We start from the raw sequence: 56,434 nt of genomic DNA, 5'->3' as shown, positions 1-56,434 counted from the left end.
TGATCGACCCCGCCCTGGCGACCGACGGCGTGGACGAGTTCCTGGTCAACCTCCCCTTCGCGGCCTCCTTCGCACCCGGGACCACCCAGCTGCGGGGCGCCGACGAGACCCTTCTCTTCCGTACCACGGACACGGGAACCGACTGGGTGGTGCGCCTGCGCCCCGAAGGCTTCGGCCTCGACCCGCAGAGCCCTGCGGCAGCTCCGGGAGGTTCCGCCGACGCCACCGTGGCGGGCACCGCCGCCGATCTCCTGCTGCTCGTGTACGGCAGGCTGCGCTACGACACGGACGCCTTCACGGCGTCGGGGAACGAAGAGCTGCTGAAGCGGTGGTTCGCCCACTCCGCCTTCTAGTACGGTCCGGCCGATCATGTGACTGCCCGATGCCCGCCCGCAGCAGCATCGGCGACACCGAGAAGTTGCGGCCGGCGCTCGTCAGAAAGATGGTTCTCCAGTGACATCCACACCCTCCCCGGGCCCGGGCCCGGCTCCCGGAACCGAGGGCGATTCCGTGCGCCCCTCCGTCGGCCCCGGGGGACCCGCGAGCCTCCTGGCGTTCGCCGTACAACTGCGCCGCATGAACGGTGAGATCAACCGGCTCGTCCACGGCTTCGCCGCCCGGCAGGGCCTGCACGCGACGGACGTCCAGGCGCTGGCCGCGATCCTGGACTCCGAGACCCCGCTCACTCCGGGCCTGCTCCGGGATCACCTGGGGCTGACCTCGGGCGCGGTGACCGCGTGCCTGGACCGGCTGGAGAGCGCCGGACACATCCGGCGCTCGCGGGAGAGCTCGGACCGCCGGGTGGTGCACGTGCACTACGAACCGAGCGCCCGGGCGGTGGCCCGCAGCCACTTCCTGCCGCTCGCCGAGGCCACCGAGAACACCCGGTCCCGCTTCGACGAGGACGAACTGGCCCTCGTCCTGCGCTTCCTGACGGACCTCAACGCCGAACTGGGCGAAGTGCGCGCGCCGCGCCGCTGAGGACCCAGCGGTCCCCCCGGCCCTCCGTGAAATATACTTCAACCATTAAGATAGTTTCTGCTTGAGATATTCGGAGACAAGGGTGGGGCAAGGGGCGGCAAGCCTCTGGTCAGAAGCCCTGACGACTCGGTACCGGGAGCACGATGTCCACCTCCGTCCGTTCCGCCCGCTGGCTGGTTCCGCTGGTCCTGCTGATCGCCTGGCTGGGCATCGGCGGTGTCCTCGGCCCGTACGCCGGGAAGCTCGGCCAGGTCGCGACCATCGACCAGGCGGCGTTCCTTCCGCAGGACGCGGAATCGACCCGGGCTATTGAGGCCCAGAAGGCGTTCCGTCAGGACGAGACGCTGCCGGCGATCGTCGTGTGGACCCAACAGGGCGGCGGCAAAGGGAAGTTGACCCCGGAGCAGCAGGGAGCCGCCACCCGTGCGCTGGCCTCGCTCAACGGTTCCCCCGGCCTCGTCGGCCGGGCCTCGCCCGCACTGCCGTCGAAGGACGGCGAGGCACTCCAGGGCGTTGTGCAACTGCGCCCGGACCTCGGTGAGGGACTCGTCCCCACGCTCGATCGTGTCAGGAAGGCGGCGGGTGAAGTTCCGGGCGCACAGGCCCAGTTGGCCGGCCCCGCCGCGAGTCAGGCGGACCTGAAGGACGCCTTCGCCGGGATCGACGGGCTGCTGCTCGGGGTCGCGCTGGCGGCCGTCCTGCTGATCCTGCTGCTGGTGTACCGCAGCGTGCTGCTGCCGTTCGTCATCATCGTCGGCGCGGTCTTCGCGCTCGGTCTGGCGAGCGCCGTGGTGTACGTCCTCGCGGACCACGGCGTGGTGCGGGTGGACGGGCAGGTGCAGGGCATCCTGTCGATCCTCGTGATCGGTGCGGCGACCGACTACGCCCTGCTGCTCACTGCCCGCTTCCGCGAAGAACTCGCGGGCGGAGGCGACCGGTTCACCGCCGTGCGGGTGGCCTGGCGGCAGTCGGTGGGGCCGGTGACGGCCAGTGCGGGGACCGTGGCGCTGGGCCTGCTCGCACTGCTGCTCAGCGACCTCACCAACAACCGCGCGCTGGGGCCGGTCGGGGCGATCGGCATCGTGTGCGCGGTCCTGAGCGCGCTGACCTTCCTGCCCGCCGCGCTGGCGCTGCTCGGCCGGGCCGCGTACTGGCCCGCCCGGCCCAAGCCCGCGGGCGGCAAGGGCGGGAGCTCGGGTCTGTGGCAGCGGGTGGCGGCGCTGGTGGACCGGGCTCCGCGCCGGGTCTGGGCCCTCTGCCTGGCCGGGCTGCTGGTCTGCGCGGCGTTCGCGCCGATGCTGACCTCGCGGGGCGTGCCGCTCGACGAGATCTTCGTGAACGACGCCCCTTCGGTCGCCGCCCAGCGCACCCTGGGCGCGCACTTCCCCGGGGGGTCCGGCAACCCGGCCGTGATCATCACGGGTGCCGGGCAGGCCGAGGCCGTGCGGGCCGCCGCCGAGGACACCGAGGGCGTCGCCGAGGCCGCCCCCGTGACCGCCTCCGGCCGACCCGGCGGCGGTGCGCCGTTGGTCGTGGACGGCCGGGTACGCATCGATGCCACCTTCGAGGACGCGGCCGACAGCGACGCCGCGAAGGAGGCGGTAGCCGCCCTGCGGGAGGCCGTGCACGGCCTCCCGGGGGCGCAGGACACGCTCGTCGGGGGATACACGGCGCAGCAGTACGACATCCAGCAGACCGCCGCCCACGACCGCGTCCTGATCGTGCCGGTCGTCCTCGCGATCATCCTCGTCATCCTGGCACTCCTGCTGCGCTCGCTGCTGATGCCGCTGCTCCTGGTCGCCACGGTCGCCCTCAACTTCCTGGCGACACTGGGGGTTTCGGCCCTGGTGTTCCGTCACGTCTTCGGGATGAGCGGCACGGACGCGTCCGTGCCGCTGTACGGTTTCGTGTTCCTGGTGGCCCTGGGCGTGGACTACAACATCTTCCTGATGTCCCGGGTCCGGGAGGAGTCCCTCGTGCACGGCGTCCGCGAGGGCGTCCGCAGGGGCCTCACCGCGACCGGCGGGGTCATCACCTCGGCGGGTGTCGTGCTGGCGGCGACGTTCGCGGCGCTCGGGGTGATCCCGCTGGCGTTCCTGCTGCAGATCGCGTTCATCGTCGCCTTCGGCGTACTGCTCGACACTCTGGTCGTACGGTCCCTGCTCGTACCGGCGCTGGTGCGGGACATCGGGCCTACGGCGTGGTGGCCGGGCCGCCTCAGCAAGCAACCGGCGGTGGGCGCCGACGGCCACAACGGTTGAGATCGCCGGGGGCTGCCGCAGGCACGCCCTGCACTCCCGGCCCTGCCCCGCGACCCCCATGGCCCCAACCCCGCAGACGCCAGAGCCCGAAGGGGACCAGACCCTGCTTCCCGAGCCTGCGCCGCCTGGCATGACCGGGCAGCAACTGGGCGACCTCACCCAGAACCGGGCGGCGCTGAACCAGGCCCGCCCGCAGAGGCCCGCAGAGGCCGGGCTGGTTTCTCAGGGTTCGGTGCCGTCCCCGCCCTGGTCCCCGTCCCAGTCCCGCAGTTGGCGCAGCGCGAGGCCGGTTGCCGACTTGCACAGGAACTCGGCGCGCTCGTAGGACAGCCGCCCTCGGCCGGTCTGCGGGCAGACGTCGGCCGCACCCAGAATGCCCGTCCGCGCCGGGCCAGGGCGTCGGTCGGTGAGGAACACCGGGCCCTGGGTCCGGCCGTCCAGGAGTTCGGACAGGAGCGCGGCCGTTTTCGATCGCCAGGTGATCCACCCGCCGGGCCGGTCCGGCCGCCGGTCCGCGCGGCGCGCTCGTCGCTCCGGCAGGTCCAGGTCCTGGACGTTGAGGGCCAGCAGGGCCGTGACGGTCGAGCCCGACTCGTGCAGCAGCGTCCACAGGGTGCGCTCCCGCAACGAGGCTTCCACCTCTCCCGGCCACGCGGTTCCCGGCGGGACCGGTGCGGGCACGGGCGCCGGTGCGCGGTGACGCCGGGGCGTCCGCTGGGGGATGGCCGCGTCGAGGGCCGGGGTGTGCGCCCACGCCCCGAACGCCCGTACGGCGGCGCGGTGCCGGTTCCAGGTGGACGCCGCCACGCCGCCCCACGAGAGGCGGAAGGCACCGGAGACCTGATCGGCTGTCAGCGAGGTGAGCGGCATCCCCACTCCCAGAGCCAGCCGCAGCCGCCACAAGGTCTGTCCGTAGGAGCGGGCCGTCGCCGGTGCGAGCCGGTCCTGGGCCAGGAACGCGTCGATGGCCTCTCCGAACGTCGGCGTGGACGTGTCCCCGGCCGGGATCGCCTCGGCACGACGCGTCAGGTACGCGCGTTCGGCGGCGTTGCGGGTCAGCAGCGCCGCGCGCTCGAACTCGCGGCGGGCCTCTTCGCCGCGCCCCAGGCGCAGCAGCAGATCGCCGCGTACGCCGGGGAGCAGGTGGTAGTCGCGGAGCGAGGGGTCCGAGGTGAGCGTGTCGACGAGGGCGAGGCCGGCTGCGGGGCCGTCCGCCATGCCCACCGCGACCGCCTGGTTGAGCCGCACCACGGCGGTGGGCAGGAGGCGGGCGAGGGCGGCGTACAGTCCGCAGATCCGTGCCCAGTCGGTCTCCTCGGCGGTGCGCGCCTGGGCGTGGCAGACGGCGATCGCGGCTTGCAGTACGTAGGGGCCCGGCTGGCCGGGCGTACCGGCGGCGCGCGCCCGCAGCATCGCCGCGAAGCCGCGACGGATGAGCAGGGGGTCCCAGCGTCCCCGGTTCTGCAGGTGCAACGGGACCGGTTCGCCGGCGGGGCCGGTGCGGGCCGCCGTACGGGATGCCTGCACCTCCATGAGCGCCACCAGGCCGTGTACTTCCGCCTCGTCGGGTACTGACCGGGCGAGCAGGCGTCCCAGCCGCAGCGCCTCCAGGCACAGGCCGGGCCGCATCAGGTCGTCGCCCGAGGTCGCCGAGTAACCCTCGTTGAAGATGAGGTAGACGACCTCCAGGACGGAGGCGAGGCGTTCGGTCAGCTCGGCGCCGTCCGGGATTTCGAACGGCACCCGCTCCTCGGCGAGAGTGCGTTTCGCCGTGGCGATGCGGCGGGCGATCAGCGGCTCGGCGGTGAGGAACGCGCGGGCGATCTCGGACGCGGTGAGTCCGCCGAGCAGCCGCAGGGTCAGGGCGACGCGTGCCTGGGTCGGTAGGACCGAGTGGCAGGAGACGAACATCAGCCGTAGGACGTCGTCCTGCTCGGAGGCGGGCTCGGTGGGATCTGCGGACCCGGCGGACCCGGCGGACTCAAGATCGTGGTCGACGCCGCCGTCACCGTCACCGTCGAGCCGCTGCCGCTCGGCCAGTTCGTGCGCGAGCGTCTCGCCGTGCTCGGCCGAGCGCCGGTCGCGGCGGATGTGGTCGACGGCGCGGCGCTTGGCGACGGTGGTGAGCCAGGCCCCCGGATTGTCCGGGATTCCCGACTCGGGCCACCGTTCCAGCGCCGCGACCAGCGCGTCCTGTGCCAACTCCTCGGCCACGCCGACGTCGCGCACCATGCGGGTGAGCGCGGCGACGATACGGGCCGACTCCATCTTCCAGATCGCGTCGACCGTGCGGTGGACGTCCGTCACGGACCGAAGACCTGCTGGATCACGCTCTCGCCGTCACCGACGATCTTCCGGAACCGGCGGCCCAGTTCCACCGCCTCCTCCTTGGAGCGGACCTCGATGAGGGCGAAGCCGACGACGGCTTCCTTGGACTCGGCGAACGGGCCGTCCGTGACGGTGATGTCGCCGCCCTCGGAGACCAGCCGGACACCGCCCGGTTCGAGCCCGCCGGTGGCCAGCAGCGCACCTGCGGCGCTCAGTTCCTCGATGAAGGCGCCCATCTCGGCGAAGAGCTTCTCGTCGGGGGCCTTCGCCGTCTCCGATGCCTTGGTCGTCATCAGGTAGCGCATGGTGTCTCTCCGGTTTCGTCCCGCCCGGCCGGATCGCCGGGGCGTACTGATACGTCGTACCGACGATGTGACAGGGAATTCGCTGATTCCCCGTTGTATCAGCGGATCGACGTTGGTGCGAGCCCCACGGAAGAAGTCCGAGGCCCGCCCGTCCTTCGAAGGAGCCCGTCGTGACCACCAGCACCCACATCCCGCAGGCCACAGCCACCACCACAGCGGCAGCCGCCGCCGACCAGGCTCGCCCCGCTGCCCGGCGCGGCTCGGTCGGCACCCGTCGGCTGCTCGCCTGCGCTGCCGTCGCCGGTCCCCTGTGGGTGGCCGTGTCGGTCGCCCAGGTACTCACCCGCGAGGGATTCGAGCCGACCCGGCACGCGCTCAGCCAACTGGCCACCGGATCGCTCGGCTGGCTGCAGATCACCAACTTCGTGATCGCCGGGATCCTGGCCACGGTGGGCGCGGCCGGACTGCGCCGGGTCATGCAGGGGACGGCCGGTGGTGTCGCGGTGCCCCGGCTGGTCCGGGTGGTCGGGGTCGGCATGGTCGCTGCCGGGCTGCTGACGATGGACCCGGCGGACGCCTTCCCGGTGGGCACGCCGGCGGGCATCCCGCAGTCGATGAGCTGGCACGCGTACGGACACATGGCCGCCGGGTCGATCACCTTCGCCTCGCTGATCGCCGCGGGCTACCTGTTCGGCCGGCATTTCTCCCGGCTGGGGAACCGGCGGCTCGCGGTGGTCTCCCGTGTCGCCGCCACGGTGATGCTGGCCGGTGACGCGTGGTCGATGAGCGGCGGCAAGGCGGGCGCGCTGACCATGGCCATCGGCACGAGCGTCATGTTCACGCTGCTCGCGTACGTGGCAGTCCACTACCGGCGCACTGTCTGAGGGCCACCGCCAGAAGTCTTCCTGACCAACAACCGAATGGCCAACAACCAAATGGCCAACAACCAAATGGCCGACAACCGAATGCCCGACAACCGAATGCCCGGCAACCCACGAGGAAGCGAGACAGTTCGATGCGCATAGTGATAGGTGAATTCGTCAGCCTGGACGGCGTCATGCAGGCCCCTGGCGGCCCCGACGAGGACACCGACGGAGGGTTCGCCCACGGCGGCTGGACGCACCCGTTCTTCGACCCGCAGGTGATGGGTGGTGCCCTCGCCGAGTGGGCCGCCGACACCGACGGGCTGCTCTTCGGACGCCGCACGTGGCAGGGCATGGCCGGGGCGTGGCCCGAGCGGGCCGGTGACCCCTTCGCCGACCACATGAACTCGGTAGCCAAGTACGTCGTCTCCCACACCCTGGGTGAAGCCGACCTGACCTGGAACAACACGACCCGCATACCGGGCGACCAGGCACTCGACCAGATCCGGAAGCTGCGTGACACCGAGGGCCGGGACCTGGTGGTGATGGGCAGCCTGTCGCTCGCCCGCACCCTCCTGACCGAAGGGCTGGTCGACGAACTGCGGCTCATGATCATGCCGGTGCTGCTCGGCGGCGGAAAGACGATCTACCCGCCCGACGGTGCGCTGCGCACGCTTGAGCTGATCTCGACCGTGGTCAGCAGCACGGGCGTGCACGTGTGCACCTACCGACCGGTGGCCGCGGGCTAGCCCGCGCACGGGACGGGGTTCTCACAGCGCGGCCGGGAACGCACCCGGCCGCGCTGTGGCGCACCCGAGCGGCCCGGTGGGCATCAACTCTCTTCACCGAAACGGCCGTGAGACACCGCTGGCCAGGGGAATCGTGGGCGTGCCGCACATCGCCTGCCGGTCGAACTCGCGACCTGCGTGCCCGTGCGACACCGTCACCAAGGACCGCTCGTCCAGCTCGCCTCGCGGAACACCGGCGTGCGCATCGCCCGCAACCGCGTCGAGTCCGGCGAGCGCCTCGGCCGACGCAGTCTGGTGATCGAGTGCACGCTGTCCTGGCCGACCGTCTTCGGAACGTGGGATTGATGCCGTGGAGCGCTTGCGCCCGCCGGGGCGAGTCAGTGGCACAGTCGGCCGTCGACGCGGGGCTCTCACCTCTGCGGTGTGATGCCCAAGGACCGGACGAGCTGGTCGAGTTCCTCGCGGAAGAGCTTCTCCGGGCTGAGGGCCTGGGTCTGCAGATGGCCGTAGATCTCCAGTGACACCAGACCGTGCAGATGGCTCCAGATGCGCAGGGCGAGGGCCACTGCGGCCGGAGGCAGCTCGGGGAAGGCCGGGCGGACCTTGTCCAGGAGGCCGGGGTCGAAGTCGGACCACGCGAAGTCGCTGTCCGCGTAGCGGGGTTCGGCGTACGGCCAGGCGGCGGCGGCGAGTGCGGTGATGCCGGTGCAGACGCGGTGGGCGGCTTCCGGGGCGGCGCCGCCCTCGGGGGGCCGGTAGCCGGGGACGGGGTCGCCGTAGATGAGGCGGAAGCCCTCGGGGTTGGCCAGCGCCCAGTTCCTGAAGGCGCGGGCCCATGCCTGGATGCGGGCGGCCGGGTCCAGGGCGGGGGCGGCGTCCCAGGCGGCGTCCACGGTGTCGGCCAGTGAGGTGTAGACGTTCCTGATCAGCGTGGTGACCAGGTCGTCGCGGGTGGCGAAGTAGCCGTAGATGGCGTTGGCCGTCATCCCCATCTCGCGTGCGATGGCCCGCAGCGTGATCGCGTCAGGCCCACCCGAGGCCATCAACTCCAGTGCGACCTTCTTGATTTCGGCGGTCGTCTCGGCCCTCAGTCGCTCGCGGCGCCCCTTGGTGTTTCCCACGCTTCCCATGGATTTCACTCTACAGCGTCACAGTTCTGTGCGCTGTTTCGATACTGCACGCCGTATAGTCTCCGTACGTCGTGAAGGATTGCGGCGGCGGAAGCAGCTAACAGGGGAGAGTCATGCACATCGGAGTCATCGGAGCCACGGGCGGCATCGGCAGTCGCGTCGTCACCGAAGCCCTCGACCGTGGACACCACGTCACAGCCTTCAGCCGCGACGCCACGCGGATCGACGAGGACCGGAAGAACCTCGTCTGGAAGAGCGTCGACGTCCTCGACGCCGACAGCGTCGCCGCCGTCATACCCGGCCTCGACGTACTGATCAGCGGATTCCAGCCCGGAAACGCAGCCAAGGACATCGCCGACACCGTGGCCCTCTCGATCGCCGATCCCACGGTGTACGCCACCGCCGCGCGTGCACTCCTGAAGGCGCTGGAGAGCCATCCGAGGACTCGGCTCATCGTCATCGGAGGCGCCGGCAGCCTGGAGATCGAGCCCGGAGTCGTCCGGGCCGACTCCGACGAGCTGCTGCACGAGACCCTCGACGCGGTCGGCCTGCCGAGGGAGTACTCCGCCGCCGTGCGCGGCCACCGGGACGCCCTGAACGTCCTGCGCACCTCGAACCGGCTGTGGACCTACTTCAGCCCCGCCGAGGACATCGCACCCGGTGAACGTACGGGCCGGTTCCGGATCGGCGGCGACCAGCCGGTCCTCGACGCGGACGGACGCAGCCGCATCTCCATGGAGGACGCCGCCGTCGCACTCGTCGAAGAGGCGGAGCTGCCGCGTTTCGTCCAACGCCGCTTCACCATCGGCTACTGACCGACACCCCTACTGACCGACACCAACGGACGAAGCTGCTGGCGGCTTGGCCGCAACACCGACGCTCAGCCACGGCAGCGGCGTACCGCCCAGCGTGCCGACGGGCCGCCGCCTCGCGTGGATCGAGGCGGCGCATGCCTCCCCGGCACACCACCGGTTCGCGATCCAAGGCTGTGAGGTCCGCTCAGAGGGGCACCCGTACCGGTGCAGCATCAGCCTTCGCTGGTGGACAGTCGGGCGGAAGAGGAGAGCACGCGCATGCGGACTCGCAGTATCGGCGACACACAGGTCAGCGCGGTAGGACTCGGCGGGATGGCGCTGTCCGTCGAGGGCAGGCCGGACGAGCGACAGGCTGTCGCCACGGTCCACGCGGCGCTGGACGCGGGCGTCACCCTCATCGACACGGCGGACGCGTACTGTCTGGACAGCGGCGACTTCGGGCACAACGAGTCGTTGATCGCGCGCGCCATCGCCTCGTACGGTGGGGACACGTCCGACGTGCTGATCGCGACCAAGGGCGGACACGTGCGCACAGCGGACGGTGGCTGGCCGCTCAACGGTTCCCCCGCGTACCTCAAGCGGGCGTGTGAGGCGTCGCTGAAGCGGCTCGGTGCCGAGACGATCGGGTTGTACCAGTTCCACCGCCCGGACCCGGGTGTGCCGATCGTCGACTCGGTGGGTGCGCTCCGCGATCTGCTGGACGAGGGCAAGATCCGCCACGCGGGCGTGTCGAACTTCAGCCCGGCGCAGATCAAGCAGGCCAACGAGATCCTCGGGGGCAGGCTGGCGGCGGTGCAGAACCAGTTCTCGCCCGCCTTCCGGTCGAGCGAGCCGGAGCTGAGGCTGTGCCACGAACTGGACATCGCGTTCCTGCCGTGGAGTCCGCTCGGCGGGATCGGCAAGGCGGGCGACCTCGGTTCGCGGTACTCCGCGTTCGCCGAGATCGGTGCCGCACGCGGAACGAGCCCGCAGCGCGTGTGCCTGGCGTGGATGCTCGCCACGTCACCGGTGGTCATCCCGATCCCCGGCGCGTCGCGGCCCGCGAGCATCCGGGACTCGGCCGAGGCCGCCGATCTCGACCTGAGCGATGAGGAGCTCCGCAGGCTGGACATGTCCTGACGCACTGCCGCACTCGCGGACGGAGCGGACCGGCTGTTCAGTACCGCACGAGCAGCCGTCCGTCCGTGGACGCGGCCCGTACGCCGCGCAGGTCCGCGACGCGATCGAGGCCCTCGGTGGCGCGTACGGCACACGCGCCGACGATCACGGTGAGGGCGCCGGAGGCGCGGGCGGCGAGCACGCCTGCTTCGGCGTCCTCGAAGACGATGGTCTCGTGCGGCGGGACCCCGAGCCGGCCGGCGGCTGCCAGGTAGCCCTCCGGGCTGGGCTTTCCGGCCGTCACGTCATCCGCGCTGACCACCACGGGTGGGACGGGCAGTCCGGCCGCGCCCATCCTGGCCTCGGCGAGTTCACGCCCGGCGGAGGTCACCAGGGCCCAGCTCTCCCGAGGCAGGGACGCCAGGAGCTCGGCCGCACCGGGCACGGCGACGATCCCTTCGGTGTCCACCACCTCCTGGGCGACCAGGCGCGCGGCCTCGGCGGCGATGTCGACACCGGCCGGGGCGAACGCGGCGACGGTCTCCTCGGTACGACGTCCGTGGGAGTACGCGAGGACCCGCTCGGCGTCCAGGCCGTGCTTGCCCGCGAACGCGTGCCAGGTGCGCTCGATGACCGCCGTCGAGTCGATGAGCGTGCCGTCCATGTCGAACAGCAGGGCCGCCACGGAGACGGTGGTGGGGACGGGGCGCGCCATCATCTTCCTCTTCCTGCCTCTGTCGAAAGATCGGGAGGGTCGGGGGAGCGGTGCACCGATGACATCCGTAACTCTGGGCCGTGCCGGGCTGCGCGTCGGTACGCGCCGCACCCGCCGACGGGGCCGTCGCCGTTCGGTTCCTTTCCCGACCGGTCGGCTGAACGAGCCCACGCGGCCCGGTGGTCGTCTCAGGCGAGCCGTGCGACCAGGTTCTCGTAGTCCTCGGCGAGCCGTCGCATCGAGTAGCGCTCCAGCACCCCGGCCCGCGCCCGCTCGCCGAGTTCCTCGCGCAGAGCCGGGTCGTCGAGCAGTCTGGCGAGCGCCGCGCGTACGCCGTCGAGGTCGGTGGGGTCGACGAGCAGGCCGTTGTGGCCGTCCCTGATCTGCAGGCGCAGGCCACCGATCGAGGACGCGACCACCGCGCGGCCCTTGACCATCGCCTCGGTCGCGGTGAGCCCGAAGCCCTCCTCCAGGCTCTTCTGCAGCACGACATCCGCCCGGCGCTGCAGCGCGTTCACCACGAGCGCGTTGTGTTCCGGCTGTTGGAGGGAGATGTTCACCACATGCACCCGTGTGCGGTCCGCTTCCGGCAGCCCGGCCAGGGTCTCGTGCACCTCGGCGAGGACGGCCAGCCCTTCCGGGTCGTCGGGGATCTCCGTGGGGTCGGTGCCGGCGAGCACGAGATGCACGTCTTGGGGGAGGCCGACGATGCAGCGCGCCACGCCGGGCATGTCCTTGAGCCGGTCCCACCGCGACACCTGGAGCACGACCCGCGCGTCGTGCGGCAGCGGCTTCTCCTGGGTGACCGTCACACCGGCCGGGACACGGTCGGTGGTGAGACCGGTCTCGGCCAGCACCGAGGTGACCTCGTCCCGCGTGAGGTCCCGGTTCTTCGTCGCCGTGGGATCGACCGCAGGAGGGATCACGAACGCGTTGCGGACGCCGGGCGGAGCGAACGCGGGCATGGTGGTGACCACGGCGTCCAGCGTGGCGAGTTCGGTGGCGAATTCCCGCCAGAACGCGCCGGGCCCGCGTTCGGGCGGGACGTCGGCACCGATGTGGCAGTGCCACACCACCCGGGCGCCGGTGGCCTTGACCGCGGGCGCCAGACCGAGCGTCTGGGGGTCGTGCAGGACCACGACGTCCCCGTGTGCGACCCGCCGCGCGAACCACTCGCTCTGGGGCGCGAGCGTGGCCCGGTAGGGGCGCAGCAGCGCCGGATCGTCGAGCAGACCGGGGTCGGCCCGCCCGTGCAGCAGGTGGTGCAGGTACTTGGTCAGCGCGTAGAAGTCAGCGGTTCCGGCGATCACGGCCCACCCCGCGTGCTGATGACGTACGAGTCCGCGCAGCAGTTCGGAGACACCTCCGCCGGTCGCTGTCGAGTTGACGTGCACGAGCAGGGGTTTCTCAAAACCGGGTTGGGTCTCCCAGACCGGTGTCAGCATCACAGTGCCTTTCCAGGTGGGGGAACGCGCCCCACCACGCAGCGCGTACCGGCGCCGATGATCCGGGCCGGCGGACGGCCGGTCACGAGGGCGTGCCTTCGGCGCCGATCAGGCGGGCCCCGGCGGACAGGACGTCGACGGGGGAGAGGCCGTCGAGTTCGGCGAGCCCCGGGGCCCGCTCACTGTGCAGACAGGCGTTCCGTGGTCGGCAGGCGTAGTCGCCGACGTTACGGGGCACCGGCTGGACCAGGTGAGGATCCGCCCCGCACAGCTCGGCGAGGTGGCGGGCCCACTCCGCTCGGCTGAGCCGGCGAGGACCGCCCAGGTGGAGGATTCCGGTGTGACCGGAGCCGAGCAGCGCCGCAGACCAGGCCGCCACGTCGTCGACCAGCACGGGGGTGTTCCAGTGGTCGTCCGGCACCGGGACCGGCTGTCCGGCCCGCAGGCGCTGCAAGCAGGTGGTGAAGAAGTTCGGGCGCAGGCCGACCGGATCCCAGCCGTAGACCAGGCTGACCCGCAGCGCCAACGCGTCGCCCATGGCCAGCAATTCCTTCTCGGCGGCCAGCTTGGCACGCCCGTAGGCGTTGGCCGGCGCCGGAGGCTCCGATTCGGCATGGCTGTCCTTGTGCCCCGCGAACACGTTGTCGGTGGAGATCAGCAGGGTACGTCGGCCGCCGAGCGCGGAGGCGAGGTGCGCCGCTCCGCCCGCGTGCGCCGCGTACGCCTGCTCGGGATGGTGTTCGCACCAGGTGACGTCGGACGGCCCGTGCACGACGACCGCCGCGTCCGGGCGGGCCTCGTCCACCAGTTCACGCACCCGCGCCGGGGCGCCGATGTCGACCGGGGACCACGCCAGGCCCTTCGCCTCGGGCGTCCCGGGCGGACGGCGTGAACTCAGCGTCGGGTGGTGGCCGTCCGCCCGCAACCGGCGTCCGATGTGCACGGCGAGGTAACCGGCTCCCACCACCAACACCCTTGACTTGTCGCCCACTGTCTTCTCCTCCAGGGTCACCTGGTGACGTTCCGTGGCCGTACTGGTTCGCTGTATTCACCTTGGCCGGGAGGGCGGTGTTTTGCAGACCTGAGATCCGGTTCCGGCCATGCGCGGAGCGCCTGTGTGCCGGGTGGGGCGCTGAGGCGGTTCGTCCGGTGAACGCGTCGAGGGCAGCTGATTCGCGTTGTCCCGGGTGTCCGGCCCGGTGCGTGACCGTACCCCCGCAAAGGTGTCCGGATCTGACCGATAACCGTGGTGTCCGCATCGGTAGCCTGGCCGTCGAACCGCGACACGGAGGTGCGTCGACCCGCGCGACACGGAGGTGCTGGGAGTGACTTGCTGGGCTGTTGACGCCGGTGGCAGCAGTACGACGATCATGATCGCGGACGGCAGCCGATGGCAGTACGGCTCGGTCAATCCGGCCTCGGTCGGCGCGGCGACCGCCCAACGGCAACTGGGCGAGGTCTTCGGCGCGTTGGCGGACCGGATCGGCTCCCGGCCCGTGTTCGGCTGGTTCGCGACCGCCACCGTGGACGCCGGTACGCCCGAGCCGGAGCTGGACCGGCTGACCGCCCTGGCCGCCGCGGCGGGACTCGCCGGGACGCTGGTGATTTCCCGTGACATCGTGCCGCTCCTGGCCGCACAACCGCTGGGCGGCCGGGGCGTGGCCGTGGTGTGCGGCACCGGGTCGGGCTTCCTGGCCGGTGACGGACGCACCACCCCGGTGGCCGTCGGCGGATGCGAGTACCTCGGCAGCGACGAGGGCAGTGCGTTCGGCATCGGCCTGGCCGGGCTCCGGGCAGCGGTGCGCGGGGCGGACGGCCGGGGCCGGCCCACCGTGCTCGGCCGGGAACTGGCCCTGGCGTTCGCATCGTTCAGCGGGACGATCACCGAACTGGCCAGGGAGCTCGCGGGACGACCGTTTCCGAAGGCGGCCGTCGCCGCGCTGGCGCCCGCCGTGTGCCGGTGCTGGCTCGACGGCGACCAGGCGGCCGGTGAGGTGATCGGCGCGGCCCTGGACGAACTGGTGACCGGGGTGCGCGCGGCGCGCGACCGCGCCGGGCTCACGGACGGGCCGTGGTCCGCGGTGCTGTCCGGAGGCGTCCTGCGCGGCTGTCCGGAGTTCGCCACCGCGCTGGCCGACCGGATCACCGCCGAGCTGGGCGCGACATCCCGCCCCACCGTGGTCGACGACCCCGCGGGGGCGGTGCTCTCCGCGGCCGTCACGCACCGGGGCCGCTTCCCCGAGACCCTGGCGGGTCACTGGGCCTGGCCCCGTCGACTGGAGACAGTGACATGAGCGATCTCGCCGCTGGACCGTCGGGCTCGCACGAGCCCGTACAGGTCGGCCTGTGCCTGGCCGCGCTGTCCCCGTGGGGACTGGCCAAGGCGGCGGCGACCGCCGCCGAGACCGGTGCTGGCGTCGTGGACCTGCCCGTGGACCGCTGCTTCGAACTGGTGGACGCCGACCGGCTGGCCGACCCGGCGCATCACCGCGAGGTGGCGGCCGTGCTGCGCAGGGCCGGTGTCCGGGCCGGCTGTGTCAGCAACAGCCGTGACACCCAGCTCGCGTTGGGCCCGCACGGGCCGCACACCGATCCGGTCCTTCCCGGATCGGCGGCGGACAAGCGGGCGTACGGCCTGCGCGCCGCTCTGGGCACCGTCGCGCTGGCCGCCGGTGTCGGGGCACCGCTGGCCAGGCTGATGCTCGGGGTGCCGGACCTGGGCAGGTGGCTGTCCTGGTGGGGCAGCGAGGTGTCCTGGCGGGACAACGTCTCCGCATGGCTGGAGGCGGCCGCCCCCGCGCTCGCGCTCGCCCGCGAGTCGGGCGTCCAGGTCGTGGTGGAACCGCACCCCAAACAGGTGGTCTACGACCCGGCCAGCGCCCGGGCGTTGCTGGCCGCCGCGCCGGAGGTGGGGCTCTGCCTCGACGTGGCCAATATCGCGGCGGTCGGGCACGACCCGGTGCTCGCCGCGCGGGGCTGGGGCGACCGACTGGCCGCCGTACACGCCAAGGACCTCCAGGTGTGGCGCCACCCGGAGGACCCGCACGGAGCCGGTTGGTCGCGCTACGGGCCGGGGCCGCCGATCCGGTTCCGGGCGCTCGGCTGCGGCGAACTGCCGTGGGCGGAGACCGTCGCCACCCTGCTGGACGAGGAGTACCGGGGAGTCGTCTACGTGGAGCACGAAGACGCGCTGCTGCCGACCGAACAGGGCATCGCCACGTCCGTGTCCGTACTGCGCGCGCTGCTGCCGACCGGGACGCCGCAGGGCCGTACCTGGTGAAGGTGGCTGCGGAGAATACCGTGGGTGGCCCGCCGAGGGGCGGCCTCGTGTGTGGTTGACCCAAAAATCCCCCCGCCCGCGCCCGATCCGGGCATTCGATCAAGGGTGACGGCAGATCACGTGAGGCGTCCTGGGGAGACGCCGCACCCACCTCCCGTGGCCGGACGACGACGCTTACCTGCGCGGACGCGACCGGACTCCCCTCCGACTCGCGCCCGGCCCCCGATCGGGGGCGGACCGCACGGTGATCAGCTTCGCCGAAAGGAAAGAGCCGAACAGCATCCGGGCTGTTTTCCTCTCGGGCGAGTGGCTATTCGCTCCCCATGGAAATCAACACAGACCTCATTTCTCCACCCAGGACAGGCTCGGGATCCTCGGAAACCGGACGGGCGACCAGCCAGATCCGGTTACGCGACCGGCTTCCGTTACCCCGCTCCCCGGAAGGGGAGGTGACAGCGACCGCCGACCGGCACGACGGGTACACGGTGTCCGTCTGCCGGGACGAGCGGACCGCGGTGGCACGGCTCCGCGAGGAGATAGACGGCCGACGGGTGGCTCTGATCACCGACCGGACCGTGGCAGGGCTGCACGCCAGCCGCCTGGCGGACACACTCGCCGAGGGCGGTCTCGACGTCGCCACCACCGCGTTCCCCGCCGGCGAGGCCAACAAGAGTCTGGCGACGGCCACCTCGTTGCTGGACTGGCTGGCCGGCACCTCGCTGGCCCGGCGCGACATCGTGCTGGCCGTCGGCGGAGGCGTGGTCATCGACACCGTGGGCTGGGTGGCCAGCGCGTACATGCGCGGCGTCCCGTACATCAACGTGCCGACCACACTCCTCGCTCACGTGGACGCGGCGCTCGGCGGCAAGGTCGCGGTCGACCATCCCACCGCGAAGAACCTCGTGGGCGCCTTCTACCAGCCGAAGGGCGTCGTCTCCAACGTCGGCTACCTGCGGACGCTCGATGCCCGACAGCTCCGTGCCGGACTCGCCGAAGTGATCAAGAAGGGCGTCATCGCCGCACCCGAGCTGTTCGAGTTCATCGAGCGTCGTTACGACGACATCCTGGCCGTCGACCCGGAGACCACGGCCTTCCTCGTGCACGGCGCGACCGCCGTCAAGTGCCGCCTGGTGGCCAGGGACCCGTACGAGCGGGACCTTCGGCGGCCACTGAACTTCGGGCACACCGTCGGACACGCCGTGGAGACGGTCACCGGGTACGGCCCCGTCCTGCACGGTGAGGCGGTCGCGTTCGGCATGGCGTGCGCCGCGCGCATCGCCGAGCGGCGGGGACTGCTGGACGGGCGGACCAGGACGCGGCTCACCGACCTGCTGACGGCGGTGGGACTGCCCGTCGTACTCGACGACCTGCCCGTGCGCATCGACGTGCCGGACACCGTGGGCGCGCTGCGGCAGATCCGGAAGATCCGCGACGGCGGGCTGCGCTTCGTCCTGCCGGTCGCCCTCGGCGAGACGGTGATCGCCGACGACGTCACCGACCGGGAGATCCGTGCCGCGATCACGGCCGAGGCCGACAGGCCGTGGCTGCGCACCGGCTGAGCCGACCTCGGAAGGAGGCGGAAGGAGATGGCGATGCCCTCACAGGGACTGCGGGCCGACGTCGTCGTCGTCGGGGGCGGCGCCGCCGGCTGCGCGCTGGCCGCCCGGCTCAGCGAGGACGACCGCCGCTCGGTGCTGTTGCTGGAGGCCGGTCCGGACTACGGGCCCTACGGGGAGAGCCGGTGGCCCGCCGATCTGCTGGACTGCCGCTCTCCCGCGCGCAGCCACGACTGGGATCCCGACGAGCCGCCGTACTGTGCGCGGGGCCGCGTGATCGGCGGTTCCTCGGTCAGCAACGCCTGCTGGACCACGGTCGGCGCCCCGCCCGACCACGACGCCTGGCGTGCGTACTCCGGCGGTGTGTGGGACCACGCCACGCTCGCCCCGTATCTCAGCGAGGCCGTGCGCCGCCTGCGGGTGCGTGACGTTCCGGAGGCGGACCGGGGTCCCTGGCCCCGGGCGGTGGTGGCGGGAGCCGCACAGATCGGCCTGCCACCGCTGGCGGACGTCAACGGCGACGACGCGAAGGAGGGCGTCGGGTGGGTGCCGCTCAACGCGGTCGGCCACATCCGGTGGAACGCCGCGTTCGCCTACCTCGACCCGGCCAGGAACCGGCCGAATCTGCGGGTGGTGGCCGAGGCCCCGGCCGTACGACTGGTGATGCGGGGTGAGCGCGCCACCGGGGTGGAGATCGTGCGGGACGGCCGCACCGAGACCGTCATGGCGGACACGGTGGTGCTCGCCGGGGGCGCCTACGGCAACCCGCCGCTGCTGATGCGCAGCGGCATCGGACCGGAGCCGGTGCTGCGCGGCCTGGGCGCACCGGTCGCGTTGCCGCTGGCCGGGGTGGGCGAGAACCTGATCGACCATCCCAAGGTCCACCTGCCGCTGACCCCGACCGACGCACTCGACATGCCGGTGCGCGACGTGTACATGGCCCAAGCGGTGATCAAGGCCAGGTCCGGCATGGCTGCCGACGACTACTGGGACCTGCACATCGTGCCGACCGCCGGTGCGGGCGAGGACGAACTCGGCCGCTACGTCGGCCCGTTGGCGGCCAACCTGTACGTGTTCGTGCTGAGGCCCCGCTCCAGGGGCGTCGTGCGGGCACGCTCACTGGATCCGCTCGCCGCGCCCGTCATCGATCCCGGCTACTTCACCGACCCGGAGGGCCACGACCGGCGGGTGGCCCTGGACGGCGTCGAACTGGCCCACAAGGTGGCCGAGACGGCCCCGGTGAGCGAGTTGGCCACGCTCGCTCCGTGGACACCGGCCCACCGTGAGGCGATCGGCGAAGCGGCGGGCGGGTACTGGCATCCGGTCGGCACCTGCGCGATGGGGCCGGCCGACGACCCCGCTGCTGTGGCGGGCGCGGACGGGCGGGTGCACGGTCTGTCCAACGTGTACGTGGGGGACGCCTCGCTGATGCCGGTCATCCCCCGGGCCAACACGCACCTGACCACGGTCGCGGTCGCGGCGCGGCTGGCGGAGTCGATCCGGTGAGGTACGGGGCGACCTTGCCGCCGCGGCCGTGGCAGAGTGCGACGCCGCAGCCGCAGCCGCAGCCGCAGCCGCAGCCGCAGCCGTGGCCGGGTTCGGGTTCGGGAGATGCCCCGGGCACGCCCGGGCCCGGGGCGAGGGCGCGGCCCACCCATACGGCTGTGGGCGCACCCAGCGGGTCACCGTCCCGGCGGACGGGGCGTCGGCGTGCCGGGAGCGCCACCATCCATGCCCGCCCCCCAGTGGCGCGGGCCGACAGCGTTCAGGGAAAGGTCACCAGGTGCGTTCGGGGCGGGTCTCCGTGTTCATCGTCTTCGTGCTCAACGGCGTCATCGCCGGTTCGTGGGCGCCGCGCATGCCGGCGATCGCCGAGCAGATCGGCGCGAGCCCCGGGGCGCTCGGCCTCTCACTGCTGGGCGCCAACCTCGGCCTGGCCATGGCGGCGACGGTCGCGGGGCGATTGTGTGCCCGCTGGGGCGCCCCGGCCATCGTGTTCGTGTCGGCCCTCTTGGCGGCCTGCGTGCTGCCCGTCCTGGCGGCCGTCGGGTCACCCCTGCAACTCGGTCTCGTTCTGGTGCTGCTCGGCGCGTCCTTCGGGCTGTTCGACGTGTCGATGAACGTCGCCGCAGTGACCGTCGTCCGTCGCGTGAAGCGGCCGATGATGCCGCTCTTTCACGCCGGGTTCAGCTTCGGGGCGCTGGCCAGCTCGCTCGGTGCCGCGTTCGCCTCCGGCCGAGGTGTCGATCTGTTCCCGTACTTCGCCACGGTCGCCGCCGCCTCGCTGGCCGTCACCGCCGGCGTCATCCGGTACGTGCCACGGGAGCAGCCGACCGCCGACACCGACGGGCGGGGCGGCCAGGGCGGACTCGGCCGGGGCATGCTGCGTCGCCCGGTCCTGTGGCTGCTCGGAGGCGTCGCGTTCCTCGCCGCCATCGTCGAGGGCTCCAACTACGACTGGGCGGCGTTGTTCGCGGTCCGCGAGCGCGGCATGTCCGAGGCGGGCGGCGCCGCCATGTTCTCCGTCTTCTGCCTCTCGATGGCGATGGTCCGGCTGTTCGGCGAACGGATCCAACGCCGCTTCGGCGCGGTCAGGATCCTGGCCGCCGGGTCGATGATCACTGGAGTGGGCCTGCTGACGACGGCGAGCGTGCCGGACGCCTGGTTCACCCCCCTCGGTTACGTGCTGGCGGGCACCGGGGTCGCGCTGGTGTTTCCGGTCGTCCTCGACCTCGCCGGCGAGGTCGGCCGACGCGGCGACGGCACCGGCGGTGAACGAGAGATCGGGTTCGTCACGGGCATCGCGTACACGGGCTTCCTTCTCGGACCTCCCATGATCGGCGGTGTGGCGCAGTGGACGACCCTGTCGCTCGCCATCGGTTTCGTCGGCATGGTCGCCATGCTGATCGTGCCGGTCGTTCTCGCCGCGAACGCCGCCCGCCGCCGCGAGGAGCAGGCCGTTCACGACGTCCCGAGCACCACCGAGCCCTCTTCCCGGTGAGGCCCCCACCGGCCCGCTGACGGCAGCACCCGACTCTCCGTCACCGTATACACCGCATACACCGCATACACCGCATACACCGCATACACCGCATACACCGCATACAATGCATCGCTCAGCGCCGGTGGACGTCGACAGCCAGGCTGAGAACGGCGGCTCCACCACAGCCCGGGCTGCACCGGGCGTGCTCCGTACGCCCGGGGCAGCCCGGAAGCGACCGCGCACCGTTGCCCGCCGTGCTCTGCCCGCCGAGGGCATACAGTGTGGCGCCGGGTGACGCGCACGGCCGGGTGCGCCGGTTCGCTGCCCCGCGGCTTCGCTCCCAGCCGCGCGCCGCGACGCGCGAGCGCCGTTCTGTTCCGGTTAGGCGAGCAGGGCCGCCACGCCGTCCATGATCCGCTCCATGCCGAAGTCCAGCGGGTCCCCGTCTTGTGGCAGGAAGGCACCCTCTGCGACCGCCGACGTGAGCGCGGGGAAGCGGTCCGCGTGCTGCTTCAGGACGTCGGCCGTGAGGTGGGCCCACTCCTCGTTCGCCGCTTCGTCGTGTTCGACGGTCTGCTGGGCGATGTTGCGGATGTGGCCCACGAGCAGCAGGAACGTGTCATGCCGCTGCGGGGCCGACAGGCCGGTTCCGGCCAGCACGGCCAGCGCGGTGTCCAGCCAGCCGAGTTGATGGGGGCCCATGATCTGGCGACGCATGCCGGTGGCCGTCAGGATCCACGGGTGGCGGCGGTACACGGCCGAGCACTGGCGCGCCCACTCGGTCAACTGCGGGCGCCAGCCGCCGGGGAGGTGAGCGACGGGGACCGGTGGGCCGATCGCGAGGTCGACCATCAGGTCGACGAGTTCCGTCTTACCGGGGACGTACCGGTAGAGCGCCATCGCGGTGACGTCGATTCCCTTGGCGACCCGCGCCATCGAGACCGCGTCCAGGCCCTCCTTGTCGGCGATCCCGATCGCCACCTCGGCGATCCGGTCTGCGGTCAGCGAGGGCTTCGGGCCGCGGCTCGGCTGCCCCTTCTCGCCCCACAACAGCGTGAAGCTCGCTTGCGCGCCGCCCTGTTTCCCCGTCGCCTTCCGGGGCTCCTTCGCGCTCATCCTGAATCCCTCACCGTTACCTGTTGACGCCTCACACTTACTGTTTATATCGTATAGCCAACTGCTTACGGCATACACAGTTCGTGAACACGGATCTCAGGGAGTCGTCATGATCGCCGCCATCGTCGCCACCTCCGCCGCCGCATTCCTCGCCGCGCCGACGGCCGGAATCCTCGGCCACCGCGCCCTGAAGCGCTCCCGCAACGCCTCCCTCATGAAGATCGACAGCCCGAACGGCATCGACGAGCGAGGCTTCGTCCGCATCGGCGGCATCGACCAGTGGATCTCTGTCCGCGGCGAGGACCTGGCCAACCCGGTCGTCCTTGAGCTGCACGGCGGGCCCGGCGGCTCGACCGCGATCTTCGGGCCGCGCACCAGATCCTGGGAGAAGCACTTCACGATCGTCCGCTGGGACATGCGCGGCACCCTCAAGACCCTTGGCCGCAACGGCGCCGACGGCCAGGGAGAGATGACCTTCGACCGGATCTACGCGGACGCGATCGAGGTCACCGACCACATCCGCACCCGCCTCGGCGTCGACAAGGTCGTCCTGCTCGGCCACTCCTACGGCAGCGCCTTCGGCCTGCGGCTCGCCCGCGCGTTCCCCGAGCGCTACTCCGCGTACGTCGGCACCGACCAGAACATCCACGACTCCGGCCGCGACAACTCCGTACACCAGGCACTCCTTGCCCGACTGCGGGCGACCGGAAAGCACAAGGAACTCGCGGCGGTGGAGGCCCTGGACGCCGACAAGCACCGCTGGACCCCCCGCGAGCGCGCCATGCACGCCAAGCTGCTGGCGACCAGCGATCCGCTGACCCTGGACACGATGAAGAAGGTCGTCATGGGGTCCCTGTGGCTCTCGCCGCTGCACTCGCTGCGCGAGCTGGGGCACTTCGTCAAGGGCATGAGCTTCTCGGAACAGGTCACCGCAGGCACGTCAGGCTTCGACGACTGGGAGGACGGCACCGCATTCGAGATCCCGTTCTTCCTCTTCCAGGGCGAGAAGGACGTCCTGACGTCGCCCGACCTCGCCCGCCGCTTCTTCGACGACGTCCAGGCCCCGGCCAAGGACTTCGCACTGATCGACGACTGCAGCCACTTCGCGGCGTTCCGTCGGCCGGAGCGGTTCCTCGAACTGCTGCTGGCTCACGTACGGCCGGTGGTTGTCACCGACGAGTCAGCTGCTGCAGCAGCCAACTGAGCAGGTTCGGCCACTCCATGAGCACCGCCTTTGATCGTCAGTCCCACGCGTTGAAGAGCAGTCCGCCCAACGTGGTGACGCCGTAGGAGCGAATGTGGCGCCACTCGTTCTTGGAAAGCACCGAGGTGTCCAGGTCGGAGAGGGACGTGGCGAGCTGTTCGCTACTCAGCACCACGAAGCCTGCTTCGGCGAAGGGAGAGGCCCACGGCGGAGGGGAGAGAAACTCCTCTGCGTACCAGTTCCGGCGCTCTTGTGCGAAGGCAATCCAGGGGTGATGGGCGTGACACAGGATGACGCTCTCACCAGTGCGATGGACGACTGACGCGGTATGGAAGGACAGAGGAGACTCCTGGCCCTCGATCTCCCCCACTTGGCCTTCGGCGACTCGGGCAGCGGCATACAAAGCGGCCCGGAACGCACGCAGGTCGGTTGCCGGAAGAGGGCCGTCCTTCGGCGCGAAGAAGCCCGTCGCGCCCCTCGGCAGTATGAAGCCCGTGTTCCCCACATCGGTCATGTCGCTCATCTTGCCTGGTGCGAGAGCCAATTGGTCCGCAGGGTGACACGGGAGCCGACGGCCCTCAGGGCGACGCGGGTGCTGTCGGCGCTGTGGGTGCCGCAGACCCGGAGGCGACAAGAACGACACCGGAGCCGTTGGTCCCGCAGGGGCAGCCGACGCGAAAGGCGACGCAGGAGCTGTCGGCCCCGCCGGTCCGACCGGACCGACCGAACGGCGAGAACCACAGAGGACACCGCCTTAGCTTCGTGTGGTGAGTCGTGTGAGTGCCGTGTCGTAGCGTGCTTGGACTGTCGCGTTCGGTGTTGCCCGCAGGAGCGCGCCGAGGGCTCGTACCGCTCCGTCGTCGTAGCCCGCGGATTCCGCTTCGCGGGCTGCGAGGTCGAGTTGAGCGATGCCCTCCGCGCGGTTGCCGAGTCCCAGCAGTGCTTCCCCCTTGATGGTGAGGAGCAGGATGTGGGGGATGTCGGTGGTGTCCGGCCGGTAGTTGAAGGCCAGGGCGTGGGTCGCGGTGGTGAGGGCCTGGCGCCAGTGTCCGGCGTCGGCTTGGTGGCGGGCGAGGTGCTGCATGGCGAGGCGTTCGATCCTCCGGTCGTTGCTCGCGCGTGCCAGCTCGGCCGCGCGTTCGCAGCTCTTCGCGGCGTCGTCCAGGCCGCCGAGGGCGGCTTGAGCCATGGCCAGCACGATCAGGGCGTTGGCCTCGGCGAACGCGTCAGCGGCTTCGGCGGCGAGCGCGGTGGCCGCTTCCAGATGGACGAGCGCCTCCGGGGTGCGTCCTTCCTCGGTCAGGACCCAGCCGAGGACGTTGAGCACCCGTGCTTCGCCGTGCGGGTCGGCGTCGGTACGTGCCGCCGCGAGGGCGGTCTCCAGGAGCGGCACCCAGCCGTCCCGCACGCGCCACACGATCAGCGGCCACATCGTCATGACGATCCGCCACGTCCTGCCGTGCAGCGCGGCGGCGTGCGCCGCGGCGACCGCCCGTACGAGGGTGTTGCGTTCGGCGGAGTACCAGGCCACGGCGGCGGACCGGTCGGCGAACTCGCGTACGGCGGAGGGCGGCGAGAAGTCCGCCAGCAGCGGGAAGCAGTCCTCCGAGCCGGGTTCAGCCGCCGCGACGGCACCGGTGGCGGCGGTGATGTAGTAGTCGAGCACGCGCTTGAGCGTGTCCGGGTGGGCGTCCAGGCCACGCGCGTAGAGCCGCACGAGGTCGTGCATCGTCCACCGGCCGGGTGTGGTCTCGGTGAGCAGGTGCGCGACGGCCAGACGCTCCAGGGCCGCATCGGCGGCCGTGGGGTCCGTGCTCGCCAGGGCGGCGGCCGCGTAGCGGTCGACGTGCGTGCCGGGGTGGCGGCCGAGGGCGGCGAACAGAGGGGAGACGTGTGCGGGCAGCTGTCGTACGGTCAGGCGCAGTGCGGCCCTGACGCCGGTGTCCTCCAGGTCCAGCAGGCTCAGCCGGCGTGTCTCGTCCGACAGCTCGGCGGCCATTTCGGCCAGGGTCCAGTCGGGCCGCCCGGCCAGGCGGGCGGCGGTCACCCCGAGGGCCAGTGGCAGCCCGCCGCACAGCTCGCCGAGCCGGAGCGCGGCGGCGGGCTCGGCGTGCACCCGGTCGGTGCCGAGGATCCGGGCCAGGAGCGTGGTGGCGTCCTGGGGTGTGAGGACGTCGACGGCGACGGGCCGTGCGGCGTCGGTGATGATCAGTCCGGGGAGGCGGTGTCTGCTGGTGACGACCGTGACGCAGCGGTCTCCGCCGGGCAGGAGGGGCCGGACCTGTTCGGAGTCGCGTGCGTTGTCGAGTACGACGAGGAGCTGGCGGTCGGCGGCCAGCGACCGGAACAGTGCGGACGCGCCGTTCTCGGACTCCGGTATCCGGCCGTGGGGCACGTCGAGGACCAGCAGGAACTCGCGCAGCACTTCGATGGCGGCCACCTCGCCGGTGTCGCTGAAGCCGCGCAGGTCGGCGTAGAGGCGTCCGCCGGTGAGTCCGGCAGGATTGTGGTGGGCCCAGTGCAGGACGAGGGCTGTCTTCCCGACCCCGGCAGGCCCGATGACCAGGCAGACGGGCGCCTCGCCCGCAGTGGCCCGGGACAGAGCGGCGAGCTCCGCCGTCCGGCCGTGAAAGCCGCGCGGGGCACGCGGCAGCAGATCGGGCGTGCACCTGGGTGCCGCGGCGTCGGGCCTGCGTACCGCGGCGTCCGGTGCGGCGGCAGGCGGCGGGGCGTCCGCCTGCCGGGCCGGGCGGGGACGGCCCAGGCTCGCGACCCGTTCCAGCTCCCGGGCACCGGTGGCGTCGAGCTTCAACGCGGTGGCCAGGGCCTCCACGGTACGGCGCTGTGGTCCCCGGGCGCGCCCGCGCTCCAGGTCCGACAGGGCCCGAACGCTCACTCCCGCCGCGTGTGCCAGGTCCTCCTGGCTGAGCCCGGCTCTCGTCCGTAGACCGTGCAGGTGCTCACCGAACCCGCCGGTGGCCGGTGTACCGGTGCTCATTCTCGACATATCCCCTGATCCGTGTGGTCCGGCAGAACACCGGAACCATCCGGCAGAAGTATGACAAAGACATTACTTCTGCCGGTGAAACTGCCTGGGCCGCCCCGTTCCCCTCCGTTTGACTGAAGGTGCTTCGGACGGAGAGCCAGCTCCACCGCCCCCGGTCCGTCGCCCTGTGCACGGACCCCCGCACTCGCGGGAGATCTCCGTCGCACGACTCCCCGCTCGTTTTCCCCAGGAGTACCTTCCGCATGAGGCTTTCCCTGTCCGCTCGTAGGCTCATGAGCCGCGTACTGATCCTCACCCTGGCTCTGCTGGCCGCTCTCGGCCTGACCCAAGGGCTGTCCCCGAAGGCGCACGCCGACCCGGAAAGACGTTGGACCCGCATCGACTGGGACATCACCAATCTGCGGCCGGGCACCAGCAGCTTCTCGGCCGGCAACGCCTACGACTCCATGCTGGAGAGCCTGCGTCGTACCGTCAGCCACGCGGTGCACCCCAACTTCCCGCACAGTGCCACCACCCGGCAGACGGGCTACTACGTCGAGGTCGCGCTGATCGACCACACGGAGACCAACAGCCACCGCCTCTCCCTGATCGTCGAGGCGAGCAACCTGTACGTGGTGGGTTACTTCACTCCTCAGGGCAGGTACATGTTCCGCGACCTGGACTCGGCGCCGGTCCGCGCCGCCTACAACGCCGTGTTCCCCGGCAACCGCCTTGAGCCGCGCCACTTCCAGTCGCTTCCGTTCGGGGAGAACTACAACAGTTTCTCCAGGGACGAGTGGCGGATGAACGACTCCTTCCTGGGGCTTCGCGGCGACATCAACCACCTGGCCAACATGCCCGAACGCGCTCCGGGGCAGAACACCCCGCCTGCACTCGCAGCCGGTCGGGCACTCACCTCGGTTGTCGCGGCGGTTTCCGAGGCAGCTCGCTTCCGGTGGATCCACAACCGCATCGGCAACACGATCCGGACCGGCTACGACATGGATGAGAACGGCAGGCAGGACACTCTCGGCCGTTTTGGCCTGGAACTCGAAACCAGATGGAGCAGGCTCTCCGCGATACTGTCGGCCAACCTCCGCAACCGTCCCGCTGAACCCGTCACGATCGACGGCCGGGTGTACCGCAACAGCACCGACATCGAACTCGGCAACGGCCGCCGTGTGCCGGCCCTCGGCCTGGCGGTCGCGCTGGGCTCCCAGTTCTGACGAAACCTTCGTTACCTTCGCTGGCGTTCGGTTCCGGGCGCCGCTGACAGGTGTGACGTCGCCGGGTGTTCAGGGCTGGATCGAAGCAAAGCGGAAGGCCGCCTCGACGGAAGGCCGCCTCGACGACAGAAGTCGAGGCGGCCTTCCGCCTTGTCAGCAGACAGGAAAGGATGAGACCGGTCTGGGCGAAGCAGCCGTTGATGAGATCGGGCCGGTACTGGACCTGTCTCAGTCCGCGTCGGATCACCTGGATCAGGTGGTCGAGCCCTGCGGCGGCGCCAAGCAGCTCACACTCTTCGCGCTGGGTTCCGTACGTCAGAGGTCGCTTCTCCACCGATCACGGTGGGCGTGAGTCCGCGGGTGACTGCCCGGCCGGGTGATCTTTCGGTGGTCTGGGTATCAAGCCGGGGGTGATCGGCGAGCGAGGGGGGCGGACTTCGAATGAGGCCAGCGGACGAGCAGGGCCTTGAGGACGGGGCAGGCTGGCTGACGAAGGCCGAAGTCCGCGAGATCTGGCCGCAGATCAGGCCGAGCAGCATCAGGGCCGTGGCGCGGGCCAACAGCGTCCGTACCTCGGCTGCGCCCTCCCCGGACCTGACCCGCGAGCCGACCTACCACGCGGCCGACATACGTCACGTGGCCGCGCGCATCGCCAGGGGTGAGGCCGAGGTCGCGCCCTGGCAGCGCGCCGACTCCGACTCTGCACGCGACGACGCCACACCCGGCCCACCGGTCCGGCAGCCCGTCAGCTGGGGGCCCGAGAACGTGCCGGGGCTGATCCTGCTGGCTATCGTCGTGGTGCTGATCCTCTGGGGCCTGACCTCTCCCGACAACCACGGCACGGTAACGGACTTCGTGCGCTGAGGGCGCTCACTAGCGGTCGTTCTATCGATCTTGGTGACCGCGAGTTCGAGTCTTCCGGGTCGGTCGGGCGACCTCTCACCACGGCCGAAGTCGAGGCCCGGGTGGCCAAGACGTCGACGACGGGGCACGCAAAGACGGCTGCTCAGGCCGCACACCTCGCTGCGGAGACCGCCCTGCGCACTGCGCAACGCGGAAGGTGAAACACTGCGCCGCCGGTGAGGAAGAAGCCGAGGCGGAGGGCCGCAGGGAGGCAGCCGTCCTCGCGGCGGAAGCCGCCGGTATGGAGAAGGAAGCGGCGGAAAGGGCGAGTACGGCTGCGGAGCAACCTGCCGCTGCCGAAGCGGAGGGCACGCGAGACGAAGGCGCCGGAGCCGAGAGCGCCGACGCCGTACGCCGTGCCGCGCAGGCCCGGGAGGAAGCGGTGCGCGCGGAGCTCGCAGGCCGAGGCCCCCGCGAGCACGCCTCTCGATGCGTGAGTCTCAACTGCCGTTCTGTGTACAGAGATACACCTTTTGCTGTGAATTATCGTGGTATTTTCGATGGGTTATACGCCCATTCAGTGCAGCCGATCAAAGAGGGAACTCATGATCCACGCATCTCAGGAAGTCCGGACGGCGTCAACGGTTCGGCGACGCCTGGCGGTAACAGCGGCAGGTCTCGCCGGGATCCTGGCCGCAGGGCTGGTCACCGCGGCACCGGCGAGCGCCGCGGTGAAGTCCACGTGTGGCAAGTACATCTGTGTGGCAACTGCCTACCAGGGCACCCGCTACGTCCAGGACATCACCGTCTGGACCAGGGACGGATTTCCGGGAACGCTGCGGGCTTTCGCGGGCAGCTACAGGAATCAGAAGCCGAACGACGACCTCCACCGGTTCGTAGTCAACCTCGAACTCGGGAAGCCGGGGACCGGGCGTCTGGCCGTCTGCGGCGGATTGGACCGCAGTGGCAGGGTCATCGAGAACCATTGCGTTCTGATCCCCTGACCTGGCAGCCTTTTTGTGTACGCCGATAAGAGGCTGTTGCCCTGTCGATCCGCTGCCTCACCGGCATGGGGGCGGGACCGCCCGCGCGTCAGCGGGAGAGGGCTCAGCCGCAGGCGCTCTTGGTGAGAGAACTGAAGCGGTTGTTCCACTGGGGGTAGCGCCCCTCCAGGTTGGACGGTTCGTGGGTGAAGACCGACCAGCAGCTTCCGCCGTAGTTGTATCCGTCGTACAGAGCGAACGCGTCATTGGTGCGGTTCCAGTACGACGAGGTCCGGTTGTCCATCGACTGGCCCCGCAGGTCGGGCGAGCCGGTACGGAACCAGGCGATGGTGCCGGTCCCGTTGGCCCCGTCGAAAATGCAGAAGGACCCCGCGGGGCAGCGGTCATAGCCTGCCGCCGGGGCTGCCTCCGCCGCTTGGGCCGAAGTCGTCGCCAGTGTCAGGACGAGGGCGGCGGCAGAGCCAAGCGTCGCGAAGAGCTTGCGCATGCGTTTCCTCCGAAGGTTCAGCGCTGGTTCAGCGAAGAGGGTGGTTCAGCAAAGAGTGGGTCTGCGGGCGACGACGGCGTTACGGCTTGCAGCCCACCCCGCCCGCGTACTTGGAGCTGCTGATGAACCAGGTCGGCCCCAAGTAGTACCGGGAATGGGCGGCGACGCACTGGAAGCTCTGGCTCGCGCCCAGCGCCCACGTCTCGATCAGGTGGTTGAAGTTTCCGCAGTTGATCCACACGGCTTGCCCGCCGAGGTTGTCGTTGTACCCGCAGATCTCGGCGGGTGCCGCTGCCGCGCGCGGGGACGCCTGAGCCTGGCCCGGCAGCATCAGCGGGCCCGCGAGTGCGAGCCCCAGTACGGCCGCGGTGGTCGAGAGTTTCCGGAACATCGCTGTTCCTCCCATGAGTTCGACGTCGAGCTGACCCTCGGCAAATTAGCCAGACTGCGTTGTCCGGCATCGGAAGCAAGGCACGGAACAAACGGATGAGAAACAATCACGGGAGAGAAGGCGCAGGCGGAGAGGGGCGACGGTGCCACGCAGCGAACGGCCGTTGGAGGACGGGAACAGCCCGGAGCTGAGGTGGGCGGCGGCCCTGCGACGGCTGCGGCAGAAGGCGGGCAGCCCCACCTACCGGGTGCTGTCGCAGCGCTCCCACTACTCCGTCACCACGCTGTCCAACGCCGCGGCGGGCCGCGGTCTGCCCTCGCTCCCTGTCGCCCTCGCCTACGTCCGCGCCTGCGACGGCGACGTGGAGGAGTGGGAGCGGCTGTGGCACAGCACCGCCGCCGAACTCGCCGCGGGCGCCGCTCCGGTGGAGAGTGACCGCGCCGACGGCAGCGCCTCCCGCGCGCCGTACCCGGGACTCGCCGCGTTCCAACCCGAGGACAGCGAGCGGTTCTTCGGCCGTGAGCAGGTGACGAGCTCCCTGGTCGGCAGCCTGTCGAGGCGACGGTTCGTGGCGGTCTTCGGAGCTTCGGGTTCGGGCAAGTCCTCCCTGCTGAGAGCCGGGCTGTTGCCCCGGCTGCACGCGGAGGCGGAGGCGGAGCAGGGGGCCGTCGTGCTCCTCACTCCGGGGCCGCACCCTCTCGAAGAGTGCGCGGTCGCGCTGGCGGGGCAGCTCGGGACCACCGCCGGGACACTGCACGCCGAGCTGACGGACGATCCGGCGAACCTGCACCGGCTCGTACGGCAGCTGCTCGCCGGGCGGCCCGCCACGGCCGAGGCGGTCCTCGTCGTCGATCAGTTCGAGGAGGTCTTCACCCTGTGCCGGAGCGAGAAGGAGCGGCACTCCTTCATCACCGCGCTCTGCACTGCGACACAGACCCCCAACAGCCGGTGCCGCGTCGTACTCGGCGTACGCGCCGACTTCTACGCGCACTGCACGCACTACGCGGAACTGGTCGCCGCACTGGCCGACAGCCAGATCACCCTCGGCCCCATGACCGGGGAGCAGCTGCGCCAGGCCATCGTCCAGCCCGCCGTGCGCGCGGGGCTGAGCGTCGAGGGCCCCCTCATGGCGTCGCTCATCGCCGAGTGCCACGGCAGGCCCGGAGTGCTCCCGCTGCTCTCGCACGCCCTGCTGGAGACCTGGCACCGGCGCCGGGGCAACGCGCTCACACTCGCCGGACACCAGGCCGCAGGCGGGGTGGAAGGCGCCCTCGCACGGACCGCGGAGTCCTTCTACGCCTCACTCACCCCGGGCGAGCAGCAACTGGCCCGCCAGCTGTTCCTGCGTCTGACCGCACTGGGCGAAGGCACCGAGGACACCAAGAGACGCCTGCCCCGCGACGAATTCGACCACGGCGGTGATGCCGCCGCCGTCCTGGAGCAAGCCGCCCACGCCCGGCTGCTCACCCTCGACGACCTCCATGTGGAGATCACACACGAGGCGCTGATCCGGTGCTGGCCACGGCTGCACCAGTGGCTGACCGAGGACCGCGAAAGCCTCCGCCGCCACCGCAGGCTCACCGAGGCGACACTGCTCTGGGACTCCCTGGACGAGGACCAGGACGCCCTCTACCGCGGTGCGCGCCTCGCGATGGCCAGGGAGTTCCTCGACGAACCGTCGCACCGCAGCGTTCTCAGCGCCCGCGAACGGGCCTTCCTCGACGCCAGCGCGTCGGCCGAGGAGAACAGGAAACGGCAGACCGCCCTGCACACCCGACGGCTGCGCCGGCTGGTCGCCCTGCTGACCGCCGTGACTCTCCTCGCCACCTGTGCGGCTGCGTACGCCCTGCACGTCCAGCGGGAGGTCACCCAGCAGCGCAACGACGTCCTCTCCCGCAACGTGGTGGCCGAGGCGGAGCCGCTGCGCGACACCCAACCCGCGCTGCACACCCAGCTGATGGCGGCGGCCTACCGTCTCTCGCCCACCGCGGAGGCCCGCGACGGCCTGCTCGGCGCGGCCGCCACGGCGCTCCCGGGCCGCAATCGCAACGTCTCCGCGGTCGCGTTCGACCCGGCGGGGCGGGGGCTGGCGACGGGCGGTGACACCGTACGGCTGTGGGACGTACCCGAAGCCGGTCCGCCGGTGAGGACGGGAGAGGCGACGGGCACCGGTCCGGTGGCGTCCGTGGCGTTCGCTCCGGACGGCCACACCCTGGCCGTGGGCGGTTTCGGCCACAGGGTGCAGCTGTGGGACGTGTCCGACCGTCGGCGCCCCGCTCTGGCCACCACTCTCACCGGGCACACCGGCGTGGTCTTCGCTGTCGCTTTCAGTCCCGACGGGCGGACCCTGGCCACCGGCAGCTACGACCACACCGTTCGGCTGTGGGACCTCACCACGCGCTCCCGGCCCGTGGCAAGGGCCGTACTGACCGGGCACCGCCTCAACGTCAAGGCCGTCGCATTCAGCCGCGACGGAAGGTACTTGGCGACCGGGGGCGACGACCGCACGGTACAACTGTGGGACGTGACCCGGCCTCGTACTCCTGCCAGGTTGTCGGTCCTCACCGGCCATCGCCACTTCGTCACGTCCCTGGCCTTCGCCCCCGATGGTCACACCCTGGTGTCCGGCAGCGACGATCACACCGTACGTCTCTGGGACGTCACCCGGCCCCGGAGCCCGGCCGCACTGTCCGTGCTCACCGGCCACACCGAAGTGGTGATCTCCGTGGCGCTCAGCGGGGACGGCCGGTTCCTGGCCTCGGGGGGTTACGACGGCGTCGCCCGGCTCTGGGACATCACCGACCCGCGCCGCCCCCGGGCCGCAGGAGTACTCAGCGGCCCGGGAGGCGCCCTCAACGACGTGGCGCTGTCTCCAGACGGAAGGACCCTGCTCACGGGCAGCGAGGACAGCGACGCCCGTCTCTGGCCGACCGACCCGGAGGACGCCGTCTCCCAGGTCTGCGCCCGACAACCCACCGCCCTCACCCGTGCGCAGTGGGACCGCTACTTCCCCGACGTGGACTACGGACCGCCCTGCACGGCCCCGGAATGAGGGCGGCGTCGGCGGGGCATCGGCCACACGATCCCTGAGCGTGCCGACCAGGTCCGCAACCGGCTCAGGCGCGGCAGCCGGGGCGGACGCCCGCCCGCCTTCGACAAGCAGCTCTGCAAACGGCGCAACGTCGTGGAACGCAGCTCCAACCGTCTCAGGCAACGGCGCGGCATCGCGACCCGCTACGACAACGCCGCCGAGTCCCAGCAAGCCGCCATCGCCCTGGCATCCCTACTGATGTGGGCGTGACATCTGACGACAACTCCTAGCGGCCCACAGTGCTTTCCGGCACGGCGCCGCTGTCGGTGGAGAGCACGCATTGTGCGTCCGAACGAGCGCGTCACCCCGCCGCCGCACTCTGCTTCCACCGGCGCGGTGTGCGGTGCGGGTTCAGGTCGCGGTGCGGTTGCCCTGCTGGTCGCAGGGGAAGTCGGCTGCTGTGTGGTGGGAGAGGAAGTCGCGGTCGGCCTGGCGTTCCACCTCTGTGATGGCGGTGGGTTTGACGTCGATGATGCCCCCGAAGGGCCGGTCGACGTCGCGGATGATGCACAGGGTGGTGGTGAGGAGCGTGGTGATGACGGTGAGGGTGATGAGCTGTCCGCGGTTCTTGCGGCGGGGGATGCAGGTGGCGAGGGCCATGACGGTGATGACGAGGGTCGCGAGCAGGAACCAGAAGATCGCGGTGGGGATGCTGGCGGTGGCCTGGGTGAGGCGCTCCTCGCGTTCCTCCGAGCGCTTGCTGTCGGCGGAGACCAGCATGCCGAAGACGGGTTTGCCCTCCACCTCGCGGAATACGCGGCGCAGGTCGGTGGACCAGACGCTCGGTGCCGGGGAACCGTTGCCGTCGGCCATGGCGGGCCATTCCTGGGCGCGGACGGCGCGGGCGTAGCACACGGCGTCGGCCTGGATCCTGGCCCTCTGTGCCGCGGGCGCGTATTCGGCGGTTTCGACGAGCTGGTCGACGGCCCGGGCCTCACTGCGTGCGGCGACCTCGGCCTTTCCGTACGAGCCGTTGGCCGTGACCAGCACGAAGGCCAGCAGCAGCACGGTCAGTGTCAGGAGTGGGCCGACCAGGTCCTTCACGGCCATGCCGGTGTCGTCGTCCTCGCTCAGGAGTCTGGGGCGCAGGAAGCGGTTGGCGGCCAGACCCGCCAGGAGGGCCAGCACAGCGACGACGATGACGAGAACCACGGAGGGACACCTTCACTGGATATGGGGAAACCCCGGAGCGGGGGGCCTCGTTCCTCTCCCGCGCCGCATGCGGCCCCGAACAGCAAGAACGTTCCTCTGCCTTCGAACGGGCGGACCTTTTGGTCCGGTCGGCCCTACCGCCACCAGCACGGGCGGGCCGCCTGACCAGAGAGAACGGGGTCGGCCAGGGAATCCTGGACCTGCCTCTCCATCGAACCCCCAGAGCACCTCCCGTCACAGACACAACGGCCGCCGGGCCGGAAGCGCCCGGTGCGCAGGTCGGCGACGAAGGCCCCCGGGATAGCGGCGAAGCGGGGCGTGGCCGCGAAGGTCGGCGCGTCGAACTTCCTCCCCTCGTGCAGCAGAGATTCAGCAACGCCCAGGCAAGCCGACTCGTCGGCATTGACGTACAGAGCCGGTCTTGCGGGGGCTTCGTCATGCCTCGGTTCCGCCGTCGCCGGTGAGGTGGCGGGCGGCGGGTAAGCGGGTGGCGGGTAGCGATGCGGAGCAGCGGGTGGCGATGCGCGGGCTGCCGGGGCGGACGACCGCGACGTAGAAAGGTATTTTGACATAGGTATCTGGCGATACCTATCCTGCTGTCATGCCCCCGCACAGCGCGTCCGCACAGGACATCGACCACGTGGCCGCAGGTCTCGTGGCGTGCCTGCCCGCGCTGTCCCGCGCTCTCGACCGGCGCGTCGGCCAGGACTTCCCGCACCCCAAGCCGCCCGAGGGGCAGCTCGCGCTGCTCCGGCACGTCCAGGCCAACGAGGGCGTCACCGTCCGCGAGACGGCCAAGGCGCTGCTGATGAAGCCGAACAACGTCAGCGCACTGGTCTCGCAGCTGACCGAGCGCGGACTGCTCGAACGCCGGCAGGACCCCTCCGACAAGCGCGTCGCGCGCCTGTACGTCACCGCGACGGCCCAGCAGCGGGTCGCCGAGGCCGACCGCCTGATGTGCGCCTACGTCACCCAGGCGCTGGCGACCATGACCGACGGGGAATGGGGCGCTCTCGGCTCCGCCCTGGGCGCGCTGGAAGCCCTCACTCTCCACCTTCACCACCCCGCCGAATAACCGCGCCACCGGGCCCGCACGGGCCCGGTGGCGTGCCGCGGGGTCGGGTTCCCGCGCACTTGATCCGGTCGACCGTGTCCCGGACCGTGCGTTCCCCCTCTTGGTGGACGGCCGATGCCGTCCACGTTCTCCGCGCTCTCTGCGCTGCACGAAGGAATGGCCCTCTCATGCCCGTCGGCACCATCAATCCGCATGCCCCCACGCCTCATTCGCCGCCCGCCGGCCGCCTCGGCGGTGTCCGGGCCAATCCGTGGCTGACGCTCGCCGCCGTCGCCTTCGGCCTGTTCATGGTCGGACTTGACGGCTCGGTCGTAGCGATCGCCAACCCGGCGATCGGCGAGGACCTGGGCGCCTCAACCTCCGACCTCCAGTGGGTCACCAACTCCTATCTGCTGGCCCTGGCCGGCGCCCTGATCCTCGGCGGCAAGCTGGGTGACAGGTTCGGCCGCCGCACCTTCTACCTGGTCGGCGTCGCCGGGTTCACCGTGGCGTCCGTCGCCATCGGGCTTGCAGGTTCCATCGAGGGCGTCATCGCCTTCCGCGCCCTCCAGGGCTTCTTCGGCGCCCTGTTGATGCCCAACACGCTCGGCATGCTGCGTGCCGTCTTCCCGCCGAAGAAGTTCGGCATGGCGGTCGGCATCTGGGCCATGGTGTCCTCGGTCTCCACCGCCCTGGGGCCCATCGTCGGCGGTCTGCTCGTCGAGCACGTCAACTGGGAGTCCGTCTTCTACATCAACGCTCCCATCGGCGTCCTCGCGCTGGTCTTCAGCGCCGTGGTTCTGCCGCAGAGCAAGAACACCTCCTCCGCGAAGGAGAAGTTCGACGTCGCCGGAGTCGTCCTGCTGGCCCTCGGTCTGCTCGCCGTCGTCTTCGGCGTCGTCAAAGGCGAGACCTGGGGCTGGACTTCGGCGGGCACGCTGAGTTCGATCGCCGCCGGTGTGGTGCTCCTGCTGGTCTTCGGATACGTGGAGACCCGCGTGGCCTCCCCGCTGCTGCCCATGCGGCTGTTCCGCAACACGGCTCTGACCGTCGGCACGTTCGTCACCGCACTCAATTTCTTCGTGCTGCTCGGCGTCATCTTCTTCACCATGATCTACCTCCAGAACGTCCGCGGCTTCACTCCCGTCGAAGCGGGCGTGCGCACCCTGCCGCTCAGCCTGGCGTCGGTCGTGGCGTCCCCGCTGGGCGCGGCGCTCACCGACAGGTTCGGGCCCCGGCTGACGATGCCGCTCGGCATGGCGTTGCAGGCAGTCGCCTGTTTCACCTTGCTCGGCTGGAGCCCGGAGTCCTCGTACGCCATGATGTGGCCGCCGTTCATCGCGCTGGGCCTCGGCGTGGGCATGGTGATGGCGTCCTCGTCCGACGCCATCGTCGGGAACGCCCCGGTCAAGGACGGCGGGGTGGCAGGCGGACTCCAGGCGACCGCTTTGCAGGTCGGCGGCGCCCTGGGCACCTCTGTCCTCGTCTCGCTCATCAGCAGCCGGGTCGGCTCCACCCTGACCGGCGAGCTGACCGCCGCCGGAGTGCCGACGGCCGCGGCCGCGGAGTTGCACGAGGCGAAGGATGCTGTGGCCATGGGCATCGCCCCGGTCTCCGGTGACATGTCCGCGCAGTTCAGGGCCGCCGTCGTGGAGGGCAGCCACCAGGCGTTCATGAACGGCGTGCACACCGCCGCGCTGGTCGCCGGGGCCCTGTGCGTCGTCGGTGCCGCGGTGGCCGCGCTCACCGTACGGCGCGCTCCCGGGGCAGCGCGTCACTGAGGGCGGACGGACCCGGCGGGGCGGGGCGGCCAAAGCCCTCTGGCTGTGAGGTCGTCTCGTTGGGTTCTCCAGGCACGTCGGCGGGCGCCTGTGACTGTCGTGGCGGCAGGGTTACCTGCCGCGGTCCGGCCCGCTCCACAGCTCTGGCCGTTCGTCGGTGGTCATCGGAAGACGGCGCAGCCGTACCGGGCCGGGGGAGAAGGCGGAGGTGTTGGGGCCCGCCATGCTTCGGTCAGGAGCCAGAGGGCCGTGGCGTTCGCAGCGACGAGGAAGATCGTCTCGCCTCGGCCGGTGCCCGCGATCGGCCACAGTCCGTCGCGGGTGCCGAAGCTCAACTCCGCGAGTCCGCACAGCGACCGAGGGCCCTCGTCCGGGTCGAGGCCGTCCCAGGACACCTCGGACCAGGCGCGGACCGTGTCCCGTATGTCCTGGCTCAGATTCCAGCGTTCGGTCGCGGGTGATGCAGGTACAGGTGATCGTTGAGCTGGAGGGGAGCGTATGCGTGCACGAGGGTCTGGTAGTCCGTCGGCAGCCGGATGCCGAGTTCTGCGTGGAGCTGCTCCCAGGCGGCGGGGTCCGCGTAGCGGTTCTGGGCAGGGCCGAGCAGCTCCATGGCGGCCGCCAGGTAGTCGGTCATGGCGCTCCTCGCTGGTGTGTGCCGTCTGCGCGGCAGTAAGCCCTTCGATGGGGGACTCGATTGGGGACATTCGGTTACGGGGTGGATCATCCCAGCTCGGAGGGCTCGCCGGTCAGGCTGTCAGCCTGCGGTAGCAGATCAGGGCGGCAGCGATGCCATCGAGGCCAGGAAGTGTTCGGCCTTCCACTCGTACCTTTTCAGCGCCCGCATGTTCACCGAGTCAATCGCATAACGCGACGAGTCCGGCCCGCCGCGTGCGCCGAGATCGTCAAGGACCAGACGATGGAGCTTGCCCCACACTCGGACCTGGCTCCACTCGGGGAAGCGGTGGTGCGCGGTCGGTACGGACGGAGTGATCAAGCCAGTTGAGACGCTCTCTCAGCAACTGCGGGAGGCGTTTGTTGACGCCGGACAGGTCGCCCGCAGGGCACGCAGGGCGCGCGGGGCACGATCGGCGCAGGCCGCCCACCAGCGATCGCCCGCCAGCGACCGCCCGTCGGCGTCGGCGCACCGACTTCCTACGCCACTCCGGTGTTCCTGGGCCCCGCCCGCTCGCGGCGACCACCCGGCCCCGCGTCCTGCTGTCATTGTCTGTCGTCAGCACGGCATGGAGGGCGACGCGAGGTGATCCGGTGGGCGCAGGGGATGCAACACCCAAGAGCGACCGGGAGAAGGACGACGCCGAAGTCCTCAAACGGCTCAAGCACACGGCCTATCACGGTGAAGTCGAGACCGGGGCAGGCCGGGACGCGCTGACGGCCGAACAGGCGCACCGGGTACTCGACTTCGGGCTCCGGCTCGGTAAAGAACTCACCCTCAGCGGCTTCGACACCCAGACCGTCGAATCCTCCGTGATCGCCGCGACGACCTCCCTCGGCCTCACCCACCTGGAGGTCGACATCGCGGCACAGACCATCCATCTCCAGTACGCGCCTCAGCGCGGTGTGCCCGTGTCGATGATGCGGGTGACGCGCGGCGCGGACACCCGGAACCTGCAGCGCATGGCCTCGCTGCACCGGCTCGTCGAGCGGATCGTCGAGGGGGGCCTCGACGTACGCCGGGCAGCCGACGCGCTGCGGCGGATCCAGAGCGCGCAGCCGAGGTGGCCGTGGTGGGTGCGCGTCGCGGGCGGCGGGGTCCTGGCCGCCTCGGTCACCCTGCAGGTGGGTGGTTCGCTGTGGGCCGCACTCACGGCGTTCGGTGTGCTGGCGGCGGCGGACCGCACGGGGTGGCTGCTGACCCGCATCGACATCCCGTACTTCTTCGTGATGGCCGCTCAGGCGGCGCTGATCGTGGTCGTCGGGGTCGTCCTGCTGGACACCGGCTACCTGTTCCCGTACGGCACCGCGGTGGTGGCCGCCAACCTGGTCGTCCTGCTGCCCATCGTCCCCCTGGTCGCCCTGCCCCAGGACGCCATCACCGGTTTCTCGCTCATGGCGGCGACCCGGGCCGTGAACGTGACGCTGGCCTTCGCCGGACTCATCACAGGTGTCGCGGTGGCCGTCTCCCTGATCGAGGAGGCGGGCAGCACCCTGTGGACGGTCGACATCGACCACTCGACGCTGCCCTTCGCGCTCGGTCTGCTCGTGTCCACCATCGCCGCCGGCGGCAACTGCGTCTCGATGGGCGGCACCCGCCGCCTCCTGCCCGCAGCACTGGCCGCCGGTTTGCTGGCGGGGGCGGTGAACATGCTCATGTCGCGGCTCTTCAGCCTGGCCGCCCTGTCCGTGCTGTGTGCGGCAGCGGTCCTCGGGCTGCTCGCCGTGGTGTGCGGACCGCGACTGCGTATGCCGCCCGCGGCCTTCATCGTGCCGGGGGTGACGGGTGCGCTGCTGCCGAGCCTGCAGGTCTACCAGAGCCTCAGCCAGCTGACAGCCGGACGCCAAGGCGCCATGAACGCCGTTCTCACGGCCCTGGTCGCCACCGCGGCGATCGGGGTCGGCCTCGTACTGGGCAAGGTGCTGGGCAACAACCTCGTCTACTACACCGCGCGCCTTCTGCCCGAGAACCGCACGGGGAGCACGGGGAGCAAGAACGGCGGGACCGCCCCGGCCGGGAAGGGCCGTACGAACAGAAGGGGCGGCAGAGGCCGTACGACAGCCGGAGCACGATGAGCGGAGCGCGGCGGAGGGGCCGGACCGCCGTGTCCCGTGACGTCGCCTCGGTGGCTGCGACGGGGTCTTCGGGCTCTGGTCCACCTTCCGGGCTCTGTCGCTGATGCGGGATGCTGTTGGTGATCTTGGCTCGTCCTGGTGAAGTCCCCTTGAGTTCCGCTCTGTTGATCAAGGCGTCGTGGCCTGCTGGTGGAGTGCGGGGTGGACCGAGCGGTCGGAGGTGGCCGCGATGGCAAGGGGTTCGGCTTAGGGGCAGATGGTCCCGCCACTGACGGTGCGGATGGTACGGGCGGGTAATCCGCGCGGCACCGTGGCGATGTCAAGTAGAGAGGGCCAGAAGCGGCTCGGCTCCCGTCGGAGGGGAGGAAGCGCGACGCGTACAGCAGGTGTACCGCGTGCGTCCGGCCGTGCGTACCCAGGTCCTTCAGCGTCCTGTACGCGTACGTAAGCGTCCTGTACGCGTACGTACGGGCCGTTGAGGCGGAGATCCCCAGCGCCTTGGCGGCGTCGAAGATGTCACCGCCGGCGGCCAGGATGCTCATGATGCGGAGCTTCCGGGCGGGCAGGACCGGGCGCTCACCGTCCGGCAGCGGCGGCAGTGGCAGCAGCCCGAGCCGGTAGGAGACGCCGACCACCGCCGGGCGGGGCCGGGCACCAGTCCGGTCCGGGACTCGGCGTAGATGCACCTTGACCCTGTACATGCTCGTGCCGAGCCGCCGGGCGATGGCGCGGTTCGTCAGGCCCAAGGCGGCCAGGCTAGGACGTCGACCTCACGAGAGGCCAGCACGGGCGTCGCGGACGGAACTGCCGGGCGTGCGGGGGCCCCGCCTTCGATGAGCTGGCTCATGCCGCGCTCCCGACCAGTTGTCCCGGGCGCACCGGCTCTTCGTCACCCGACGGATCGTCCCAGCCCGCCATGCCGCTCGGCGTGGGGAAGTAACCGGCGGCGTAGTGCGTCGTACGAACGCTCGGAACTGTCAGTGGCCATCGGATCTTCCCGGCTGGTGGCCAGCATGGTGCGGGCTCGTGGTCACAACGGCTCCAGGTAGATGGCCATCCGGTGACAGTGCGTGGTCAGCGTCGGTCGCCTCCAGGGCACTGGGACGGGGAACATTCGAGCCTCGTCGCCAGCCTCCGGCTTGTCGGACTCCGGAATCAGGTCGGTGCATCCGGGCTGGCCCAGGACCGTTACCGGCGCGGGTGGCAGTCGTTCTGGATCATGGCCGTCCGGCCGACACCTTGAGCGAAAGCGTGACCGTCCGATGCTGAAACCGCCGAAGACCAGCCGCTCGCCCCGCCCGTCCTTGGCCCAGCTGGAGTCCGGTGGCGGTACTGGGCCGTTGGCTGTGGACCTGAAGGTGTTCCGCGACGAACTGGCGGCCGCCGCGGACTGGGTTGCCGACTACCTGGGGCAGATCGCACGGCGTCCGGTGGCCCGCCCCATCCCATCGGCACACCGGCAGGCTCTGGCAGCCGGGGTGCTGCCGCAGGAGGGCCAGGACCTGGGGGCCCTGCTGGACTTCGTCGACCGGGAGATCGCGCCATTCCCGACCGGCAACGGTCATCCCGCCTTCTTCGCCTGGATCAACTCACCGCCGTCCCCAGCCGGGGTGATCGCCGAACTGCTGGCCACCGCCATCAACGCGACCTGCGGCATGGGCGAGCACGCCCTGATGGACCTCGAACGCGGCGTGGTGCGCGACCTGGCCTCGCTGGCGGGCATGGCACCGACCACCGGCGGAGTACTGACCAGCGGCGGTTCGATGGCCAACCTGCTCTGCCTGGGTGCCGCCCGCACCTGGTTCCTGCGCCACCACGGAGCCACCGACGGCCCCGCGTACGACCAGGTCCACGCGCGGCTGACCGCCTACCACAGCGACCAGGCCCACATGTCGGTCGCGAAGGCCGCCGCCGTAATCGGCCTGCCGCCGTGGCGCCTGCGCGCGGTGCCCAGCACGGCGGAGCAACGCATGGACGTCGAAGCCCTGCGGGCGATGGTCGACGCCGACCGTGCGAGCGGCCTGCTGCCGTTCTGCGTCGTGTCCAACCTCGGCAGCACCGCCAGCGGCGCCGTCGACCCGATCGAGGCGATCACCCGGGTATGCCGCACCCATGGCCTGTGGCACCACGCCGACGGCGCCTGGGGCGGGCTCGGCGCCCTCGTCCCCGAACTGGCCCCCCTTTACCGAGGCGTCGCCGACCTCGACTCCCTCACCGTCGACCCGCACAAGACCCTGTCCGTACCGGTCGGCTGCGGCGCCGCCCTGGTCACTGAGCCTTCCCGGCTGCGCGACGCGTTCGCCTTCCGCGCCTCCTACCTCGCAGGCGACCAGGACTGGCCCTGGATGTCCGATTACACGATCGAGCTCACCCGACCCGGCACGCGCGCCCTCACGCTCTGGGCCACCCTGCGCCACCTCGGCCGCTCCGGCGTGATCGCCCTCCTCCAGCACTACCAGGACCTCGCCCGGTACTTGCGCCGACGCGTCCAGGAGCACCCTGGACTGGAACTGTGCAACGACAGCACGCTGCCGGTGGTCTGCTTCCGTCTGGCCGCAGACACCGAAACAGGCCGCCCGGACGCGCGAGCGGACCTGCACACGGCGGTGGCCGCACGCGTCCAGGCCCGCGGCCACGCCTATCTCGCCACCGTCTGCCACGACGGCGAAACGGTCCTGCGCGCCTGTGTCTGCAACTACCTCACCACCACCGACGACGTGGACACCCTCCTCGAGGAGGTCCAGGCCGCAGCCGAACACCTCCGGACCACCTAACCCTCAGGCACCCTGTTCGAACCCAGGCCAGACACGCTGCGTACGCGGTTCTGGGAACCTTCCGTTGGCCACACGTCTGGACTTTTCCGATGGCCACCGACAGGAACCACCCGCCGCGGATGAGCGAGACGATCAGACTCGATGAACCGGCGCACACCACACCCAAATGTTCAGGTGTGGTCGTCAACCCCAACCGGAACGGTTCCGGTTGGCCACCCACCGGGGAACGATTCCCGGAGGGGTGGTGATGAGGGCTACTCGCGGAACGTGGTGAGCTCTGCCGGCCCGATGTGATCAGTGGGCCGCTCGGGTGTGGGCTCGCTGCGATACAGCCATTCCGGGAGTAGCTGGTGGACGACCGGCAGGCATCACCCGGGTGATGCCTGCCGCGACCGCCACGGCCACTGCCACACCGGCGGTGGACTGCGGAATCCCGGACGCGTCGATGATCAGCGGCAGTGCAGCCGCGACACCCAGGAAGGGGTCTGAAGGCCCGTACGAAGGGTCCTCTGGTTGGCGTCGGACATGAGGGTGCCTCCTACTTCGCGGGAATCTTGAGGGCCTGACCCGGGTGGATGGTGAACGGCTTGACGATGTTGTTCTCGCGGGCGAGGGCCAGCCAGTTCACGCCGAGCCGTTCACCGATGCCGCAGAGGGTGTCGCCGCCGCGCACCGTGTACGTCGAGGAACCCGAAGCACCCTGCTTGCCCTTCAGCCGGGCGGCGACGCGCTGACGCAGCCCGCTCATCGTGAAGCCCTTCGGGTCGAACTTGCCGGGCTGCCACTCCAGATGACCGATCACGCTGGCCGCACTCCAGCCGTGGGCACGGCACAGGGCCGCCGAGACACGTTCGATCGCATCGAGCTGGGCTGCGGTCCACGGGTCCTGGCCGTCGCCGAGGTTCTCGCACTCCTACCCGTAGAAGTGGGGTTGCCGTCCTTGTCGGCCTTCGCCGCGCCGGGTAGTGCCTTCTCGGCGATGACCGCCTGGAGGACGGCGCTGTCGCCCTTGCCCGCATGGTTCGCCCTGCCATGGCCGATCAGGTAGACCGTGCCGTCCTTCGCGATAACCCCATGGCACAGCGGGCCCGGCAAGCCCGAGTAGCCGTTCTCGCAGATGCTGACTGTGCTGTTCGTATCCGAGGTAACCGTGTGGTGGATCATCACCCCGTGCGTCGGCCGGCCCCCACGGGCCCTTCACATTGCGGTTGTGAGTTCGCCAGCCGGGCCGCTCAACCACCCCGACACCTTCCGCATGTAGTGCTGCGACCCATCGGTCACCAGCAAGTGGTGTCACCACTTTCGTACTCGAATCTCCCCGCGCCCCAACTTGCCCCATGCACCTGCTGGCAGCGCCTACTTCGCGGTGCCCGCGAGAGCAGCCACAACTGCAACGCCATCAACAGCAACGGCGCGACGAATGAACTGATCACCAGACGACGTATCGCCGCAGCCACAGCCTGATCCTCGCGCCGCTGCCCCTCGCCGCGCTCGGTGATCTGGTCATGCTCGCTCCGCAGGCCGACGAGCCCGGCCTCGACCTGCCCGATGTGCTGCTCGGTCGCCCGCTGATCAGCTCGGTAGATGTCCTGCGTCACCACCTGGTCCAGGCGGGCAGCGAGCTGGGCGAGGTCGCCGCACAGGTCCTCGCGCAGGTCCCGCGCAGCTGTGAGACGGCGCGGTGCAACTCCCACAGAGTGGGCTCGGCGCTCGGCGGCACGGACACCGCAGTTCTCCAACAGCCCGACGCCTGCACGTCAGCCTACGAGTACCGAAAACAGAGGCCGGGCGAAGAAGCTGACGACGAATTGCGCCGCCGTCTTGACTGCCCAGTGGGAGGCAACCTGATTCGGTTCAGTCAGGCAGCGGGCTCTGGTCTTGGCGCGGGGAGTGGTGCGCGCGGACTGCCTCTTGCAGACTGCGTAGCTCTTCCGGGTCCAGCCTGGCCCGGGGAACGGTCATGCCCTCCGCGCGCATCTCCCGCAGAACGGCCAGAGCTTCCACCTGCCGCAGGAACTGCTCGCAGGCTGCGTCCAGCGCCTTCCGGCCTCCCGCGTTCAGCCGTACCTGACCATCCGCCTCCATAGCCGACAGCCAGGCAGGGACAGGGCCCAGGCGGCCCAGATCGACGCCCTCATCTTTGAGAGCTTCCCGGATGCGACTGGCACGTTCAACGACAACGGGGCCAGCGAAGCGCGCTTCCGGTTCGGGGCGGGCGAACCTTGAGGGAGCAGAGGGGCAAGGCTTGAAGCGACGTCAGAACATGGAGACCACTGGCTGATGATGCCACGGTGCCCCCGCCGGCTGGTTACCGTGCGGGGGCACCGGAGCGAAAGGTGTGCTCAGTTCTGGGCGGAGCGGCGTCGCGCGGCGAGGAGCAGGCCCGCGCCTGCGGCCAGGGCCACTACGGTGCCGCCGATGGCCCAGGGAATCGCGGGGCTGGTACCGGTTGTGGCCAGGTCTCCCTCGGCGGCGGTGACCTGCGTAGAGGCCGTGTCCTTCCCGCCGGGGCGGCTGCCCTCGCCGGTGGAACCTGCGGCGCGGCTACCTGCGTCGCCGGTGGTGTTCGGCTTGGCACCCGTGGTCGAGCCACCATTGGCGTTGGCCGCGGTTTCCTTGTCCTTCGCGGGGTCGGGCTTCGGCTGGGGCTTCTCCGAGTCCCTGCCGCCGGTGCTGCCGTTGCCGCCGGTGGTCTGGTCCTTCGAGTCGTCCTTAGTGGCCTCATCCAGCTTGCGGGCTTCGTACTGGCCCGTGGCAAGGAACTTCTCGACATCCTGCGGGGTGCCGAGCAGAGCCTTCTTTCCGGCTTCGCGCACGTGCGGGCCGCCGGTGCTCATGATCTGACCCACGCGCACCCTGTTGTCGGTGATACGTGCCTCGTGCTGGCCCTTGTCGAGGAATTCCTGGATGTCCTGGGCGGTGCCGTTCAGCGCCTTCCGCCCTGCTTCGCGCACACCGGGCCCGCCGGTGTGAATGATCTGGGCGACACGTACTCGGTTGTCTTCCTGCCGAGCTGTGAACTGGCCCTTCTCCAGGAACTGCCGGATCGCCTCCGGGCCGCCATCGAGGGCTGCGCGGGCTGCTTCCTTGACTCCCCGACCGGAGTCCTTGGCCCCGAGGATGCGGAAGACCTCGACCCGGTCGTCGTCTTCCTTCTGCTTGGTGCTCTTGGTCTCCGCGTCGGGTGCGGTGACCGCCGTGGTGTTCGCGTCGGCGGCGATCGCTTCGGGTGCGGCGAGCAGGACCGCCGGAGCGAGAGCGGCGGTGGCGATGAGCACAGGTATGCGAGCGAGCTTCTTCATGGGTCCCCGTTGATCAGCAGTATGTGGAATACTTCGATCCACATGTTAGGGAGGACCTTCACCTGACCCATACATCGGGTCCCTCTTGTGGAGTCCTCAGTCACCGTCAATCAGCCGCTCCGCGAGAAACGGCGAGAACGTTCCCGCGGGCACGTCCGGGGCGGTGCCGCACATGCTGTCGGAGTCTCCCGGCACCTTGATCCGCAGCAGGTACTCGGCCGCGCCGACGCCGATACCGCTCGGCACCCCGAGACGCCGTCCGGCAGGATGCAGTAGTCGACGTGCTGCCCGGCTCCGTCCATCGCACCGTTCCCGTGGCGGGACGTGTCGATCACGAACCGCACCCCCGGCACACCCAGCCCGGCCAGCGCCTGGGACACCTGCGTCCCGTATGTCGCCGAGATGTCGGTGACGTCGAAGTTCGACACCCCCACCGCGAAGCCCTTCGTCGCCGCGACCCCAGCGGCAGCGAGCCGTGCCGCCATCTCTCTGTTCCTGGCTGCACCGCCTCCAGGCTCGCGATCGTCGCGATCAGCGCGTCCAGGTCGGTGCGGGCAAGGTCGGTGGGGTCGGTGATCTGTACACGCCGGTCCTTGAGGTCCTGCACCTTGAACCCGAGCTTGTTCAAGTCCTCCTGGGCCGCGTTGCTCAGAGTGGCGATCGTGATGGTCTTCCGGTCCGGCCACGCTTTGAACGACTGCTGAACGGCCATGAGTTCGGCCACGGACTCGTCCATGTCGGCAGTCTGGAAGAGGATCGACACCTGTTCGGGGAACAGCCTGGCCGCGTCCGCGAGCCGCCCGGCCGCCTCGGCGCCCACCCGGTACCCATCAGCTGTGGAGATTGCTGCATCACGGGCGGTCTGCATTTGCGCCTGCGCGGCGGCCAACGCTTCGGGGAGAGTCTTTCCGTTCGCCTCCGCGTACTGGTAGGCGGCCAGAGCGGCGTCCGCCGAGTTCGTCGACAACCCCTGAAGGAGGTCGTACAGCTTCTGCCCGTTACGGGTAACCGTGGACAGTGAACCGTCCATGTTCAGCAGCGAATTGCCGTATCCGTCGGCGTGCTGCACCCCGCCCTTCAACGACTCTGCCGCATCGGATACCGACCGGTTCAACCGGGCTTCGGCAGCCGAAAGATTCACCGACCCACCGACCCACCGGCCAGCACCGTCAGCGCGTCGTGGAGGGCGCGGGCCCGGGTGTCGGCGTCGGCGGTGCTGTCGGACAGGGTGCGCATCGCATCCGAGAACTGCCCGAACGGGCCCACCGCGTCCGCCGCCGATCGGCCCCCGGAACCGGTGGCCTCGGCAAGATCCTTAGCATCCTTCACCGCCTGCGACATCTCGCCGAGCGCCTTCTTGGCACGCAGCGCAGCAACACCAGGCTCGTGGTATGCCCTGGCTGCACCGCCCATGGTGGCGATCACGCCCTCGTTCGCCTTGGCCGTCGCGTCCAGGCGCTGCTCCAACGTCTTCAGCCCGCCGTCTTGCCCGAGGTAGGCAGTGGTGAGATCCCGAACGGTGATGCCCGCCTTCGACATGGCGTCGACCATGCGTTCCTTACCGTCGAGGACCCTCGTGTCCATGATCGACTGAGCGGCAACCGCACGGACGCTCTCGTTGACGGCCCCGTTGGAATCCCTGAGCGCCTGGAAGAGAGAGTTGATGCGCGACTGGTGCTCCGCCGCAGCTTGGGCCGCTTTCTGCTGGTGGGAGGCGAGCAGCGACAACCGGGCACCGGCGGCGGTGATCGCCACACCCCAGGGGCCGCCGAGCGCGCCTATCAGGCCGCGTGCGGCACCGCCGAGCCCGGTTCCCATCGCGCGGGCGAGCCCGGTGACGGGCCCGTTCGCAGCGCGGAACGCCGCCGTCATCTGCCCCACGATCGGGATGCGGCTCTGAGATGGCCTTTATGCATGTTTAGCCCGAGAAGTAGCTTTTCTGGAGGGCCCAGTTTGCGGCCTATCTATGGAATCCATTGATACGTTCCGCCCGTCCCCGCGAACGGTGCCGCCCGTCTCATCCGGTTGTGAACCCTGGATTCCGTCTGACGTAAGAGTGCCCCGGAAACGCCGGATGCTGGTGGAACATGGCCCTCCGGACCGGAGTTGATCACGTGGGGCCGTGACCGCACGGAAGCCGTACCCCAGTGACCTGTCCGACGCCCGATGGGCCCTGATCGAACCGACCCTGACGGCATGGCGGAAAGCCCGGCTCGACCGCAGGCCCGCCGGGAAATCGGCCATGGTCGACCTCCGTGACGTGTTCAACGCGATTCTCTACGTGAATCGCACTGGAATACCGTGGAAATACGTTCCGCACGACTTCCCGAACTACGGCACCGTCTACTTCTACTATGCCGCCTGGCGCGACGAGGGAATCTTCGCCCAGCTCAACTACGACCTCACCGGCCTGGCCCGCGTGAAGGAGGGACGCAAGCCCGAACCGACCGGCTCCGTCATCGATACCCAGAGTGTCAAGACCTCCACTAACATGCCCGTGACCAGCCAAGGAACCGACGCCGCAAAAAAGATCGTCGGCCGGAAGCGTGGCACCCTCACCGACACGATCGGGCTGCTCCTTGCCGTGACCGTCACCACCGCGAGTCTCTCCGAGAACGCCGTGGGGATACGCCTCCTCGACCAAGCGAAGAAGATGTACCCGACCATATCCAAGAGCTGGGTTGACACCGGGTTCAAGAACGCCGTCGTCGAACACGGCGCCAGTCTCGGAATCGACGTCGAAGTCGTCAACAGGAACCCAGGAGTTCGCGGATTTCACGTCGTGAAAAGGCGCTGGGTAGTAGAGAGAAGTATCGGTTGGATCATGCTGCACCGTCGTCTCGCCCGCGACTACGAGACCCTCACCGCCAGCTCCGAGGCCATGATCCACATCGCGTCGATCGACAACCTCGCCAAGCGCATAACAGACGAGACCACCCCAACCTGGCGAGGCACTTACTAGGATAGAAAGGCTAATTCGCCTAAATCAAACGCCCTCTGATATCCCGACGACAGCACCTACGCCCTCATGCCCGGCTCCCACTGCGGCACCGTCACCACCCCGATCGGCGACACCGTCTCCTCCGGTGGCCCCGCGTCCCGGCCGGCAACCTGCTCATCAGCGGTTGCATCGTCGAGGATCTCCCGCACCACCCTCCGGGCCGCCTCGACCTGGGAGAACACCTCCTCGAACGCTTCCAACTGCTCACTCAGCTCCGCGACCTGGACCCGCAGTTCGGCCACCCGTTCCCGGATCACGGCCTCGCGTCGTTCCAACTCCTCGAGCAAGGACACCATCACTCCACCCCCTCACCGAAAAGGTAGAAGCAACCAGCACCCCCGACCAGACCGCTCAGGCAAACACCCAGGTCAACCAGTCACTCGAAACGAACCGGACCCTTCCGGTTTTCGTGCAGCGTGTTGTGCGGACGGATGCCTGTCAGCCGCACTGAGGGGTGCCGACCACGAGGCCAGCGGTGCTGTAGAAGACCCGGACCCGGAGTTCGTGGAAGTCGAGGGTGACCGGGGAGCCTTCGGGGATCTCTTCGACGGTGACGTCGGCGCGCTCGAGCCTGATGGTTCCCTTGGCGCTCCGTACCAGCATGCCCTCCAGCTCGGGCCAGGAGCACTTCGGTTCGTCACGCAGTGCTGTGGGTGAGGTGATCTGGGCCAGGGCGGCGGGCAGGCCCGAAGGCGCGGGCTGGGCCGTGGCCGTCGGCGCGGTGAACGCAGCCGCCACGAAAGACAGCGCGAGGACAGGACTCAGCACGAGCATCAACTTCTTCATGCCCCGACAACGACTCGGCAGCGCACAGGATGCGCGAAAGCGATAGATGGAGCAAGCAGGGAAGATTAGGGCAGATCGCAACATCCACCAGCGACGTCCACTCCAGCTCCTCACGGGGGGAGTTGGGACTAACCAACAACTCATAGCCAGCGAGAGACCGCAGTGCCTCTTCGAGGTCGGCGTCGTTGTAGACCCACCCGAGATCAGCGGCGATGCCGCCCTGCTGGACGGAGACCCGGCGGGCATCGTCGACCAGCCGGTGCACGGCGATCACGTTCATGCCTCCGGTCTGAACCGCATCCCCCCCTCCCGCACTCCGGCACCATCCCAGCGGACCACCGCTGTCCCGCAACGCCGGACCTGAGGGCCGGTTGCCGCTGACGGCCGAGGTCCGGAGGCAGGATGGAGCCATGGGGATCGAAGTGCCGTTGTCCGGGGGACGCCTCACTGCGGGCGTGGTCAGGTCGGCGAGACCGTCCGCAGGCCGACCACGGCGCCGTCCGCGTTCGTCCCGGAGCTGCTCGGTGACCTCCGGCACAAGGACTTCGGCGGCGCTCCGCGTCACCTGGGGGTCGACGGGGCCGGTCGGCAGGTCTTCACCTACCTTCCTGGCCGGGTGCCCGCCCGTTTCCAGCGGTGGACCGATCCTCAGGTGGCTGCCGCCATCTCCCGCGATCTGTGACGTTGCGTTGCTGTCCGGTCTCAACCGACCTGAGGCACCGACCGCTGTTGACCTGCGACGCCTCAACTTGAGCAAGACGTTCCGGCGTACGGTGTCTCAGCCAACCTCAGACATCTGGCCTGGGTGCCGCAGGTTGGCAGAGACTTGACGTCCTGAGGCTGTATCAGGGATCCGGACGGAACCGATCGCCTGTTCTCGGACGGCCCACCTCGCAGCTTCGTGCAGCGGAGGGCTTGCCGTTTCGGCGGCTATCAGCCCATCTTCTCCATCATCGAGGCCAAGGGCTTCACATCCGGGCAGACCACGGTCAAATCGTTGAACACCATCTTGGCGAACTCCATCACGTCGGTGTGTCTCCGTTCGCGGGCGTCGTCGAAGATCTTCTGGATCTCGGATTTCTTGCTCTTGTCCTCAAGGACGTTGAGGAGGTCCGTCTCCACTTGGTCCGGGGTGGCCTTGTCTCCGAGCTTCTTGTACTTCATCAGGAGCGGCATCAGCTTGCTCATCGTGAAGCAATTGCGTGCCGTTCCAGATGCTGCGGTGGACGCGGGTGTCCTGGCAGGTGCGTCCTGGGTGGCGTGAGCCGTACTCGTGCACGCGGATCCGACAAGCAAGGTCGCGGCGAGCCCGGTAGCCAGCCGTGTGAGCATTCCCGGCATCATGTGTCTCCGTTCGCAGCGGTGGGCGCGTGCGGTTGCGTACGCAACCACTGGGCGCCTTCCGGCGGCTGCCCGTCTGGCTGCCGCACTCAAGATCAAATTAGCTGGCCAGGTGTTCCGAGCGCAGACGACACACGCTGGCCACGCCGGTCTGCTGCAGGGCAGGTCCGGACGCTGGGAATCGCACTTGGCCGCACACCCCGTTGACCTGTGACCCTCGCTCAACCTGAAGCAATCGAGACGGATGCCTCAGGTTGAGCGGGACTGCCTCGACTTCTCCGAGACCGGACAGTTGCCGGGCGATCGCGTGTTCCGCCTAGCGCCCCCGTTCGGAGGTAGGTGAGGACGTGCTCGGCCGGTGCGCTTTCGGAGGCTTCGTTCGGGCGGCTCTCGTTCGCTGTCACGGAGCAAGTACGGCGTATGGGTGACTTCACCACCATGACCAGGGCTTTGCTGCCGTAGGTCCAGTGGACAGGTCGTCGCGTCGGCCACCTCCACGAGATGGCTCCCGGGCGCTCTGCCTGCCACGTCCTATCGAAGGGTTTGTCCATGCACCGTACGCAACGCCTCCTTGCTCCCGCTGTGATTGCCGCCATGAGTGCCACCATGCTGTCCGCAGGCCCGGCCGGTGCCAGGGCCGACGCGGAACCCGACTCCATCATCTGCCACGGCGGCGACCTGCGTGCGGCCTTCAGCCCCGGCGTCGGCTTCACGAAGCGGACGACGCAGGTTTCGGCGGACGGGTACCTGGGTGTGTGCAACTCTCCGAAGCACCCGAAGATCGCCACCGGCACCTTCCGCTTCAGCGGGTCCGGGACCGGTGCCTGCCCGGGGCCCTTCGTGGTCGGTTACGGCAAGCTGACCATCACCTGGAGCAACGGAACCACCTCCGTCCTGCCGCAGATGGCCATCCGCGCTGATGCGCACACCGTCTCCCTGGACGGCGGCGCCGTCTCGGAAGGCCCGTTCCGGGACGAGACCGGCCGCCTGCACGGCCGCGTTACCACCTCCACGATCGACATGGGCCAGCAGTGCCTCTCGTCCGGTCTCACTGGGGTCGCGGCGAGCGTCGACACCATGGCACTGAGCACGAGCTGACAGCGGCGGGCCCGCCGACAGGAGAGCCCCGCCTCCTCGTCACCACCTGGCGCACCCGAAAGCTCCCTGCGATGCCCCTTTGAAGAGCGGGTTCTGTGTGCACCCAGCGCTCCATCGGAGCTTGTGTACGAGACGCTCGTCACGAATGCCGTCGCGTCACAGATCACCAGCTCTGACACAGCTTCTCGCGCTGGCTGCTACAGCCGGGATGAGAACAGAAACTGGTCGGTATCCGCAGGTAAGACCCGGATATTGGCCGCCGTGACAGTCCCGGGTAGTCGGCGTAGTGGCCAGCCGAGTCGAACAGGCCGTACTCGTGCTGCGTCCAGCACATCAGCGGCCGGTGCAGCAGGGCGAGCGCTTCGGCCGCCAGGCCCGTCGCGGACAGCCACGGCATCACGCCCTCCGTGCCCGCCTTCAGCTCTTTCGCGTCCAGGCCCACGCTCATCCGCATGGGCGCGAGTATCCACCGCCACCAGCACCGGATTCAGGCTGTTGCCCGGACTGCCACCCCCATGCGCGACCCGTCCGGCAGCCGCCGCCGACCACACGTTCCTCACACCCCGCGCTCCGCTTCTCCTCTTGTAGTTGCCGCCCGACAGGAAGCAGACGGCCACCGCAAGCGCTGCCGTGAACGGGGGGACGAAGAGCAGTGCTGTACCGGGATCCGGTCGACCTGACGGTCGATCGGGTGGTCAATCCGGTCAGGGGCCTGCACCGGGGCCGGGCCCGGCTCGCCCCCCATCTTGTGCAGGGCCGCACTCATCCGCTCGGTCATCGCGGACTCAACCGCCTCCCGGCACTCCTCGGGAATGTCGCGGGTGTCCTGGACGGCCACCAGGGTGCCGCGCGCAGCGCCGATCATCCCGACGGTGGCGGTCTTCCAGCCGAGCTGACGGGCCGCCTTGCGCACTGCGGCCCGGACCAGCTCCACCCCACCGAACCCGACGGCCTCCTCGTCATCCAGGTTTACCTGGTACGAACCGCCATACTCGCCGCCGTTCTCAGGGCAGTTGCGGGACAGCAGCGGGATCAGAGCCTTGGCCACCGCGGCACAACGGGGGGCTTTCGCGTACGAAGCCACCGCGCATCGTAGTGCGGCACCCGCCCTCCACCAGCAGTGCCGAACGTTCGTCGGGTGTGGTTCAGCGCAGCCGGGGGTTGAGGGCCAGAAGGAGGGCGCGGAAGGTGGGGTCGGGCTCGTTGTCGTACGTACGGCCCGTCTCGGGGTCCCGGTAGCCCCAGGCGCCTTGCCGTTTGTCGAGCTGCTGCCGGATGACGTCGAGACCGTCCGGACCTGCCGCCCTGTCCAGTAGACCTTCTCGCCGGTCAGCAGGGGGCGTCGGCCGGGCCCTCGCAGGCAGCGGCCGACGCGTTCCAGGCCCCCGCCGTGTCCCGAATCCGCTGCTTCTTGCCCCTGCTCGCCTTCCCCACCTGTGACCACCCCCATGGCCTGTGCTCTTTCTGGAAGGGAAGCCGTACCTAACCGTCAGCCCCAGCAAGCCCGTTCAGCTCGCACGGTCGCCTGGGGCCATCGTGATGAGGCCCCGGAGCTGGTCGACCAGGTGGGCGAGAGACCGGTCGACACCCGCCAACTGCCCCGCCGTACCGGCGGCCGCGAAATCCCCGATGCGCTGGATGGGTAGGCCCGGCTTCCCGTGGGGGCGCACTCGTCGGCTCCTCCCACGCCGGGGCGCGCACAATCACGGAACGTATCCAGGGCGTTACAGATGGGCATGTGTACTGCTGAAAGCCCAAACGGAATAGGAGCTTCCTGTGTTTCGTCTTCCCTCGCTCGCCCTGGCTTCGGTCGCCGCAGCCCTCACCCTCGGGCTCGCCCCGACCGCCAACGCCGGAGTCGCACCGCCCGTAAATGCCTACAACTGCTCGCCGGGGTACTTCTGCATCTACAGCGAATGGAACGGCGGCGGGACCCGCTGTCAGTGGTCCCAGGAGCGCAAAGCCAATACGGCCGACGACTGCTCGTTCATCCAGCAGGGACACAACGTCCGCTCGGTCCGGAACAGCACCGGCCACCGCGTCCAGTACTACACCGGGACCAACTACAACTCCCGGGTCGGTTCCACCCCGGCCGGGCAAGAGGGGAACCTCCAGGGCAGCTACCAGATCCGTTCCTTTAAGCCCCAGTAGAGCGGAATTCGAGGCCGCCGGAATAGACCAGGCGATACACGCACACCCGGCAGCGGCCAATGCGCACCCGATGCACCCCACCACCGCGTAGAACGCACCAGGGACCGCGGCGGTGCGCGCCACCGCCCCGCGGCGCGGTGCACCACGCACCGCGCCGCGCGCATCGGATCCGCGCCACTCCCAGGCAGTGCGCGCGCCGTGCGCACCGGGTGCATCCGGGCGCGCACCCCCTCGTCTCGCGCGCGCACCGCGATGTTCGGCCCGCACACGATGCGCACCACTCGGATCGGGTGCACCGGCCGCCCAACCAACCCCTTGTCCAGGTCCGGCCGAGCGCACGCTTCTCCTTGACCAACCTCGCAACCGGGTAAGTTTCTCCTTGACCACGTTCTCCGCAGCCGCCGATCAGACCGCGGTCAAGACATCCGATGCAGTTGATCTGTCAAGCGGCTACGGGTAGTTCGGCCGTTTCGGGTGGTGGGAACGCGGTGGTTTCGTCGTAGGGCACTCGCTTGGTGAGGCAGTGGTGGAGGCAGCCGAGCATTCGGTTGAACAGGTGGCGTTGGGCGGCTGTGTGGCGGTCTCCAGCCGCTCGTCGGCGGTCATAGTGAGCTCGGGCCCCGGGTGAGGACAGGGCGGAGAAAGCCCAGACATAGCCGACGGCGGCGAGTCGCTGCTTCTTGACCCGGCGGGCCATGACGGCAAGGCTTTTGCCGGACGCCCGGGTGACCGATGCGGCCCCGGCGAAGGTTTCGAGTCCTTTTGCGTGGGTGAAGCGGGATCGGTCGTCTCCGGCAAGGGGTGGTGCCCGAACGTCTTCTTCCAGGTCGCCGTGGCGTCCTGCTTCTCGGAGTGCGCCAGCACGAGCACTCCGTCGATGTCCACGATGACCTGCCCACCCGCGTCTGGGGCCGCCGTGCCTGCCAACTTCCAGACCTGCTCGCGGACTTGCGCCCGCGCGGTGCGGATCGCCGCCAGGGCCTTCGGCCCGGCCGAGGCCAGGGTGTCGACCAGACGGGAGACCGTCGGGTCGGAGGCCACCGCACCGAACACGGCTGGCTCGGCCCGCAGCAGGCCCACGTTCGCCAGGCAGTCACCGCCAAGGGCTACCGCCAGGGCCACATCCAGCAGGATCTTCCCCGGATCGTGCACCGCCCGCGGCTTGCGCCACGGTGTCAGAGCCGCCGATATCACCCGATCTAGCCCGGTCTTGCGGATGGTCTCGACCAGCAGGACACCGCCCGCCTGCGACACCACCGCCCGACCGCCGCCCCCGACGCGAACACGTGGGTAGGAACAGATACGCTTCTTCACCTGGGAAGTGCCTCCGGCAATGGCAGGAACAAGGACCTCGACAATCCTCATTCTTGCTGGTCAGAGGCACTTTTCGTTTGCCCGACCACCCATCGGACACCGGGATTCATGAAAGCGCGAGGCTAAGCCCTCCAAACCGCACAGGAGGTGGTCGAGCGGGCGACGAACGCGGGAGCGGTTCTTCGAGGCTGCTCAGCGCGTCTGCTCCCCTCGGGTCGCAGGTGGGTGCGGGGCTGGAGCCTTGCCGTGCCTCAAGCCCACATCCCCGCGTCGCTGGCCGACCTGGTCCACTACCACCGCAACCCGCGCCCCGGTGACCTCGGCGCGATCTGCTCAAGCCTGTCTACGAACGGGCAGTACCGGCCCATCGTGGTCAACAAGGGCACCCTGACCGGCCGGGCGAATGAGGTCCTGGCCGGTAAACACACCCTGAAGGCGGCCCGCCATCTGGGCTGGGAGCAGATAGCCGTCACCTGGCTCGACGTCGACCTCACACAGCACTGCCTGAAGGCGTTCGCCGAGTGCGACCGCCACAACGTCACCCATCGCCGCCGCACGCAGACCCTTCTGCTGCCGGCAGACAACCCGCCCGCCGCCTGGTACCTGTGCGCCCTGCCCACCCCCTGGGACTGGGGCCGCAATGCACACCTCGCGTTCGAGCACGCACCCGGCGACACCTGGGAGGGAGATGCCACCGTCCCGGGGCTGAGGGTCAAGCTGACCAACGCCCGTCCCATCACCGGGTGGGGCGAGCACAGCATCCCCCTGGACGTACCGCTGCGGTCGGGGCACCGCTACCGGACCTGCCGCAACTAGCAGTTCGGTTGGTGGCTCAAGGCCCACCGGAAGGTTCCCGACGCCGAACCACGACCGCCGAAGGCCGAACCGGAGAGCCAGGGAGAACAACTGGCCTTCTGAGGAGGTGGTGCGCCTTCAACTGGCAGGACCCGTAACCCCCTTGTGAACACTGTCGACGGCCAGGTAATCTTTCCGGGCCGTCGACAGTGACACGACGGCCCCACCGACGAGGACCCCATACGGGCTCCAGGAGGCACATATGAGGGAGCGGCGT

51 protein-coding genes and 6 pseudogenes (1 of these 57 cut by a window edge) are annotated in these 56,434 nt (G+C 69.9%); 27 read left to right on the top strand and 30 right to left on the bottom strand.

The window, feature by feature from the left end; all coding sequences use genetic code 11:
- The 3 genes from OG897_RS32745 to OG897_RS32735 form a co-directional block, all read left to right on the top strand.
- A protein-coding gene (locus OG897_RS32745) for a maleylpyruvate isomerase family mycothiol-dependent enzyme (protein WP_266662649.1) crosses the window boundary here: on the top strand, window positions 1–353 show its end. 418 nt of this gene lie to the left of the window's left edge; the window shows 353 of its 771 coding nt (coding positions 419–771); its start codon lies off the left edge, out of view; it ends in the stop codon at window positions 351–353.
- Window positions 354–510: 157 nt separating this feature from the next.
- On the top strand, window positions 511–981 hold the full coding sequence (locus tag OG897_RS32740) for a MarR family winged helix-turn-helix transcriptional regulator (RefSeq protein ID WP_266663675.1): 471 nt from the start codon (window positions 511–513) through the stop codon (window positions 979–981).
- Between the two features lie 143 nt (window positions 982–1,124).
- Window positions 1,125–3,242: an MMPL family transporter gene (locus tag OG897_RS32735; protein WP_266662647.1), complete on the top strand. Its 2,118-nt coding sequence runs from the start codon at window positions 1,125–1,127 to the stop codon at window positions 3,240–3,242.
- 222 nt (window positions 3,243–3,464) lie between these two features.
- Here OG897_RS32735 and OG897_RS32730 read toward each other — a convergent pair whose 3' ends face one another.
- Both OG897_RS32730 and OG897_RS32725 read right to left on the bottom strand, forming a co-directional pair.
- A complete protein-coding gene (locus tag OG897_RS32730) occupies window positions 3,465–5,549 on the bottom strand; it encodes a sigma-70 family RNA polymerase sigma factor (RefSeq protein ID WP_266662645.1) in 2,085 nt (694 codons plus the stop codon).
- Window positions 5,546–5,875, bottom strand: coding sequence for a YciI family protein (locus OG897_RS32725; RefSeq protein ID WP_266662643.1), 330 nt, complete (start codon window positions 5,873–5,875; stop codon window positions 5,546–5,548). Before OG897_RS32725 ends, OG897_RS32730 begins: the two co-directional genes overlap by 4 nt.
- Before the next feature lie 170 nt (window positions 5,876–6,045).
- Between OG897_RS32725 and OG897_RS32720 the strand changes: the two genes are divergently transcribed.
- The 3 genes and pseudogenes from OG897_RS32720 to OG897_RS32710 all read left to right on the top strand — a co-directional run.
- Complete coding sequence (locus tag OG897_RS32720; RefSeq protein WP_266662641.1) at window positions 6,046–6,759, top strand: DUF998 domain-containing protein; 714 nt, start codon at window positions 6,046–6,048, stop codon at window positions 6,757–6,759.
- 131 nt (window positions 6,760–6,890) lie between these two features.
- Window positions 6,891–7,487, top strand: coding sequence for a dihydrofolate reductase family protein (locus tag OG897_RS32715; protein WP_266662639.1), 597 nt, complete (start codon window positions 6,891–6,893; stop codon window positions 7,485–7,487).
- A 234-nt stretch (window positions 7,488–7,721) separates the two neighbouring features.
- Window positions 7,722–7,805, top strand: a pseudogene (locus tag OG897_RS32710) (IS5/IS1182 family transposase); the annotation flags it as partial.
- A 92-nt stretch (window positions 7,806–7,897) separates the two neighbouring features.
- On the opposite strand, the gene OG897_RS32705 reads toward OG897_RS32710, so the two are convergent.
- Window positions 7,898–8,617: a TetR/AcrR family transcriptional regulator gene (locus OG897_RS32705; RefSeq protein ID WP_266662637.1), complete on the bottom strand. Its 720-nt coding sequence runs from the start codon at window positions 8,615–8,617 to the stop codon at window positions 7,898–7,900.
- Window positions 8,618–8,730: 113 nt separating this feature from the next.
- Between OG897_RS32705 and OG897_RS32700 the strand changes: the two genes are divergently transcribed.
- Both OG897_RS32700 and OG897_RS32695 read left to right on the top strand, forming a co-directional pair.
- A complete protein-coding gene (locus OG897_RS32700; protein ID WP_266662635.1) occupies window positions 8,731–9,432 on the top strand; it encodes an NAD(P)-dependent oxidoreductase in 702 nt (233 codons plus the stop codon).
- A gap of 258 nt (window positions 9,433–9,690) precedes the next feature.
- On the top strand, window positions 9,691–10,551 hold the full coding sequence (locus tag OG897_RS32695; protein ID WP_266662633.1) for an aldo/keto reductase: 861 nt from the start codon (window positions 9,691–9,693) through the stop codon (window positions 10,549–10,551).
- Between the two features lie 37 nt (window positions 10,552–10,588).
- On the opposite strand, the gene OG897_RS32690 is transcribed toward OG897_RS32695, so the two are convergent.
- The 3 genes from OG897_RS32690 to OG897_RS32680 all read right to left on the bottom strand — a co-directional run bounded on the left by OG897_RS32690 (window position 10,589) and on the right by OG897_RS32680 (window position 13,702).
- The gene (locus OG897_RS32690; protein ID WP_266662631.1) at window positions 10,589–11,248 is read right to left on the bottom strand and encodes an HAD-IA family hydrolase; all 660 of its coding nucleotides are present in this window, start codon (window positions 11,246–11,248) and stop codon (window positions 10,589–10,591) included.
- 185 nt (window positions 11,249–11,433) lie between these two features.
- On the bottom strand, window positions 11,434–12,690 hold the full coding sequence (locus tag OG897_RS32685; RefSeq protein WP_266662629.1) for a glycosyltransferase: 1,257 nt from the start codon (window positions 12,688–12,690) through the stop codon (window positions 11,434–11,436).
- Between the two features lie 82 nt (window positions 12,691–12,772).
- Entirely contained in the window at window positions 12,773–13,702 is a 930-nt protein-coding gene (locus tag OG897_RS32680) for a sugar nucleotide-binding protein (protein ID WP_266662627.1), read from the bottom strand.
- Between the two features lie 304 nt (window positions 13,703–14,006).
- On the opposite strand from OG897_RS32680, the gene OG897_RS32675 reads away from it, so the two are divergent.
- From OG897_RS32675 to OG897_RS32655, 5 genes are all read left to right on the top strand, one after another.
- The gene (locus OG897_RS32675) at window positions 14,007–14,984 is read left to right on the top strand and encodes a BadF/BadG/BcrA/BcrD ATPase family protein (protein WP_266662625.1); all 978 of its coding nucleotides are present in this window, start codon (window positions 14,007–14,009) and stop codon (window positions 14,982–14,984) included.
- Entirely contained in the window at window positions 14,981–15,970 is a 990-nt protein-coding gene (locus tag OG897_RS32670; RefSeq protein ID WP_266662623.1) for a sugar phosphate isomerase/epimerase, read from the top strand. The genes OG897_RS32675 and OG897_RS32670 overlap by 4 nt, the downstream gene beginning before the upstream one ends.
- A gap of 449 nt (window positions 15,971–16,419) precedes the next feature.
- Entirely contained in the window at window positions 16,420–17,529 is a 1,110-nt protein-coding gene (gene aroB / locus OG897_RS32665) for a 3-dehydroquinate synthase (RefSeq protein ID WP_266662621.1), read from the top strand.
- A 33-nt stretch (window positions 17,530–17,562) separates the two neighbouring features.
- Entirely contained in the window at window positions 17,563–19,032 is a 1,470-nt protein-coding gene (locus tag OG897_RS32660) for a GMC family oxidoreductase (protein WP_266662619.1), read from the top strand.
- Window positions 19,033–19,309: 277 nt separating this feature from the next.
- Entirely contained in the window at window positions 19,310–20,527 is a 1,218-nt protein-coding gene (locus tag OG897_RS32655) for an MFS transporter (protein WP_266662617.1), read from the top strand.
- A gap of 363 nt (window positions 20,528–20,890) precedes the next feature.
- On the opposite strand, the gene OG897_RS32650 is transcribed toward OG897_RS32655, so the two are convergent.
- A complete protein-coding gene (locus tag OG897_RS32650; protein ID WP_266662615.1) occupies window positions 20,891–21,625 on the bottom strand; it encodes a TetR/AcrR family transcriptional regulator in 735 nt (244 codons plus the stop codon).
- Between the two features lie 109 nt (window positions 21,626–21,734).
- Here OG897_RS32650 and OG897_RS32645 point away from each other — a divergent pair, with 109 nt between their 5' ends.
- Entirely contained in the window at window positions 21,735–22,829 is a 1,095-nt protein-coding gene (locus tag OG897_RS32645) for an alpha/beta fold hydrolase (protein ID WP_266662613.1), read from the top strand.
- Between the two features lie 37 nt (window positions 22,830–22,866).
- Here OG897_RS32645 and OG897_RS32640 read toward each other — a convergent pair whose 3' ends face one another.
- Together OG897_RS32640 and OG897_RS32635 are read right to left on the bottom strand one after the other, a co-directional pair.
- On the bottom strand, window positions 22,867–23,343 hold the full coding sequence (locus OG897_RS32640) for a hypothetical protein (protein ID WP_266662611.1): 477 nt from the start codon (window positions 23,341–23,343) through the stop codon (window positions 22,867–22,869).
- A 240-nt stretch (window positions 23,344–23,583) separates the two neighbouring features.
- Complete coding sequence (locus OG897_RS32635; RefSeq protein ID WP_266662609.1) at window positions 23,584–25,827, bottom strand: helix-turn-helix domain-containing protein; 2,244 nt, start codon at window positions 25,825–25,827, stop codon at window positions 23,584–23,586.
- Between the two features lie 281 nt (window positions 25,828–26,108).
- Here OG897_RS32635 and OG897_RS32630 point away from each other — a divergent pair, with 281 nt between their 5' ends.
- From OG897_RS32630 to OG897_RS32620, 3 genes are all read left to right on the top strand, one after another.
- Window positions 26,109–27,041: a ribosome-inactivating family protein gene (locus OG897_RS32630; protein ID WP_266662607.1), complete on the top strand. Its 933-nt coding sequence runs from the start codon at window positions 26,109–26,111 to the stop codon at window positions 27,039–27,041.
- A gap of 441 nt (window positions 27,042–27,482) precedes the next feature.
- A complete protein-coding gene (locus OG897_RS32625) occupies window positions 27,483–27,905 on the top strand; it encodes a hypothetical protein (protein ID WP_266662605.1) in 423 nt (140 codons plus the stop codon).
- A gap of 584 nt (window positions 27,906–28,489) precedes the next feature.
- Window positions 28,490–28,888, top strand: a complete 399-nt coding sequence (locus OG897_RS32620) for a hypothetical protein (RefSeq protein ID WP_266662604.1) — start codon at window positions 28,490–28,492, stop codon at window positions 28,886–28,888.
- A 103-nt stretch (window positions 28,889–28,991) separates the two neighbouring features.
- Here the strand turns inward: OG897_RS32620 and OG897_RS32615 are convergent, their stop codons facing one another.
- Both OG897_RS32615 and OG897_RS32610 read right to left on the bottom strand, forming a co-directional pair.
- Entirely contained in the window at window positions 28,992–29,375 is a 384-nt protein-coding gene (locus OG897_RS32615) for a peptidase inhibitor family I36 protein (protein WP_266662602.1), read from the bottom strand.
- 79 nt (window positions 29,376–29,454) lie between these two features.
- A complete protein-coding gene (locus OG897_RS32610) occupies window positions 29,455–29,766 on the bottom strand; it encodes a hypothetical protein (protein ID WP_266662600.1) in 312 nt (103 codons plus the stop codon).
- A 142-nt stretch (window positions 29,767–29,908) separates the two neighbouring features.
- On the opposite strand from OG897_RS32610, the gene OG897_RS32605 reads away from it, so the two are divergent.
- Window positions 29,909–32,818 (top strand): hypothetical protein, encoded by a 2,910-nt coding sequence (locus tag OG897_RS32605; protein ID WP_266662598.1) that lies wholly within the window; start codon window positions 29,909–29,911, stop codon window positions 32,816–32,818.
- Between the two features lie 6 nt (window positions 32,819–32,824).
- Window positions 32,825–33,067: pseudogene (locus tag OG897_RS32600) on the top strand (IS5/IS1182 family transposase); the annotation flags it as partial.
- Window positions 33,068–33,208: 141 nt separating this feature from the next.
- Here OG897_RS32600 and OG897_RS32595 read toward each other — a convergent pair.
- Window positions 33,209–34,009 (bottom strand): hypothetical protein, encoded by an 801-nt coding sequence (locus tag OG897_RS32595; protein ID WP_266662596.1) that lies wholly within the window; start codon window positions 34,007–34,009, stop codon window positions 33,209–33,211.
- A gap of 601 nt (window positions 34,010–34,610) precedes the next feature.
- Between OG897_RS32595 and OG897_RS32590 the strand changes: the two genes are divergently transcribed.
- Both OG897_RS32590 and OG897_RS32585 read left to right on the top strand, forming a co-directional pair.
- Window positions 34,611–35,084, top strand: a complete 474-nt coding sequence (locus OG897_RS32590) for a MarR family winged helix-turn-helix transcriptional regulator (RefSeq protein WP_266662594.1) — start codon at window positions 34,611–34,613, stop codon at window positions 35,082–35,084.
- A 167-nt stretch (window positions 35,085–35,251) separates the two neighbouring features.
- Window positions 35,252–36,844 (top strand): MFS transporter, encoded by a 1,593-nt coding sequence (locus tag OG897_RS32585; protein WP_266662592.1) that lies wholly within the window; start codon window positions 35,252–35,254, stop codon window positions 36,842–36,844.
- 161 nt (window positions 36,845–37,005) lie between these two features.
- Here OG897_RS32585 and OG897_RS32580 read toward each other — a convergent pair whose 3' ends face one another.
- The 3 genes and pseudogenes from OG897_RS32580 to OG897_RS32570 form a co-directional block, all read right to left on the bottom strand.
- Complete coding sequence (locus OG897_RS32580; protein ID WP_266662590.1) at window positions 37,006–37,239, bottom strand: hypothetical protein; 234 nt, start codon at window positions 37,237–37,239, stop codon at window positions 37,006–37,008.
- 38 nt (window positions 37,240–37,277) lie between these two features.
- Window positions 37,278–37,481, bottom strand: a complete 204-nt coding sequence (locus OG897_RS32575) for a hypothetical protein (RefSeq protein WP_266662588.1) — start codon at window positions 37,479–37,481, stop codon at window positions 37,278–37,280.
- Window positions 37,482–37,676: 195 nt separating this feature from the next.
- Window positions 37,677–37,826 (bottom strand): annotated as a pseudogene (locus tag OG897_RS32570) (IS5/IS1182 family transposase); the annotation flags it as partial.
- A 287-nt stretch (window positions 37,827–38,113) separates the two neighbouring features.
- On the opposite strand from OG897_RS32570, the gene OG897_RS32565 reads away from it, so the two are divergent.
- Entirely contained in the window at window positions 38,114–39,595 is a 1,482-nt protein-coding gene (locus tag OG897_RS32565) for a threonine/serine exporter ThrE family protein (protein WP_266662586.1), read from the top strand.
- Between the two features lie 1,346 nt (window positions 39,596–40,941).
- Window positions 40,942–42,369 carry an aminotransferase class V-fold PLP-dependent enzyme gene (locus tag OG897_RS32560; protein ID WP_266663673.1) on the top strand — a complete coding sequence of 476 codons (1,428 nt, stop codon included), beginning with the start codon at window positions 40,942–40,944 and terminating at the stop codon, window positions 42,367–42,369.
- A gap of 538 nt (window positions 42,370–42,907) precedes the next feature.
- Here the strand turns inward: OG897_RS32560 and OG897_RS32550 are convergent.
- The 7 genes and pseudogenes from OG897_RS32550 to OG897_RS32520 form a co-directional block, all read right to left on the bottom strand.
- Window positions 42,908–43,669, bottom strand: a pseudogene (locus tag OG897_RS32550) (N-acetylmuramoyl-L-alanine amidase).
- Window positions 43,647–44,063 carry a hypothetical protein gene (locus OG897_RS32545; RefSeq protein WP_266662584.1) on the bottom strand — a complete coding sequence of 139 codons (417 nt, stop codon included), beginning with the start codon at window positions 44,061–44,063 and terminating at the stop codon, window positions 43,647–43,649. Before OG897_RS32545 ends, OG897_RS32550 begins: the two are co-directional and overlap by 23 nt.
- A gap of 160 nt (window positions 44,064–44,223) precedes the next feature.
- A complete protein-coding gene (locus tag OG897_RS32540) occupies window positions 44,224–44,454 on the bottom strand; it encodes a hypothetical protein (RefSeq protein ID WP_266662582.1) in 231 nt (76 codons plus the stop codon).
- 257 nt (window positions 44,455–44,711) lie between these two features.
- Window positions 44,712–45,671, bottom strand: a complete 960-nt coding sequence (locus tag OG897_RS32535) for an ALF repeat-containing protein (protein ID WP_266662580.1) — start codon at window positions 45,669–45,671, stop codon at window positions 44,712–44,714.
- 110 nt (window positions 45,672–45,781) lie between these two features.
- Window positions 45,782–46,099, bottom strand: a complete 318-nt coding sequence (locus OG897_RS32530) for a hypothetical protein (protein WP_323188134.1) — start codon at window positions 46,097–46,099, stop codon at window positions 45,782–45,784.
- Window positions 46,003–46,740, bottom strand: coding sequence for a hypothetical protein (locus OG897_RS32525; protein WP_266663767.1), 738 nt, complete (start codon window positions 46,738–46,740; stop codon window positions 46,003–46,005). Before OG897_RS32525 ends, OG897_RS32530 begins: the two co-directional genes overlap by 97 nt.
- Before the next feature lie 68 nt (window positions 46,741–46,808).
- On the bottom strand, window positions 46,809–47,543 hold the full coding sequence (locus OG897_RS32520) for a hypothetical protein (protein WP_266662578.1): 735 nt from the start codon (window positions 47,541–47,543) through the stop codon (window positions 46,809–46,811).
- A gap of 250 nt (window positions 47,544–47,793) precedes the next feature.
- Between OG897_RS32520 and OG897_RS32515 the strand changes: the two genes are divergently transcribed.
- A complete protein-coding gene (locus OG897_RS32515; protein ID WP_266662576.1) occupies window positions 47,794–48,633 on the top strand; it encodes an IS5 family transposase in 840 nt (279 codons plus the stop codon).
- Window positions 48,634–48,689: 56 nt separating this feature from the next.
- Here the strand turns inward: OG897_RS32515 and OG897_RS32510 are convergent, their stop codons facing one another.
- The 3 genes from OG897_RS32510 to OG897_RS32500 form a co-directional block, all read right to left on the bottom strand.
- Window positions 48,690–48,968 (bottom strand): hypothetical protein, encoded by a 279-nt coding sequence (locus OG897_RS32510; RefSeq protein ID WP_266662574.1) that lies wholly within the window; start codon window positions 48,966–48,968, stop codon window positions 48,690–48,692.
- A gap of 142 nt (window positions 48,969–49,110) precedes the next feature.
- Window positions 49,111–49,458 carry a serine protease inhibitor gene (locus OG897_RS32505; RefSeq protein ID WP_266662572.1) on the bottom strand — a complete coding sequence of 116 codons (348 nt, stop codon included), beginning with the start codon at window positions 49,456–49,458 and terminating at the stop codon, window positions 49,111–49,113.
- Window positions 49,459–50,391: 933 nt separating this feature from the next.
- Window positions 50,392–50,646 (bottom strand): hypothetical protein, encoded by a 255-nt coding sequence (locus tag OG897_RS32500; RefSeq protein WP_266662570.1) that lies wholly within the window; start codon window positions 50,644–50,646, stop codon window positions 50,392–50,394.
- 747 nt (window positions 50,647–51,393) lie between these two features.
- On the opposite strand from OG897_RS32500, the gene OG897_RS32495 reads away from it, so the two are divergent.
- The gene (locus OG897_RS32495; protein WP_266662568.1) at window positions 51,394–51,897 is read left to right on the top strand and encodes a hypothetical protein; all 504 of its coding nucleotides are present in this window, start codon (window positions 51,394–51,396) and stop codon (window positions 51,895–51,897) included.
- 163 nt (window positions 51,898–52,060) lie between these two features.
- Here the strand turns inward: OG897_RS32495 and OG897_RS32490 are convergent, their stop codons facing one another.
- From OG897_RS32490 to OG897_RS32480, 3 genes are all read right to left on the bottom strand, one after another.
- Window positions 52,061–52,351 carry a hypothetical protein gene (locus OG897_RS32490; protein WP_266662566.1) on the bottom strand — a complete coding sequence of 97 codons (291 nt, stop codon included), beginning with the start codon at window positions 52,349–52,351 and terminating at the stop codon, window positions 52,061–52,063.
- 102 nt (window positions 52,352–52,453) lie between these two features.
- Window positions 52,454–52,945 carry a hypothetical protein gene (locus OG897_RS32485; protein WP_266662565.1) on the bottom strand — a complete coding sequence of 164 codons (492 nt, stop codon included), beginning with the start codon at window positions 52,943–52,945 and terminating at the stop codon, window positions 52,454–52,456.
- A gap of 460 nt (window positions 52,946–53,405) precedes the next feature.
- Entirely contained in the window at window positions 53,406–53,567 is a 162-nt protein-coding gene (locus OG897_RS32480; protein ID WP_266662563.1) for a hypothetical protein, read from the bottom strand.
- Window positions 53,568–53,673: 106 nt separating this feature from the next.
- On the opposite strand from OG897_RS32480, the gene OG897_RS32475 reads away from it, so the two are divergent.
- A complete protein-coding gene (locus OG897_RS32475) occupies window positions 53,674–54,048 on the top strand; it encodes a peptidase inhibitor family I36 protein (protein ID WP_266662561.1) in 375 nt (124 codons plus the stop codon).
- A 442-nt stretch (window positions 54,049–54,490) separates the two neighbouring features.
- Here OG897_RS32475 and OG897_RS32470 read toward each other — a convergent pair.
- Window positions 54,491–54,841, bottom strand: a pseudogene (locus OG897_RS32470) (IS110 family transposase); the annotation flags it as partial.
- A gap of 2 nt (window positions 54,842–54,843) precedes the next feature.
- A pseudogene (locus OG897_RS32465) lies at window positions 54,844–55,362 on the bottom strand (transposase); the annotation flags it as partial.
- Window positions 55,363–55,608: 246 nt separating this feature from the next.
- On the opposite strand from OG897_RS32465, the gene OG897_RS32460 reads away from it, so the two are divergent.
- Window positions 55,609–56,178, top strand: coding sequence for a ParB N-terminal domain-containing protein (locus tag OG897_RS32460; protein WP_266662559.1), 570 nt, complete (start codon window positions 55,609–55,611; stop codon window positions 56,176–56,178).
- The last annotated feature ends 256 nt before the right edge of the window (window positions 56,179–56,434 follow it).

The sequence above is a fragment of the Streptomyces sp. NBC_00237 genome (assembly GCF_026342435.1).
Lineage (GTDB): Bacteria > Actinomycetota > Actinomycetes > Streptomycetales > Streptomycetaceae > Streptomyces.
The sequence above is the reverse complement of the archived record's forward strand: the minus strand, read 5'-3'. Positions and strand labels throughout refer to the sequence as shown.

What these genes read in the sequence shown, in the direction of transcription:
- OG897_RS32590 (WP_266662594.1), top strand. Translation starts at nt 34,611, where the DNA reads ATGCCCCCGCACAGCGCGTCCGCACAGGACATCGACCACGTGGCCGCA.
- OG897_RS32685 (WP_266662629.1), bottom strand. Translation starts at nt 12,690, where the DNA reads ATGCTGACACCGGTCTGGGAGACCCAACCCGGTTTTGAGAAACCCCTG.
- OG897_RS32495 (WP_266662568.1), top strand. Translation starts at nt 51,394, where the DNA reads ATGAGTGCCACCATGCTGTCCGCAGGCCCGGCCGGTGCCAGGGCCGAC.
- OG897_RS32505 (WP_266662572.1), bottom strand. Translation starts at nt 49,458, where the DNA reads ATGAAGAAGTTGATGCTCGTGCTGAGTCCTGTCCTCGCGCTGTCTTTC.
- OG897_RS32620 (WP_266662604.1), top strand. Translation starts at nt 28,490, where the DNA reads ATGATCCACGCATCTCAGGAAGTCCGGACGGCGTCAACGGTTCGGCGA.
- OG897_RS32690 (WP_266662631.1), bottom strand. Translation starts at nt 11,248, where the DNA reads ATGATGGCGCGCCCCGTCCCCACCACCGTCTCCGTGGCGGCCCTGCTG.
- OG897_RS32735 (WP_266662647.1), top strand. Translation starts at nt 1,125, where the DNA reads ATGTCCACCTCCGTCCGTTCCGCCCGCTGGCTGGTTCCGCTGGTCCTG.
- OG897_RS32640 (WP_266662611.1), bottom strand. Translation starts at nt 23,343, where the DNA reads ATGACCGATGTGGGGAACACGGGCTTCATACTGCCGAGGGGCGCGACG.
- OG897_RS32695 (WP_266662633.1), top strand. Translation starts at nt 9,691, where the DNA reads ATGCGGACTCGCAGTATCGGCGACACACAGGTCAGCGCGGTAGGACTC.
- OG897_RS32575 (WP_266662588.1), bottom strand. Translation starts at nt 37,481, where the DNA reads ATGACCGACTACCTGGCGGCCGCCATGGAGCTGCTCGGCCCTGCCCAG.
- OG897_RS32715 (WP_266662639.1), top strand. Translation starts at nt 6,891, where the DNA reads ATGCGCATAGTGATAGGTGAATTCGTCAGCCTGGACGGCGTCATGCAG.
- OG897_RS32615 (WP_266662602.1), bottom strand. Translation starts at nt 29,375, where the DNA reads ATGCGCAAGCTCTTCGCGACGCTTGGCTCTGCCGCCGCCCTCGTCCTG.
- OG897_RS32725 (WP_266662643.1), bottom strand. Translation starts at nt 5,875, where the DNA reads ATGCGCTACCTGATGACGACCAAGGCATCGGAGACGGCGAAGGCCCCC.
- OG897_RS32500 (WP_266662570.1), bottom strand. Translation starts at nt 50,646, where the DNA reads ATGAGCAAGCTGATGCCGCTCCTGATGAAGTACAAGAAGCTCGGAGAC.
- OG897_RS32490 (WP_266662566.1), bottom strand. Translation starts at nt 52,351, where the DNA reads ATGCGGATGAGCGTGGGCCTGGACGCGAAAGAGCTGAAGGCGGGCACG.
- OG897_RS32700 (WP_266662635.1), top strand. Translation starts at nt 8,731, where the DNA reads ATGCACATCGGAGTCATCGGAGCCACGGGCGGCATCGGCAGTCGCGTC.
- OG897_RS32625 (WP_266662605.1), top strand. Translation starts at nt 27,483, where the DNA reads ATGAGGCCAGCGGACGAGCAGGGCCTTGAGGACGGGGCAGGCTGGCTG.
- OG897_RS32510 (WP_266662574.1), bottom strand. Translation starts at nt 48,968, where the DNA reads ATGGTGTCCTTGCTCGAGGAGTTGGAACGACGCGAGGCCGTGATCCGG.
- OG897_RS32585 (WP_266662592.1), top strand. Translation starts at nt 35,252, where the DNA reads ATGCCCGTCGGCACCATCAATCCGCATGCCCCCACGCCTCATTCGCCG.
- OG897_RS32610 (WP_266662600.1), bottom strand. Translation starts at nt 29,766, where the DNA reads ATGTTCCGGAAACTCTCGACCACCGCGGCCGTACTGGGGCTCGCACTC.
- OG897_RS32540 (WP_266662582.1), bottom strand. Translation starts at nt 44,454, where the DNA reads ATGGAGGCGGATGGTCAGGTACGGCTGAACGCGGGAGGCCGGAAGGCG.
- OG897_RS32670 (WP_266662623.1), top strand. Translation starts at nt 14,981, where the DNA reads ATGAGCGATCTCGCCGCTGGACCGTCGGGCTCGCACGAGCCCGTACAG.
- OG897_RS32660 (WP_266662619.1), top strand. Translation starts at nt 17,563, where the DNA reads ATGCCCTCACAGGGACTGCGGGCCGACGTCGTCGTCGTCGGGGGCGGC.
- OG897_RS32535 (WP_266662580.1), bottom strand. Translation starts at nt 45,671, where the DNA reads ATGAAGAAGCTCGCTCGCATACCTGTGCTCATCGCCACCGCCGCTCTC.
- OG897_RS32635 (WP_266662609.1), bottom strand. Translation starts at nt 25,827, where the DNA reads ATGAGCACCGGTACACCGGCCACCGGCGGGTTCGGTGAGCACCTGCAC.
- OG897_RS32520 (WP_266662578.1), bottom strand. Translation starts at nt 47,543, where the DNA reads ATGACGGCGGCGTTCCGCGCTGCGAACGGGCCCGTCACCGGGCTCGCC.
- OG897_RS32705 (WP_266662637.1), bottom strand. Translation starts at nt 8,617, where the DNA reads ATGGGAAGCGTGGGAAACACCAAGGGGCGCCGCGAGCGACTGAGGGCC.
- OG897_RS32630 (WP_266662607.1), top strand. Translation starts at nt 26,109, where the DNA reads ATGAGCCGCGTACTGATCCTCACCCTGGCTCTGCTGGCCGCTCTCGGC.
- OG897_RS32645 (WP_266662613.1), top strand. Translation starts at nt 21,735, where the DNA reads ATGATCGCCGCCATCGTCGCCACCTCCGCCGCCGCATTCCTCGCCGCG.
- OG897_RS32650 (WP_266662615.1), bottom strand. Translation starts at nt 21,625, where the DNA reads ATGAGCGCGAAGGAGCCCCGGAAGGCGACGGGGAAACAGGGCGGCGCG.